The organism is Bartonella bilalgolemi, from assembly GCF_023500045.1.
Taxonomy (GTDB): domain Bacteria; phylum Pseudomonadota; class Alphaproteobacteria; order Rhizobiales; family Rhizobiaceae; genus Bartonella; species Bartonella bilalgolemii.
This window is the reverse complement of sequence record NZ_JAMCOF010000006.1, coordinates 1-57,671: the sequence shown is the minus strand read 5'-3', so window position 1 is coordinate 57,671 and position 57,671 is coordinate 1. Positions and strand designations below refer to the sequence as shown.

The following is a 57,671-nucleotide window of genomic DNA, read 5'->3' as shown; positions in this document are numbered from 1 at the left end:
TGAATTTTGCCACTTTTCAGTAGCCCAGAAGCTTGCTCATGACTGGGGTGCACTTTTCGTTGATGCTGGACAGTCTGGTCATATTAATGTAGAATCTGGACATGGACCTTGGCCAGAAGGATTGATACTTCTTTCTCATTTCTTTTCAAAACTCTAAATCTTCATATTTTAAATAACAAAACTGTAGTAAATAGTATAGCTCTCATTGAGAATTCTTGACAATTAGGATAATGTTTTTCTTCGTAGTAATATTTGACACCTCTAAACGAATAGAAAAATATGATGAATCGTCGCCACCGCATTTACGAAGGAAAGGCCAAAATTCTATATGAAGGGCCTGAGCCGGGAACTTATATTCAATTTTTTAAAGATGATGCAACTGCATTTAATGCAAAAAAGCATGAAATCATCGATGGCAAAGGAGTATTAAATAACCGTATTTCAGAATATATTTTTACTCAACTTGGTCGTTTAGGAATTCCAACACATTTCATTAAACGTATCAATATGCGCGAACAGCTTATTAAAGCGGTTGAAATTATTCCATTAGAGGTTGTTGTACGTAATATCGTCGCAGGTTCCCTTTCTAAGCGTTTAGGATTAGAAGAAGGAACAGCTCTTCCACAATCTATCATTGAATTTTATTATAAAAATGATTCTCTTGATGATCCAATGGTAACTGAAGAACATATCGTTGCTTTTGGATGGGCTGCTCCACAAGAAGTAGAAGATATTATGCAACTTTCATTTCGTATTAATGATTTTCTCTCTGGGCTATTTGCAGGCGTTGGTATCCAGTTGGTTGATTTTAAAGTGGAATTTGGTCGTTTATGGATAGGTGAAACAATGCGTATTGTTCTCGCAGATGAAATTTCACCTGATTCTTCTCGTTTATGGGATATTCAAACAAAAGAAAAACTGGATAAAGATCGTTTTCGGCGTGATATGGGTGGACTTATTGATGCCTATCAAGATGTTGCAAGACGTCTTGGTATTATGAATGAAAACGAACCTCCACGGCCTAGTGGTCCAGTTTTAGTTAAATAAAAAGCAAAATAGCGCAATCCTAACTTACTTAATAAAAATACTATTCTGCAAAAAAGAGTTATTTAAATAATAGGAAAAAAAAAATGAAGGCACGTGTCACAGTTACTTTAAAAAATAGTATCCTTGATCCACAAGGGGAGGCAATAGTTAATGCTTTAAGTAGCTTAGCCTTTACAAATATTCAATCTATTCGCCAAGGGAAAGTTTTTGATATTATCCTTAATGATATGCCTATTGAATCTGCAAAACAAACACTCGAACAAATGTGTGAACAATTGCTTGCGAATACTGTTATTGAAAACTATACAATAGAACTTCTTTAAGTAAATTAATTATGAGAACTGCTATCATTCAATTACCCGGGTTAAATCGCGATCAAGACATGATTGCAGCTTTGTATCACATAACAGGTGTTGAGCCATTAAAAATTTGGCAAACAGAAACAACAATTCCAAATGTAGATATGATTGTTATTCCTGGTGGTTTTTCCTATGGTGATTACCTAAGATGTGGTGCTATTGGTGCACGAACACCAGTTTTGCGAGCTGTTTGCGATAAAGCACAACAGGGTATAACAATCATAGGAATATGTAATGGTTTTCAAATTTTATTAGAAGCAGGATTATTGCCAGGTATTCTAATGCGTAACGTTTCGTTGAAATTTGTTTGCCGTGAAGTAAAACTTGAAGTAACCAATGCTGAAACGAAATTTTCCCATCTTTATAAAAAAGGACAAATTATCCGCTGCCCTGTTGCTCATCATGATGGCAATTACTTTGCTGATAATGATGTATTGAAACAAATGGAAGATAACAAACAGATTGTTTTCCGCTATGCAAAAGGTGAGAATCCTAATGGTTCAATCAATGATATAGCTGGCATTATTAATAAAGCTGGTAATGTGCTTGGTATGATGCCTCATCCTGAAAACCTTATTGAAGTAGCACATGGCGGTACTGATGGTCGTTTACTTTTTCAAAGTGTTTTAGAATTAGTATCATGATCATAAAAAAATATTTCTTGGAATTTCCAGATATTTTTGCATTAACTGTCTATACAAAACAGCCAGTAATACGAAAATATATAAAATAAATTTTATCAGTTATATTTCTTCATCGATCATAATGAAATATATTACTCTATATACATAGTATTGTTGATCTATAAATGAATAAAGCTAATAATCTGGATTACTGGATTAAAGGCAATAATAAATGTTAATTTTAATTAATTTAACGGAATGAAAACTAATATGACCTTTTGCAATGATATTACCATTACACCAGAATTAATTGCAAATCATGGCTTAAAAACTGATGAATATCAACGTATTTTGAAGTTAATTGGTAGAGAGCCAACATTTACAGAGCTCGGAATTTTTTCTGCTATGTGGAATGAGCATTGTTCTTATAAGTCATCCAAAAAATGGCTTAAAACCTTACCAACAAAAGGGAAATGTGTCATCCAAGGCCCTGGAGAGAATGCGGGAGTCGTTGACATTGGTAATGGTGAATGCATTGTTTTTAAAATGGAAAGTCATAACCATCCTTCTTACATTGAGCCCTATCAAGGTGCTGCAACAGGCATTGGTGGCATTTTACGCGATGTTTTTACGATGGGGGCCCGACCTATTGCGACTATGAATGCATTACGATTTGGCTCTCCCGACCATCCTCGAACACGTCATCTTGTTTCTGGTGTTGTTTCTGGAATTGGTGGTTACGGTAATGCTTTTGGCGTATCAACTGTTGGTGGAGAAGTTAATTTTGATAAACGCTACAATGGTAATATCCTTGTTAACGCCTTTGCAGCTGGTATTGCGAAAATAGATTCCATTTTTTATTCCAAAGCACAAGGTGTAGGATTTCCTGTTGTTTATCTCGGTGCTAAAACAGGGCGTGATGGTGTTGGTGGAGCAACAATGGCTTCCACTGAATTTGATAATACAATTGATGAAAAACGTCCAACTGTTCAAGTAGGTGATCCTTTTACTGAAAAATGTCTTCTTGAAGCCTGTTTAGAATTAATGGCATTAGGAGCTGTTATTGCTATTCAAGATATGGGAGCCGCAGGACTAACCTCTTCTGCGGTGGAAATGGGTGCAAAAGGAGATCTAGGTATAGAACTTAATCTTGATCAAGTACCAGTTCGTGAAGATAATATGACAGCCTATGAAATGATGCTTTCTGAAAGCCAAGAGCGTATGCTTATGGTACTTAAGCCAGAGCTAGAAAAACAAGCAGAGAAAATTTTTCAAAAATGGGGACTTCATTTCTCTGTTATCGGAAAAACTACTGATGATTTGCGTTTCCGTGTGCTACATAAAGGAAAAGAAGTAGCAAACCTCCCAATCAAAGAACTTGGTAATGAAGCACCTATCTATGATCGTCCTTGGATAGAACCCCTTAAAAAATCTGCCTTAAAAGTAGAAGAAGTTGAAAAAGTGGATAATCTTGGTAATGTACTTCTTTCACTTTTGAATTCTGCCAATCAAAGCTCACGGCGATGGGTTTACGAACAATATGATACCCTAATCCAAGGAAACAGTCTTGTTAGACCAGGTGGTGACGCAGGTGTTATCCGTGTAAGCAATAATGATAAACGTGCTCTTGCTTTTTCTACCGATGTAACACCTCGTTATTGTGAAGCTGATCCTTATGAAGGAGGAAAACAAGCCGTTGCAGAATGCTGGCGTAATATAAGCACCACAGGCGCAACACCACTCGCTGCCACAGATAATCTTAATTTTGGCAATCCAGAAAAGCCTGAAATTATGGGGCAACTTGTTTTAGCTATTAAAGGTATAAGCGAAGCTTGCAAAATACTCGACTTTCCAATTGTTTCAGGAAATGTTTCTCTTTATAATGAAACTAATGGAGAAGCAATTCTTCCTACACCTACAATAGCGGGTGTTGGCCTCCTTAATGATTGGTCAAAAATGGTTACGATCAATGGTATGCACAATGGAGATATTATTGTTTTAATTGGCTCCTGCGGGTCATATCTAGGACAATCAATCTATATGCATAACATTTTAAATATTGAAGCAGGTGCTCCACCTTATGTAGATTTACACCTTGAAAAAAAACATGGCGAATTTGTTCGCAATGTTATTCATCGCGGTTTTGTTCATGCCGCTCATGATATTTCTGATGGAGGATTAGCCATCGCTCTTGCAGAAATGGTAATTAAAGCAAATAAAGGAATCAAATTAGAATTAAGTAATCAATCGCCACATCACGCTGAACTTTTTGGTGAAGACCAAGGGCGTTACCTTTTAGCAATTAAACCTAACGCATTAGATAATCTTAAAATGCTTGCACAAACAAATGCAATTCCCTTAATAGAGCTTGGTATAGTTGAAGGTAACACACTTGATATAAAAGATGTATTAACACTTTCAATAACTGAACTTACACAGGCTTATGAAAATTGGTTTCCAAAATTTATGGATAAAAGTAAATAATATTCACTTTTATTAATTATAAACTAATTCTTATAAAAATAAACAAATCAAGGAGAATTTCCATGGCAATGAGTGCAAATGAAATTGAAATTCTTATTCGTGAAAGCATTCCCGATGCAAAAATAACAATTCGTGATCTTGCTGGAGATGGTGAACATTACGCAGCTGAAATTATTTCAGAAAATTTTCGAGGAAAAAGCCGTGTTCAACAGCACAAAATGGTCTATGATGCTCTTAAAGGAAATATGGGAAACGTTCTCCATGCTTTAGCTCTGCAAACAAGTGTTCCTAAATAATTTCAAAATTTTCTCTTGCATTCATTCTGTTAATACGGTTAAAAAATGATATTAGTATAAACGTGTGTTTTTCAAAATCGGCAATATTGAGGAATAATAATGACTGCTGTTCATGATTTTATTGATAATGAAATTAAAACAAACGAAGTTGTTTTATTCATGAAAGGGACGCCTAATTCTCCTCAATGTGGATTTTCTGGACAAGTTGTTCAAATTCTTGACTATTTAGGAGTAAATTATAAAGGAATTAATATTTTAACTTCTAACGAATTACGTCAAGGAATAAAAGATTATTCAAATTGGCCAACAATCCCACAACTCTATATCACAGGTGAATTTATTGGTGGCTGTGATATTGTCAAAGAAATGTTTCAAAACAATGAGTTGCAGGAATTGCTGAAAGAAAAAAATATAACCTTTACCAAGTCATAAATACCTCTAATTATTCAAATTTTTATTAGGTATTGTTCAGTCGAAATTCTTATTTTAAGGATACATATGTCATATTCTGCCGACGAACAAAAGCATCTAGATGCAATTAAAAAAAAAATTGGATATAAAGAATTTGTTATCCTCATTGCAGCACTTATGGCAATCAATTCGATAGCAATTGATATTATGCTACCAGCTATGCCTGATATTTTAAACAGCTTGCATGCTACTAATGAAAATGATCAGCATTATATCATCTCTTGTTATCTAATCAGTTATGGTGCTACGCAAATATTTTTTGGCCCAATAAGTGACCGTTATGGACGACACAAACTTATTCTTATTGGTCTTGCTTGCTATTCATGTGCAGCAATCGCGTGTATATTTGCATCAAGTTTTCCTATATTTCTTATTCTGCGTGTCGTGCAAGGTATTGGAGGAGCAGCTATGCGTGTGCTCACAATGTCCATTGTACGAGATCTCTACAATGGTCGAAAAATGGCAGAAGTTATGTCCATAGTCATGATGATTTTTCTTCTTGCAACAATGATTGGACCAGCAGTAGGACAAATTATTTTGTTATTTGGACAATGGCAATTAATTTTTATATTCATGGCAATTGTTGGTTTTGGATTAATGATTTGGATTCAAGTGCGTCTACCTGAAACCATTTATATACCACGATCTCTTTCTTTTTCTTCTGTAAAAAATAACTTATGGCTTATCATTAGCAATCGTTCAACGCTTTGTTATACACTAGCAACTTCTATTATTTTAGGTTGTATTTTTGCTGCTATTAACACATCACAACAAATTTATGAAGGAATCTATAATTTAGGCATTTGGTTTCCTGTCGCCTTTGCCCTTGGTGCTGCATTTCAAGCTATATCATCTTTTCTCAATTCTCGTCTTGTTGGAAGCTTTGGAATGCGACGTATTTCTCATACAATGCTTTTACTGTTTTCTAGTATTTCATGCATTTGGTTTGTTGGATCAGTTTTAACAAGCGGTGTTGTATCTTTTCCGTTTTTTATGTTATTGTATTGCATACTGATGTTTGCATGTGGCGGTATTATGGCTAATTTTAATGCGCTTGCCCTTGAGCCTTTAGGAAAAATCGCTGGGACTGCATCTTCTGTATCCGGTTTTCTTCAAACATCCCTCGGTACAGGTCTTGGCTTTTTCATAGCACAATGCTTCGATGAAACAACAATTCCTAATTCAGCCGGATTTTTCTTTCTCAGTCTCATAGCTATTCTTCTTGTCTTATGGGCTGAGCATGGACGTTTTTTTACACAATATAATTCTGAATCAATCTAACAATAAAATAGAACTTGATCCTATAATAAAATCCTCAATGTTTTTATTATACTTATATAAACAAGTAATCAAACATACTTACGTTATCCTAACCGGAAAATTTACCTGATTTTGGAAATCCCTTTGGAACCAAACGTCCTGCCCCTGCACGCGTTCCCATCCACTCAACGAGTTCATCAGCTTGGCGATTAAAACTGCGCTCAGCTGTATCTTGCCAACTTAAACCTTCTGATAAAGTAAAAGTTTTAGCATCAATAACAACGCCATCTTTATAACGTTGTAAACGAACACCCTTCCCACGACTCATTTCTGGTATTTGTTCGATAGAAAAAATAAGCATTTTTCGGTTTTCTCCAACTATTGCAATGTAATCGCCTTCTACCGGAATGCAAAGTTTTAAACTATCAGGAGACTTAACATTCATCACTTGCTTTCCTTTTCGTGTATTGGCAATAATATCGGTTTCAGAAACAATAAAACCATTGCCATAGGATGAAATTAAAAGTCTTTTTCTTTGCGTATTATGTACAAAAGCTGTGAGAATATTATGCTCATTCTCCATATCTACTAAAATACGAATTGGTTCACCATGTCCTCTTCCTCCAGGCAAAATATTTGCACTAATAGTAAAAAATTTTCCACCAGTACTTATCACTATAATCTTATCTGTAGTAAATGCTGAAAATGCTAGTTTCAAACAATCACCTTCTTTGAAAGAAAGCGTTTTGTAATCATTCAAATGGCCTTTTAAAGCACGCATCCAACCTTTTTCAGAAATAACAATAGTCACTGGTTCTTTTTCAATCATTGCTTGATGAATATCATTCACGTCATGCCTTGGTGCATCTTCAAATGTTGTCCGCCTTTTCCCCAAAAAAGTTTCAGGACCAAAAATTTTACGAACTCTTGTAATCTCCTCTGCGATGATTTTCCATTGCTTGATATTGGAAGCCAATAAATTTTGTAATTTTTCTTTTTCAATTTTAAGAGACTCAAATTCTTTACGAATCTGAAATTCTTCAAGCTTACGTAAAGAACGCAACCGCATATTTAAAATAGATTCAGCTTGATTCTCCGTTAATTTAAAGTGCAATATTAATTCCTTTTTAGGTTCATCATTTTCACGAATGATTTGAAGCACCTCATCGAGTTTCAAATATGCAATAAGATATCCCTGCAAAATTTCTAATCGACAATCAATTTCATTCAGTCGATAATCTGAACGACGAATAAACACTTCTTTACGATGCTGAAGCCACTGCTGCAAACTTTCACGTAGAGAAAGAACATTAGGTACTTTCCCTAAAGTCAGTACATTGAGATTAAGAGGAAATCTTACTTCGAAATCAGTTAACTTAAAAAGTGACTCCATCAATAATTCAGGATCAATTGTGCGATTTTTAGGAACAAGCACAATCCGAATATCTTCTGCCGATTCATCATGAATATCTTCAAGCATCGGCAATCGCCGCGCAAGTAATAATTCTGCTGTTTTTTCAATAAGGCGTGATTTTTGTATTTGATATGGAATTTCTGTAACAACAATCACATAAGAACCCCGATTTCCCTCCTCTTGATGCCAACGTGAACGTAATCGAAATAATCCACGTCCTGTACGATAAGAATCCTCAATACTTTTTTTAGGCTCAACCAAAATACCACCTGTCGGAAAATCAGGTCCAAGCACAAATTGATTTAAATCCTCATGATCTGCATGAGGATTAGCAATCAAATGCAACGCGGCATCACAAAGTTCCGCAACGTTATGTGGCGGGATAGACGTTGCCATACCAACAGCAATACCTGATGAACCATTAGCCAAAAGATTAGGAAAAGCTCCTGGTAAAACAACAGGTTCTTCATCTTCTTCATTATAGGTTAAACGAAAATCGATAGCATTTTCATTAATTCCTTCAAGAAGCAATATTGCCACTTCAGTCATGCGTGCTTCCGTATAACGCATTGCTGCAGCATTATCTCCATCAATATTACCGAAATTACCCTGACCATCAATTAATGGATAGCGAACAGCAAAACTCTGAGCTAAACGTACTAACGCGTCATAAATAGATGCATCACCATGAGGATGAAACTTTCCCATTACATCACCCACAATCCGTGCACATTTAGCATAAGCTTGTCCAGGATTAAGCTTTAATAAGCGCATCGCATGAACAATACGCCTATGAACAGGTTTTAATCCATCACGTACATCAGGCAATGCACGATGCGTAATAGTAGACAGTGCATATGCCAAATAGCGCTCTTGCAAAGCAGATCGCAATTCTATTGACTCAATATGCTCCTTATCAAAAGATCGAATCATTTCATCAGACATAACATAAGGTAGCAATTTTCAAAATAAGGAACAAGCCTGCTATAAAAAGAGCTCAAATATGGCCTTCTTAATAAGAATAAGAAACTCTTTTATCCGAAACTATATAACATAAAATAATAGTATGATTTTTGTATGATTTTTCAAAGTTACTTTCTCGCAACCTAATACCATAAATATAATCGATAATTCTTTTGATTATATCAGATTACATGCGTGTCATTGTTTTATAACTATATTAAATTGTAAGCATCAAAACTGTATCAACTACAATTCATCTAATATAGAAAATTTTTGCACATAAACAACGTAATCAATTTTTATCAACGATTTTTTACCACTGGAGCAATCCGAATTCCTAAATCACATAACTGCATAGCAGAAACATTGGAAGGAGCGCTCATCAAAAGATCAAGTGCTTGCTGATTCATCGGGAATAAAGAAACCTCACGCAAATTTTTTACACCTTGCAACAGCATAACAATGCGATCAATACCAGCTGCTATACCACCATGTGGTGGAGCTCCATAATGAAATGCACGATAAAGACCACCAAAGCGCTCTTCTACAACTTCTTTAGAAAGACCCACAAGCTTAAAAACTTTCAGCATCATTTCCGGTGAATGATTACGGATTCCACCTGATGCAATTTCACAACCATTGCAAACAAGATCATACTGAAAAGCTTTAAGAGAAAGAGGATCTTGAAAATCAAGAGCATTGTCTCCCCCTTGAGGCATTGAAAAAGGATTATGTGCAAAATCAAGTTTTTTTTCGTCTTCATTCCATTCAAAAAATGGGAAATCAACAATCCAAGCAAAAGAAAAACAATCTCGATCAATCAGCCCTAACTCCTCTCCTATCCGTGTACGTGCTGCACCAGAAAAAGATGCAAATTTCTTTGGATCTCCTGCAACAAAAAAACAAGCATCACCACTTTCAAGTCCAAGTTGCATACGAATAGCTTCAGTTCTTTGTTCACCAATGTTTTTAGCGATAGGACCAGCTCCTTCAAAATTTCCATTTTCCTCACGCCAAAAAATATAACCAAGACCTGGTTGCCCCTCCCCCTGAGCCCACATATTCATGCGATCACAAAACGCACGACTACCACCGTTTTTTGCAGGAATAGCCCAAATACATGCATTCTGATCGCTTGCTAAAATCTGAGAAAAAACCTTAAAACCAGAATCCTGAAAATGCTTAGAAACATCTTCCATAATAATTGGATTACGCAAATCAGGTTTATCTGAACCATACTTCTGCATTGCTTCATCATATGAAATACGAGGAAAATTTTGCGTCACAGATTTTCCATCTGCAAATTCTTCAAAAATAGAACGTATAATGGGCTCTATCGTCACGAAAATATCTTCCTGCTCAACAAAACTCATTTCAATATCTAATTGATAAAACTCACCTGGTAAGCGATCTGCTCGTGGATCTTCATCTCTAAAACATGGAGCTATTTGAAAATAACGATCAAAACCAGACATCATTAACAATTGCTTATACTGCTGAGGTGCCTGAGGTAATGCATAAAACTGTCCCTTATGAAGGCGGCTCGGAACCAAAAAATCACGTGCTCCTTCTGGGGATGAGGCTGTTAAAATTGGTGTAGTAAATTCTGTAAAAGCACAATCTTGCATATGCCGTCTTATGGAAGCAATAATTTCAGTACGACGTATTATATTCTTGTGCATAGTTTCTCGACGCAAATCAAGAAAACGATACTTCAGTCGAATATCTTCCGGATAATCAGGTTCACCAAAAACTGGTAAAGGAAGCTCATCAGCTTTTGAAAGAATTTCAACCTCTTTCGCAAAAATTTCAATTTCACCCGTTGGAAGAGCTGTATTAATAACTTCATCAGCACGAGCACGTACTTCTCCATCCACACGAATAACCCATTCAGAACGCACCTTTTCTATAATTGTGAAAGCTGGTGAATTAGGATCAACAACAATTTGTGTGATCCCAAAATGATCTCGTAGATCAATAAAGAGAATTCCACCATGATCACGAACACGATGAACCCATCCAGAAAGGCGAACCTGCCTCCCCATATCACATTTACGAAGAGCAGCACAATTATGACTGCGGTAACGGTGCATATTTTTTCCTTTGGTTGTAATTTATCTCACATACGTTAAAAACGCTTTTTAACAATCATTTGTCAAGATATGATTACAAAGACTAAAAAAAAATACAATAAAAGACAAATTTAATCTACTTAGCTATAATAAAATAATGAAACTTATTACAAATACTATAGATCTTGAAATTGCTATTGCCACTTTGCGCAAGTCTAATTTTGTAACAGTAGATACTGAATTTATACGTGAAACAACCTTCTGGCCTCAGTTATGCCTGATTCAAGTTGCATCGCCAGATATTACAACACTTATTGATCCAATGGCGCAAGATATTAATCTACAACCATTTTTTGATCTAATGATCGATAAAAAAATTGTCAAAGTTTTTCACGCTGCACGCCAAGATATCGAAATTATTTATCATCTTGGAGGAGTTATTCCTTCTCCCCTCTTTGATACACAAGTAGCAGGATCAATCTGTGGATTTGGTGATTCTATTTCCTATGATCAAATTGTACAACGTTGCACTGGATATCATCTTGATAAATCATCTCGTTTTACAGATTGGAGCTGTCGCCCCCTTTCTGAACAGCAACTGCTCTATGCACTCGCTGATGTTACTTATCTAAGAGACGTCTATCTTGTATTAAAAAAACAATTAGAGGAAAAAAAACGTACCCATTGGATGAATGATGAAATGGCAATCCTCTTAACGCCGACAACCTATGATATACCAGAAAATGAAGCGTGGAAAAAAGTAAAGGGAAAAATCACAAAAAGACGTGAACTTGCTGTGTTACAAAAAATAGCAGCTTGGCGTGAGCGTGAAGCACACAAATATAATACCCCTCGTCGCCATATAATGAAAGATGAATGTCTTATTGAAATCGCAATCCAACAACCAAAAGATGAAGCTGCTCTAAAGCGTTTACGTAGCATTAATAAAAGCTGGAATGACCCACCAGCTATGCGTACATTAATTGAAGCCATACATCAAGGCTTAAAAGTCGATCTTGCTACTTTACCTGCCCTTCCCAAACATAGTACTATTGATGAGAAAACAGCCGTTACAATCGATCTTCTTAAAGTATTATTAAAACTCGTTGCAAATGAAAATAATATTACACCTAAAATTATTGCAACATCTAGTGATTTAAAAAAACTTTCTAATGGCAGTATAATGCATAATATTTCTGTTATGAATGGTTGGCGTTATGAAATTTTTGGTAAAAAAGCAGAACAAATGTTAAAAGGTCAAATAGCATTTTATTATAACAATGGAGAAGTAACGATCAAAAAACTTTAATTTATAAATATGAAGATATTATAATTATTGCAAAAGAATTAAAAAACTTCAAAAGCTAAGGAAAATTCAGTTATTTTTGATAATTGCTGTAAGCGTTTATAAGGCCGTTCACCTATTAAATTTGCATAGCGTACTGGAATATGCAATGCAATATTATTATTTTGCTTCTTTTGCCATGATAAATTAGGTAAAATTCCTGCAGTGGAAGCACTAAAAAGATTAGCAATACGCATAATTCCACCAAGGATTCTTGCTTTTTCAACAATATCGCTAGTTGCTAATTTGAGAATCTCAGGAGCTTTCTTATCAAACGATAAACCTGTATTACGGAAAAAAACAGCTAATGCAGCATAAATACGCCCCTTATGTGAAATTCCTGGATAAGATCCTAACGCTATTTGATTGGCTGCTTCATTACCCCGATGATCTGGATGTATACGCCAACCGATATCGGAAAGGAGACAAGCAGCTTTACGATAACGACATGCATTTTCAGTTTCTAAAATTCCAAAAGCTTCAAACGCACCTGTGGTAAAATCAATAAGTTCACTTGCTTGCTTTGGTGAGCGTGCTCTTAAAATAGCCATTTCTAAACATGCCGTAATTAATGGATCAGAAATACGATCTTCTCGTGGTAATTTCGAATAAAGAAAACCTTCGCGAACTCCCGCTCCAGAAAAAACTATTCTTTTTAAACTTATGAATTGAATCAACTCAATAAGAACAATCGCTCCATATGCTAAAAGCTGACGACGGTTTTTTGGAATAACTGAAATTTCTTTTATTTTATTAATACCACCATTGATAACAAAAAGCAAAAATTCCTCCATCTCCTGTGCATCAACCTCATAACCATGCATAACAGGTAATCGATAATTTTTGACTACCATATATAGTTTTGCAAGATTACGCCAAGTTCCTCCTACCGCATAAAAACAACGATCTGCATTTTTATGCATAACAATAGAAGATTTACAAAGGTGCTCATGAACAATTTTTTTTGCCAAAACAAAATCATTATTTGACATATATTGTAGTCGTAAACTGCCTAATGGCAATGTTATCCCTTCACCTACATTAGAATCATGAATATCAATAAGTTCAAGACTTCCACCACCAAGATCACCAGAAATACCATTTGGCCGATAAAAGGTAGAAATAACTCCATAAGCTGAATAAATGGCTTCTTCACTTCCCGAAAGGACATATATTTTATTTTGTAAAATACTTTCAGCACTTTGAATAAAAGCCAATCCATTTTTTGCTTCTCGTACTGCTGCTGTTGCTAAAGTATAGATCGCATCTGCACCAACCTGTTGACAAACAGCATAAAATCGTTTCAGTGTTCGCAGCGCCATCTCGATTGATTTTTCTTCCAAAATTCCAGTCTTTGCAACACCTTGACCAAGAGCACAAAAAACTTTTTCATTAAATAAAACTGCTGATGAACGTACAAGGCCTTCATAAATAACAAGTCGAACAGAATTCGAACCAATATCGATAACTGCAATGGGTTTATACCCTTTCAACCGACTTTGAATATTTATATATGTCATTGGATATTTCAGTCTTTACGTGTTTTCATCTGCTGCTGAAGCAACTCAATCAAATGTGAAGTAGAAGTCTGAAAAAAATTTTCATACTCAAAAAAAAGCACATTAGTCATAAAATATTCCTGCACGTTAAATAGCTTTTCATCTTTTTGCGGTGTTCTACGTCTGGATGTTCCATCGGCTAATATATCAAAGCTTTGTTGGTTATCAATAATATTAGCCAACATAATTTGTGAAAGAACTTGTTGATGAACTATTTTATTTAAAACTGGAACCAATATTTCAACACGATGATCAAGATTACGAGGCATCATATCAGCTGATCCCAAATAAACAATAGCATTTTTATTTGGCAAATTCTCACCATTAGCAAAACAGAAAATGCGACTATGTTCAAGGAATCGGCCTACAATCGATTTCACACGAATATTATCTGAAATCCCTAAAATACCAGGACGTAAACAACATATACCACGCACAATCAGATCAATCTGTACTCCCATTTGACTAGCATGGTATAAAGCATCAATAATTTCAGGATCAACCAATGAGTTTACCTTCATCCAAATAGCTGCTACTCGCCCTTGTTGTGCATTGGTCATTTCGTCTTTGATATGTTCAAGAATACGACTACGCAATGTTAATGGTGAAAAAGCTATTTTCATTGATTCATTTGGCTGTGCATATTCGGTAAGATAATTAAAAAGTAGTCCAACATCATGACCAATATCATCATCAGTTGTAAAAAAGGAAAGATCGGTATACATTTTAGCGGTAATTGGATGATAATTCCCAGTTCCAAGATGAACATAAAAACGACGACAGTTCTCTTCATGTCTTACCACTAAAGACATTTTAGCATGTGTTTTTAATTCAATAAAACCAAAAACCACTTGAACTCCTGCACATTCAAGATCACGTGCCCAGCGAATATTAGCCTCTTCATCAAAACGCGCTTTTAATTCTACCAAAGCTGTCACCGACTTACCTCGTTCAGCAGCATTAATAAGAGCGCTAACAATCGGGCTATCACTTGATGTGCGATAAAGAGTTTGCTTGATTTCAATCACATTAGGGTCATCAGCAGCTTGACGTAAAAATTGTATAACAGCATCAAATGTTTCGTAAGGATGATGAATAACAATATCTCTTTCACGAATAGCTGCAAAACAATCACCACCATGCTCACGAATACATTGGGGAACACGAGAACTATAAGGAATAAATTTTAAATCATTGCGCGGAATAGAAACAATTTCTGAAATCATATTCAGTGCTAATAATCCATTGATAACACTCACACAATTATTAGGCACTCTAAGTGCATGCGTTATCAATTGCCGTAAATTTTCAGGCATTTTCATATTAAACTCAATTCGAATAACTTCTCCACGACGACGTTTTTTAAGCGCAGTTTCAAAAAAACGAACAAGATCTTCTGCTTCTTCTTCTACTTCAATATCGCTATCGCGGATAATTCTAAATGTTCCCGCCCCATTATTATCATAACCAGGGAATAAATGATCAATAAAAAGGCAAACAAGATCTTCAAATGAAATAAAACGAAAACTATTTCCCTCTTGAGGAAGAAGAATAAAACGCCTCAAAGTATTAGGCACAGGTAACAACACCATTATAGGATACTGATCAACGCGCCGTAATAATTGCAACGCAATAGAAAGACCTAAATTAGGAACAAAGGGAAAAGGATGTTTAGAATCAATAAGAGCAGGTGTTAAAACAGGAAAAATTTCTTTTAAAAAATACCTTTCAAGCCATAATTTTTCAACTTCTGAAAGCTTGTCAGAACAAATAATTTCAATATTATTCTGTTTTAACTCATAACGTAAGGTACGTAATTCTTGTTGCTGATTAGCTTGCAAATATGCAATCTCAGTTAATATAAAATCAAGTTGTTCCTGCGGTGTACGCCCATCTGCACTACGTTCTGTAATCCCAGCACGAATTTGAGCAATAAGGCCAGCAACGCGAACCATAAAGAACTCATCAAGATTAGTTGCTGAAATCGAAAGAAATTGTACCCGTTCCAATAAAGGATTCTTGGAATTTGCAGATTCCATTAAAACACGATTATTAAATTGTAACCATGAAAATTCACGATTAACAAATCGCGCTGGATTGTCCATCGTTATATCCTGCATAGTAATTTGATCTATCAATGTTTGTTTCATATATTCAATTAAGCTGCTTTATATTTTATAAAAACCTTTACAAAATAAAAATCCCGCTCTTATGGAAATAAGATTTTAATTTTATCTATTTTTTATCAAATTTTGTAAACTATAAAAATTTCAAAAAGTTTTAGTTCAACCATAATATTATAATATAATGGCTAACTCTCTCCATACAACTATATAAATACTTTAAAATAATTGAAACTATCTTCATTTATAAATTATCTGAAAAAGGATCTTGCATTATAGTGCATCGTATTACAAATTAATAATAAAATACATGATTTAAATCATACCTTATTAGGATAATTTATCTGGAGTTTATGCATTATGGCTGATCACAATATTCCGTATTTCCAAAATGATAATGGATACAAAATAATCGAAATTGGTGTAAAAGAATTTATGTGTATAGGTGCCACACAACCATTTGATCATCCTCATATTTTTATTGAAATGGGAGCAGCTAATGAAAAAATTTGCCCCTATTGTTCAACGCTTTATCGCTATAATCATACATTACCATATAATGAGACAAATCCTACAGGATGCACATATCATCTCAAAGATTCTCTGTTTCTTTGATATGAAACAATTGAAAGATCAATCTCCAATTATCATTGGAGCAGGTATTGCAGGGCTAAGCTCTGCTTTAGCCCTTGCTCATAAAGGAATCGCAAGTACTATTATTGAAAAGCGTACGCAACTTGATAGTATTGGCTCTGGTATTCAACTTACTCCAAATGCAACACGCATTCTTGCTCGTTGGGGAGTTCTTAATACACTTATTAAATTAGGTATTAAGCCGAATTTCCTTGAATTAAAAGATGGTATATCTTTGAAAACGCATTTACGTGCAGACCTTATTGAATTATCTGAAAAACGCTGGAAATCTCCTTATATTACAATTCACCGAGCTGATTTACAGAACGTTTTATATAATGCTGTTATTAAGAATCCTCTTATCAAATACAAAATGGGAGAAAAGATCGTATCATCTACTCAATCTACAACCGATACTATTAAAATAAAAACAATCACAATAGAAGAAAAAACTGGAATACAACGACATCAATTTTATTCAACGCCACTTCTTATTGGATGTGACGGTGTTTGGTCAACATTACGACAATTTTCCCCCTTTCATGAAAAAGCTAGTTTCAGTAACTTTATCGCATGGCGAGCAACAAAATCAGTTGAAAGTCTCTCTCCAAAATTTTGTTCTTTATTACAAAATATAAAAACAATTACTGCTTGGATGGGACCTAAAAATCATCTTGTTGCCTATCCCATTCAGTCAATAAAAACATTCAATTTTGTAGCCATCACTCATGGAGAAAATCCAGGAAAAGGATGGAAACAAACAGGAAATAAAGAGAAACTTAAATCTCTCTTTAATGATTGGAATCCAAAAATTCTTCAAATTTTTAATCATATTGATGAATGGAGTTATTGGCCATTATTTCGAATGAAGCATAACCGTTTTTTAGGTTTACAACAGCAAGTTTTTGTGGGTGATTGTGCGCACGCATTTTTACCCTTCGCAGCACAAGGCGCTTCTATGGCAATAGAGGATGCTGCCACATTAGCAGAAGTACTCTCTCTGAATGATCTCTCACTCGCTGAAGCCACTACACTTTATGAAAAAATACGCAAACCGCGCGTTAAAGCTGTAAAAAAACGCGGAGATTTTAATAGATTTGTCTATCATGCAACTGGACCTATAGCAATTGCTCGTAATTTTTTTATGCAAATTCATACAACAGAAAATATTATGTCCCGTCTTGATTGGCTATATACTTATGATGCGATGAATCAGATAAAGAATAATATTAAAAAAGATATAGTAAAAAGTTTATAAAAGTTACAGCTAGATCACTTTAAGCTAAAAAAAGTTCTAATTTATTTTCATAGGAAATTTAAAAAGCTTTTGAAAACAATGACAAAATTTTTAGAAAAGATAGAGTGTTTATTGTACGAATATAAATTTTAAAATACTAGTCTATTTTAATATTTTAAACTAACCAAAAATGTAATTTTCAAAATACCAAATAAATAATTGTTATACTCTCTGATTTAGCTTAATTCAACATCGATAACACCAGGAAGCACTTTCATAGCATTTACGATACGTGTATCCACTTTATATCTTTTCGGTAGAACTATCTCAACTTCTCGAAATCCATCCTCCTGAATTAGAATAATCGCTATTTCTCCATTGCCTTTAGAATCTAAATTTTGCTCAATTTGAGAAAGCATATCTGTCGTTTTTATAGAAATACGCATCATTTTATGATACTGAAGTGCATCTTCATCTAAAGATTGAATTGTCTCAATACGCAAATTAATTCCTTCAGAACGATCCTCTGCAATGACTGTAATAATAAATGACTTTCCAGGCTCTAGCATATCTCCATACACAGCAAGTCCTTCAGAAAATATAACTGCTTCATATTGCCCACTCGTATCAGAAAACTGAATAATACCCATTTTCTTACCAGACCTTGTTTTACGAATTTGTTTTGCTACAACAGTTCCAGCAAGCCGAGCAGCGGTTGCTCCTCCTTTAACTGAGGTAGCAAAATCATTCCAAGTCTGAACACGTTTTTTAATAAGAACATCTTGATACTCACTCAAAGGATGAGCAGAAAAATAAAAACCTATTGTCTGAAATTCATGATAAAGCTTCTCAGCTGAAGACCAAGGTGATGCTTGAGATAAAATTAAAGGCTCTTTTAATCCGCCTATCATCCCAAATATATCGATTTGACCGCTAGAATTATTATCAATAATACGAAGAGCACGCGCATTAAGAGTTGCAAGGCTTGCCAATAGAACTTCACGTGCAATATTAAAACAATCAAAAGCACCAGCATAAATCAAACTTTCCATAGCACGCTTATTCACAATACGAGGATCAATACGTTCACAAAAATCTTCTAAATCCCTAAAAGGTTTATCACCACGACGGGCTACAATATGATCAACGACCATATCTCCCACCCCTTTAACAGCAGAAAGGGAATAATAAATACAATTCTCACCAACTTCAAAAATGCGGTATGATGTTTGCACACAAGGCGCAATAACTTCAATTCCTAGTCTTAATGCTTCACGCCGAAAATCATTTAGTTTATCCGTATTTGTCATATCATATGTCATAGATGCAGCCAAAAACTCTACAGGATGGTGTGCTTTCATATAAGCTGTGTGATAAGAAACAATCGCATAAGCAGTAGCGTGAGATTTATTAAAACCATAATCTGCAAATTTTGCTAAAAGATCAAAGATTACATTAGCCTGATCTTTATCAATACCACCATCAACAGCTCCACTTACAAAACGTGTACGTTGTTCTTGCATTTCCTTATGGATTTTTTTACCCATAGCTCTACGCAATAAATCTGCTTCTCCAAGTGAATAACCAGCAAGCACCTGAGCAATCTGCATTACCTGTTCTTGATAAACAATAACACCTTGCGTTTCTTTAACCAAATGATCTATTTTAGGGTGAATAGAAGTGATTTCTTCTTCTTTATGCTTACGTATATTATATGTTGGAATATTTTCCATTGGACCAGGACGATAAAGCGCTACAAGTGCAATAATATCCTCAATGCAATCCGGTTTCATCCCAATAAGTGCTTTACGCATACCAGCACTTTCAACTTGAAACACGCCAACTGTCTCACCGCGCGACATCATAGCATAAGTTGCTTCATCATTAAGGGGAATACATGATAGATTTATCTTTATACCTTTTCGTGCAACAAAATCCACAGCCATCTTCAAAACAGTGAGTGTTTTTAAACCTAAAAAATCAAATTTTACCAATCCAGATTGTTCAACATACTTCATATTAAATTGAGTTACAGGCATATCAGAGCGCGGATCACGATACATTGGCACAAGCTCTGATAATGGACGATCACCAATAACAATTCCTGCAGCATGAGTAGAAGCATGACGATAAAGTCCTTCTAGCTGAAGTGCTATATCCAACATACGCCCAACAACAGGATCTTTTTTCTTTTCTTCTTCAAATTTAGGCTCATCGATAATAGCCTTTGCTAGTTCAACATTATTGCCGGGAGTAGCAGGAACCAATTTTGTAAGATAGTCTACCTGACGATAAGGTACTTCTAAAACACGACCAACATCACGCAACACTGCACGTGCTTGCAATTTACCAAATGTAATAATTTGTGCTACTTGATTACAGCCATATTTTTCTTGGACATAACGAATAACCTCTTCACGCCGTTCTTGACAAAAATCGATATCAAAATCTGGCATAGAAATACGATCTGGATTAAGGAAACGTTCAAATAAGAGAGAAAAACGCAACGGATCAACATCGGTAATAGTCAATGCGTAAGCAACAAGCGATCCAGCACCAGAACCACGCCCCGGCCCAACAGGAATGTCGTGAGCCTTTGCCCATTTTATAAAATCCGAAACAATAAGAAAATAGCCAGAAAATTGCATCCGTGTAATAATTGAAATTTCATAATTAAGCCGCTGTTCATAATCTGCAATTGTATAGCCTTCTGCTAAGCCAATTGTCTCAAGACGCATTTTTAAACCTGATTTAGCTTGATCTAATAATTCTTTCGCTTCTGCTTCTAAAACAGAAGACAAATCTGCAGAGCTCTCTATAAAACGGGGCAAAATCGGTTTTCTAATCGGTGCATAAGCATGACATCGCAAAGCAATTTCAACGCTATTTTCCAAAGCTTCTGGAAGATCAGAAAACAATGAAACCATTTCATCTTGCGACTTTAAATAATGATCAGGTGTCACACGCTTACGATCTGGATTAGAAACAACTTGCCCTTCTGCAACTGCCATGAGTGCATCATGAGCTTCATATCCTCCTTTATTGAGAAAAAAAGCCTCATTAGTAGCAACAAGAGGAAGCTCGTATGTGTAAGCTAATTCAATGAGTGCGGCTTCTACTTTCTGATCATAAGAACTATACCGTTGTAATTCAACATAAAGACGATCACTAAAAATTTTTTTCAAATAAGTTAAACGCTTAACAGCCCGTTCTTTTCTATCTTCAGCTAAAGCCAAATTAATTGGACCACCCCGACCACCAGTTAAAGCGATAATTCCTTTATGATGAGTCAAGAGCCAATCAGCTTTAATATGAGGACAATCAATATCGCTCTTATCAAGATAAGCCCAACTCACAAGTTGAACCAAATTTGCATAACCTATTTCACTAGCAGCAAACAATACGATAGAAGAAAAATCAGAAGAATGACGCAACTTAGCCAAAGACGAATTACAATTTTCATCACCAAAATCAATGGCAAGCTGACAACCAATAATGGGTTGAATACCATCAACAAAACAGGACTGTGAAAATTCTAAAGCACCAAATAAATTATTTGTATCTGTAATAGCTATTGCCGGCATATTATCAGAAATTGCATGCTGAATGATTTGTTTGATTTTTAAAGCACCTTCAAGAAGTGAATAAGCAGAATGCACTCTCAAATGAATAAAGCGAGGGAAGGAATCTTTATTATTTAGTGTTTTTCTTTTTTTTCCTGACATTTGCACTATTTCCCATTAAAAATAGATGCCAAATTGCAATTTTATTCTTGTAAAGAATGACCTTTGACTTATATCAAAGTCACAATTCTAGCACTCTAGCATATCTAGAAGACGCACTAATTTCATTGATACTTATACAATGACCATCATAAAGACTATAGCCATAATAAAAAACTCATATAAATATAAATAGAGTATCATATAAAATAACTAATGTTGATTACCTTTTTATCATATTCTCACTTTCTATCTAATTTCGTGATCCAAGTCTTAAGGAAACAATAATGCAACTACTTCTCATAATATTGAGTAATTTATCCTCAAAAAATTCTTTCTAAATACTAGAAAAAACGAAGAAAGAAAGCTAAATTTTTGTATGCATTCAAGCCTTCTAAATCCTCTTTTTACCCCTATTAGTACCCTCCCGGGAATCAATACAAGAACATGTTCTTTACTTGCTAAAGTTTTAAATATTAATCTTACGCAACGTAAACCTACTCTTATTGATCTCCTCCGATTAATGCCTCATTCTGTTATAGATCGCAGAAAGCAACCTGGTATTGCCTTCGCACAAGAAGGAAGCATTGTTACTCTCGAGATCACTATCGACCAGCATAAACCACCAACAAATCATAACAAATCGCCTTACCGTGTTATTGGCCATGATCAAACGAGTACAATAAATTTGATATTTTTTCATGCCCAACGCTCTTGGTTAGAAAAACAATTACCAGAAGGAAAAAAAGTAATCATATCAGGTAAAGTAGAAAGGTTTAAAGGGCAGCTCTCAATGATTCATCCTGATCATATAGTTTTTCATGAGCAATTAGATCAGATGCCATTCATTGAACCGATCTATCCTTCTACTGCAGGGCTTTCTACAAAAACACTAAGACGCGCAATGCACAAAGCTCTTGAATATATTCCTTCCTTACCAGAATGGATAGAAGAAAGTATAAAAAAGGAGCATAATTTTTCTTCTTTTCCTGTTTCTTTACGCCGTATTCATGCTCCTATCAACCCTGATGACCTCGCTTTAGAAAGTACAGCACGTAAACGCCTTGCTTATGATGAATTTTTCGCTAATCAAATAGCTCTTGGTCTTGTACGATTAAAAACTAAATTATTTTCAGGTACATCTCGTCCACCAACGGGTTTTTATACTAAAAAACTGCTTGAAGCCCTACCATTTCAGCTTACAACTGGACAAATAAAATCAATAAAAGATATTGAAAATGATTTAGCTTCACCTACCCCCATGTTAAGACTTCTTCAAGGCGATGTAGGAGCAGGAAAAACTATAGTGGCACTAATGGCAATAGCTCAAATCGCTGAAAATTCAGGACAATCAGCCTTAATGGTCCCAACAGAAGTTCTTGCTAGACAACACTTTGCTACAATCGCCCCCCTTGCCGAAAAAATCGGTTTACAAACAGTCTTATTAACTGGACGAGAAAAAGGGAAAGTACGTGCAAATATCCTTGACACTATTTTATCAGGAGAAACTTCTATCATTATTGGCACTCACGCTCTAATACAGGAAAATGTTATCTATAATAATCTTGCCTTAGCTATTATCGATGAGCAACATCGTTTTGGTGTACAGCAACGTCTTACCCTTACAGAAAAAAGCGATAAACCTGACATACTTGTTATGACAGCGACCCCTATCCCTCGTACGTTAGTATTAACATCTTATGGTGACATGGACGTCTCACAAATTACAGATAAACCAATTGGACGGCAACCAATTAAAACTGCAACAATTTCTTCAGAACGGATAAATGAGCTTATAGAACGAATTGCTACTGCGTTACAAAAAAAAGAAAAAATTTATTGGATCTGTCCCCTTGTAGAAGAATCGACAACTCTTGAGCTTACTTCCATTGAAAGTCGTTTTGCTAGCTTGCAAAAACGATTTGGAAGTTGTGTTGGTATGATACATGGAAAAATGTCTACGGATGAAAAAGAAGCAGCAATGACATCTTTTAAAAATGCAAATATATATATTTTAGTTGCAACGACAGTCATTGAAGTAGGCGTAGATATTCCTGATGCCTCAATCATTGTTATCGAACATGCGGAACATTTTGGTCTTGCACAACTGCACCAATTACGTGGACGTGTTGGACGAGGAGATAAAAAATCTTCTTGTATTTTGCTATATAAAGCTCCGCTTACAAAAGCAGCTGAAGCACGTCTCAACATCATGCGCAATACAGAAGATGGCTTTAAAATTGCTGAAGAGGATTTACGTCTACGAGGTGAAGGCGAACTGTTAGGAACACGACAATCTGGTATGCCTGAATTTTATATAGCAAACCTTGCCGTCCATCGTGATCTTTTACTTATAGCAAAGAAGAATGCAGATTTATTTTTACAACGTGATCCTAATCTTTCTTCAGAACAAGGACAAGCTATACGATTACTTCTTTATCTTTTTGGACGCGATGATGCTCTTCAGCTATTACGCGCAGGTTAATTATTAATAATTTTGTCAATCAAATCATTTGTTAACCAAAACTCTAATACATTGTAATTACACCACAATAAGCATAAAGAAATAAATTATCCTCTGAAAAAATTTAAATTTATGATATATTTAATTTAAAGTAGTTCTAATCAAATAAAATGTTTTATATATCTATTTTAGATGCTTATTTATAATTTCTGTAGTTATTTTAATAAATCATTTTTTACTCGACAGTAACTGACTTTGCCAAATTACGTGGCTGATCAACGTCTGTTCCCAACAAAACAGCTGTATGATAAGCTATTAATTGAACAGGCAAAGCATAAATAATAGGAGCAATAAATTCTGGAACCTCCGGTAAAATAATAGTTGATAAGGATGTAAAATGAGTTTCTGCTACCTTTCCTCTTTTATCCGTTATTAAAATAATACGACCATTGCGTGCAGCCACCTCTTGCATATTAGAAAATATTTTTTCAAACCATCTATCATAAGGCGCCACAACAATAACCGGTATTGTTTCATCAATCAGCGCAATCGGCCCATGTTTTAATTCACCAGCAGCATAACCTTCAGCATGAATATACGAAAGCTCTTTTAGTTTGAGTGCTCCCTCTAAAGCAATTGGATAAGAAGTGCCTCGTCCAAGATAGAGTACACCTTTTGCGTTTATTAAACCGCGACATAATTGTTCAATTTTTTCATCCAGCTTTAAAACTTCATTTAAAATCCGGGGTAATTCTGCTAATTGCTGAACTAATTGCTGTTCTGTTGTTTTTGAAAGATATCCACGCTGTTTAGCCGCGCTAAGTGCCATTACGGCAAGAGTAGATAATTGACAAGTAAAAGCTTTTGTTGAAGCAACACCAATTTCTGGACCTGCAAATGTCGGTAAAACAAAATCAGCTTCTCTTGCCATCGTTGACTGCATAACATTCACAACTGTTGCTGTTTTTACACCAAGATTTCGGCAGTAGCGTAAAGATGCTAAAGTATCAGCTGTTTCACCAGACTGGGAAACAAATACTGATAACACATCAGATGCTATCGATGGTTCACGATAACGGAATTCAGAAGCTACATCATTATCAATACTTAAAGCAGCAAATTTTTCAAACCAATAACGTGCAACTAAAGTCGAATAATAAGCTGTTCCACAACTAGCAAATAATATTCGATTAATCTTGCTCCAGTCAATCAAACTTTCAAGCACAGTATATTGTCTAAAATCAAGATAGTGTGTCAAATTATGTGAAATAACTTCAGGCTGCTCAAACATTTCTTTACGCATAAAATGACGATGATGACCTTTGGAAACCAGCAAAGACCCTTCAAATAAAGTCGTAATAGGATGTTCTACTTGCCGATTATCTGTATCGTAAATTTTTATTCCTTCACGCTTGATAACTGCATAATCTCCATCTTCCAGATAGCTGATACGATTCGTAAATGGAGCTAAAGCAATCGCATCAGATCCTACAAAAAACTCATCTTTGCCATAGCCAATCACTAATGGAGGACCAGAGCGAACAGCAATCATAAGATTATCTTCACCTTCAAAAATAAGAGCAAAAGCAAAAGCACCCTGGAGTCTTTTCCAACCTATATATGTTGCTTCCTGTGGAGAAAGACCGTTTTTTAATTCGCGCGTAATCAAATGAGCAATAACCTCCGTATCCGTTTCTGTTTCGAAGGTATAACCGTCCTCAACGAGTTCCTTTTGTAGTTCTACAAAATTTTCAATAATACCATTATGAACAACTGCAAGTCGCTCAGTCATATGAGGATGAGCATTTCGCTCTACAGCAATTCCATGTGTAGCCCAACGGGTATGACCAATCCCTAAATTACCTTTTAAAGGTATTTTTCCTAACTTTTCCTCTAAATGAATCAATTTACCTTCAGCTCGAACACGATGAAGACGCCCATTATGCACTGTGGCTAAACCAGATGAATCATATCCTCTATACTCAAGACGTTTCAAACCATCAAGCAAATGGGATGAAACAGATTTATTTCCAAGAATTCCAATAATTCCACACATTCAAAAGCTCCAATTTACATCCCAAATTTATAATAAATACTATAAAATAATCAAACGATCTGCATTCTAAATTTTAAACAGCCATATAAATTGATATGGCATGGTCATAACTAAGAACAAGCCTCTTCATAATCATTAGATCACTATTAAAACTGAGAGATAAATAAAAACAATTAATTCTTTTTTTTATTTGCTGATAAATGCGTACGTAATTTTTTTGCACGACCTTCTTTTATAACCTGCTGCGCACGACCAAAAGCCATACTATCAGCGGGTACATTTTCAGTGATAACACTTCCTGAAGCGATATAGGCTCCTTCCCCTATGATCAAAGGAGAAACAAGTGCTGAATTAGAACCAATAAAGGCATTGTCTTCAATCACAATTTTATGTTTGTTAAAACCATCATAATTACAAGTAATTGTACCAGCTCCAATATTAGTATGCATCCCAATTTCTGCATCTCCAATATAACTCAAATGATTAATCTTGGAAAACTCTCCTATTTTTGCTTGCTTAATTTCACAAAAATTCCCGATCTTAACCGATCGTTCTAACTCTGTTCCAGGCCGCAAACGTGCATAAGGTCCAATCTGCGCATTCGTACCAATAACAACACCTTCTAAATAACTAAATGCATGAATAACTGCACCAGATCGCACTTTTACCCCTAATCCGAAATAAACATTTGGCTCAATTACAACATCTGCTTCAACTTCTGTGTCATAAGAAAAATAAACACTTTCTGGTTTTAATATTCGAACACCAGATAACATGAGATCACGCGCTTTACGTTTTTGCCATAAAACATCAACTTTAAAAAGTTCAAAACAATTATTAATTCCTACAACCTTATCAAAAGATACTTCAACGACCTGAATATTTAAACCCTCACACGCTGCAATAGAAACAATATCCGTCAGATAATATTCTTCTTTCAAATTGTTATTATTAACTTTATCTAAAAGAGAAAGAGCATACTTCCCATTAATAGCCATTATTCCACCATTACAAAAAGAAATTTTTTTCTCTTCATCACTTGCATCTTGTTCTTCTATTATTGCAATAATCTTACCATCTTTATTGAGAAGACGACCATAACCTGTTGGATTAGAATTATAAAAACCAGTGACGACAACATCTGCTCCTTTAGCAAGTTGTTCACGAATTTTAACCAACGTATTTTGCTCAATTAAAGGAGTATCTCCAAAAACAATGAGAACATCATCCACTTCTTTTTGCAAAGCAAATCGCGCAGATAAAACAGCATGAGCAGTACCTAAACGCTCTTTTTGTTCAAAAATCATCGCATTTTCTACAAATGATTGCACAACTTTAGTAACATCTTCTGCACCAACTCCTACAACTACCGCTAATTGTGTAGAACCTAATAATTTTATTTGTTTTATCACGTGACACACAAGTGGCAACCCAGCTACTTTATGAAGCACCTTAGGAAGAGACGATTTCATACGCGTCCCCTCACCTGCAGCAAGAACAATAGAAAGACAACTTCTAACCATAAAAGCACATATAATTAATTAATGAAAAAATCCAAATAAACTTACAATATCATCCCAACTAATCGTTTCAATATTACTCAACAAAGGATAATTTTCTAAAAGCCAAAAAGACAAGTTTTGCATAGAACCTGTCAAAAATAAAACACCTGTAATAATTAGAAAAATACCTATAATTTTTTCAACTTTCCCTAAATGAACACGAAAAGCCCCTAAAAATTCCATGAAACTACTCGAAAATAAAGCCGCTAACAGAAAAGGCACTCCAAGACCTAATGCATAAATGCTCAAAAGTATAGCTCCTTCACTTACAGTTTCTTTCGTTCCTGCAAGTGTTATAATAGGCCCCAAAATTGGACCAATACATGGTGTCCAACCAAATGCAAAAGCTAATCCAATAATATAAGCACCTAAAGGTCCAGCAGGTGTTTTTCGTGTTTGAAAGCGCACCTCACGCGATAATAAACCAATCTTGAAAAGACCTAAAAAATTTAAACCCAAAATAATAATGATAATTCCAGAAGCAATAGCAAACCAATCACGATAGTAACCGATAAATTTGCCAAGTGTACTTGCACTTGCACCCAATAGAACAAAAACAGTTGTAAACCCAAGAATGAAAGCAATAACAGCAGACAAAAGTACTAAGCGTACAGATGCTCCTTTATCTTGTTTTTCTGATCGAAAATCATCAATGCTAACACCTGCCATGTAGCACAAATAAGGGGGAACTAGTGGTAAAACACATGGTGATAAAAAAGATAATGCACCAGCAAAAAAGACACTAAATGTTGAAAATTCTATAGCCAAAACTTTAAATATCCCCTTTATAATTACAGTTTACATTTAAAATAATAAATCAATCCATTGTTTCATCAAATTGCTGTATATTTTGTGAATTTGCTATAACATTCACATCTTTATCATGGCCAGAAACTACTGAAAAAACCTTTTGATAAATTTTGTCTTTATTTTTAGCAATAGCAATATAATCACCCTCCACTAACACAAGCAAAACATAAGCACCAACTGTTTCATAAATAATATCACCAGAATCATTAGTGATAGACCAACTTGTATCTGCCAGTGCTTCTCCTCCTTCTTGACGTATTAACTTTAAAATAATTTGAGCAGCTTGATGCTCAAGGGTCATTTCAGTAATTTTACCGGCTTCTACCTGAATATCTGCACGTATAATGGCATTAACTGAACCATAATGAGAAACAACACGATAGTGACCAGATTTTAAACGTACAATTGATTGTGGCTTAATATTTGCTAAGATTACACCCGTATCATCATTTTCTTTTTCATCTTCATATATAGTAAAACGCAATTCTTTTTCATTGATTTTACCGTTAAATAATGTGCTATTGAAAACAATACCACCAGCATCAAGATTAAAATTTTTAACAAGGTATTGTCCATTTTCTAAACTTACGCGTTGCACAGCGCTTGCATGACCAAATGAAACATGAACAAGATAGCTCCCTGGTTTTAAATCAAAACGAGCAGTACCACCCTTATAAATCGCAACCAACGGCAACTTATTATCACTCCCTAAAATAGGTGCATAAACACGCCACACTAATCCGCTCATAATATTTTCGCTCTTATTTGTTAGTTGAGCGTGTAATATAAGTTGCGAATATGAATTATCCTTTTCATGACCATGAGAATCTATATTAGAAGTAACTAATCTTTCTCGTTGATTCCTTTTAAATTGTCCTTCTTCAGAAAATGTGAAATTACTCCAAATCAATAAGATACACGTTATTATCAACCACAAAATTTGATATGATTTTTTTATAAAAACTCTCATTTTTATATTGTTGATCAAATTGATAATCTTTTCAAGGAGTAATACGGAAAAGTAATTATTCTAAATTGAAAAGCTAACACCACAACCACATGATGAAGTAGCATTAGGATTATGAATTTGAAAAGATTGCCCCATAAGATCATCGACAAAATCAATCTCGGCTCCTTCCATGAAAGGAAGAGATATTGAATCAATAAATACAACCGCTCCATCTTTTTTAATAATAAGATCATCTTCTTTATTTTCAGAAACCAAATCATATTTATAAGAAAAGCCCGAACATCCTCCCCCTTCAACAGAAATACGTAAAGCTGTTTTTCCGGGTTGTGCTGCAAGTATCTGTGCAATTTGTTTGGCAGCAACATCTGAAATATTCACACTCATGTGTTACTAGATCCTCGAATTAATGAACTCAATTGTAAAGAAAGAGTATCCAAAATACATAGAATTTTGTTAATAATGACCGATTCTAAATTTAAGATAAGATGAGAATGGATAACTTGCAATGGATATAAAAAATATCAATTACAATTATCAATCTCGGGCGGTATATAGCACGAATCCTCAAAAAAGTCGTGGCAGACTATTTTATGAGAAAGAAAAAACTAGGCGTACACCTTTTCAACGTGATCGTGATCGTATTATTCACTCCAATGCATTTCGACGTCTTAAACATAAAACTCAAGTTTTTATTGCTGATGAAAGTGATCATTATCGGACACGACTTACACATTCAATCGAAGTTTCTCAAATTGCACGCACATTAGCCCGTGCACTAAATCTTGATGAAGATCTCGCAGAAGCGATTGCTCTTGTTCATGATTTTGGGCACACACCTTTTGGCCATGCAGGAGAAGATGCTCTGAATGAAGCAATGGCACCTTATGGCGGTTTTGATCATAACGCACAAGCGCTACGAATTGTTACAAAATTAGAACAACGTTATGCAGATTTTGATGGATTAAACCTTACCTGGGAAACACTTGAAGGACTTGTGAAACATAATGGCCCTCTTTTAGGTCCCTATGCTAACAATAAAAATGTTTTTATCGATATTTTGCACTATAATACACAACAAAATCTTGAGCTTAATTGCTTTGCTGGATTAGAAGCGCAATGTGCAGCTATTGCTGATGACATTGCTTACAACGCTCATGATATCGATGATGGTCTACGTTCACACTTTTTAACAATTAATCAGTTAGAGCAAGTTTCTTTGACTGCTTCATTATTAAAAGATATCGAAAAAAAATATCCAAAACTTGATCAAACTCGACGCGGATATGAATTGGTACGTCGACAAATAACAATCATGGTTGAAGATGTCATTAAACAATCACAAAAAAATTTAATACTCCTCAAACCAAAGAGCATAAACGATATTTATCAAGCGAAACAAACCATTGTGACCTTCTCTCCTAAAATGGCTATTCAAGAAAGACAATTAAAAGATTTTCTCTTTCAAAATCTTTATTACCATGATAAAGTCCTTATACGTCGCAATACAGCAAAATGCATTGTACAAAGATTGTTCGACTGTTATTATAAAAATCCAAACTTATTGCCTGAAAATTGGTACATTAAAATAACTAATTTAACCGATCAAGAACTAGCGCGGTTTATTGCTGACTTTTTGTCAGGTATGACCGATCATTATGCCTTGCGTGAATATTATCGATTATTTGATCATAAAGATAATTTCGATTCACTATTTCGAATACAACATGGAATTTGAACATGAATGTTTTTAATAATTTCGAAAATAAAATTAAAAAATTAATCGAACTATCTGATATAAAAGGAAAAAATGGAGAAATTTTAGATTTATCAAAAATCGCCACTGACCCTCCACGTGATTCTTTATATGGCGATTTATCAACAAACGCTGCTATGGTACTTGCTAAATCTGTTGGACTAAATCCACGTGCTCTGGCCGAAAAAATTATAAACCTTATCAATAGTGATCAATCTATGGACAACATTAATCACATTGATGTCGCAGGTCCTGGGTTTATTAATATTAAATTTACAAAATCATTTTGGCAAAACGCCTTAAAGTCAATAATTGAAAAAGGGATATCCTATGGTCAAATTCAAATAGGACAAGGAAAAAAAGTTAATATCGAATATGTTTCTGCGAATCCAACCGGACCTATGCATGTTGGGCATTGCCGTGGTGCTGTTATTGGGGATGTTCTTGCTAATTTGCTTCAATTTACTGGTTATGAAGTTACTAAAGAGTATTACATCAATGATGCTGGTGAACAAATAAAAATACTCGCTCGTTCTGTAATGTTGCGTTATCGTGAAGCACTTGGACAAAAAATCAGTGAAATTCCAGAAGGACTTTACCCAGGTGAATATTTAATACCATTAGGCCAATCTCTTGCTAAAAAATTCAGTGACAAATTATTAATTATAGATCAAAAAGAAGCTTTATCTATAGTGGAAGAACATGCAATTGATGCAATGATGGCAATGATTCGCAAAGATTTGGCTGCTCTTAATATTTATCATGATGTCTTTTTCTCTGAACGCACCCTTTACAAAAATAATGCGCAAGCTATCCAGAGTACTATTAATGATCTTACTTTAAGTGGTTATATCTATAAGGGTACACTACCACCACCAAAAGGGCAAAACCTAGAGGATTGGGAACCACGCGAACAAACCTTATTCCGTTCAACCGATATTGGTGATGACCAAGACCGTTCCTTAATTAAATCAGATGGCTCTTATACTTATTTTGCCACTGATGTTGCTTATTTTCGTGATAAATTTAATCGCAACTTTGATGAAATGATTTATATTCTAGGCGCGGATCACACTGGTTATGTAAAGCGATTAGAAGCTGTAGCAAAAGCAATTTCTGGTAATAAAGCCAAACTAACGGTTCTCTTGTGTCAATTAGTAAAACTTTTTCGCGATGGTCGACCCGTACGGATGTCTAAAAGAGCTGGATCATTTGTCACTCTTCGTGATGTTGTCGAAGAAGTTGGCCATGATCCAGTTCGTTTTATGATGCTTTATCGTAAATGCGAAGTACCTCTTGATTTTGATTTTGCAAAAGTGACAGAACAATCGAAAGATAACCCGATTTTTTATGTACAATACGCGCATGCACGTTGTCATTCAATCTTTCGTCAAGCCCAAGAAGTATTTCTTAATGGTAATCCTTCAAACAATACAATGATCGCACATCTTGACCAATTAATAGATGAGAGTGAAATATTATTAATACGCAAGCTCGCCGAATATCCAAGGATCATTGAACAAGCTGTCACTCATAAAGAACCACATCGATTAGCATTTTATCTATATGACCTTGCCTCATACTTCCACGGACATTGGAATAAAGGCAATGACAATCCTAATTTACGTTTTATTATACCTGATAATAAAGAATTATCATTAGCCAGACTTGGCTTGATTCAAGCTATTCTTAATATTTTATCATCGGGACTCACAATTATTGGGGTAAAAGCACCAACAGAAATGCGTTGAAAAAGTTCAATAAATGTATAAAATGAGTATTTAATTTAAAATATTTTTTGTATATTCTTTAATTTATAAAGACCTAAATTTAATATACAGTAAATTAGTTCAGTCTACAATAAAACTGGAAATAATAGCTGTACATAAAAAGATACAGATTTTCATGCGAGAAAACCTATGAGCGATAATGATCGCAAAAATCCAGAAGAAATGAAACAAGATCATGAGCATTATGATCCATTGGAAAGACTTACGCGAATTTTCAATTCAAACCTAGAAGATAAACAAAAAAATTTTCAAAATACCCAATCTTCATTAAAATCTGAACATTTGGCAGCTAAAACTTCTGATGTTTCTTCTTCAGCTAATAACGTTGATTTACCTTTTATGGAAGATATTACTGAAAGTAATTCAGTCGGCGAATTACCATTTGATGATAGTGAACAATGGTCTCCACAATTAAATGTCAATAACCAAAACTATACAAATGTGCCAGAATATCCTCTTCATACCTATAATCATGAAGAGAAAATTTTAAATACACTTTCTCCATTACCTATCCCAAACACTCAGGCAACACGAGATAGATCAGAGTCTGTTAGTATTAGTTCTTCTTTTGAAACCAATAATTTCAATACACAAACACAAAATTCTTTTCCTGATGAAGTAAGTGCACAAAGTGGGTATACATCTAATGCAGCTCTTTATAAAGAAACTAAGACTCCTTTACAGACGAATGAGCAACAGCCGGATGTTTATAGTTTAAAACCAAAGTATGCTTATCAGAAAAATACTTATAATACATCTATAAAATACTCATATGAGATACCAACTGCTCAACAAAAATTTGTTGAAAATCATCATACTGATATACCAATTTCTTCCACGGATACGCGTACATTTTCTTCATCTGCTAATGCGATTTCAAATATAAACAGCATTACAATGGATGAATCTACTAATGTTGCATCTACTATGGGTTTGTCAGGAACTGATAAATCCGTCAGTTTAGAAGATTTTTCACAAGAAAAGCACATCATTAATCATCATGAAACAAAAATTTTAAAAGAAGATAATGTAACAAAATCTTCATTATATAATAATGTTCAAATCCAATATACTAAAAATGATAACCATAATACTAAAAACGATTCTAAAAATAATGGACAAAGGGAGCAATATAACCAAAAAAATTCAAATTATACACACACCTCATTAGAGACCTTGAATATTGCACAAACTGATAGTTTTCCTGTAGGAAGCCCTCCACATAGCTATAATTCTCCTCCTAATGTTGATACCTGTAAATTTGCAGAAGAAATAGTAGAACGAACTGAGCCAATTATGGTTTCAGAAGTTGCATATGAAGAACCAAAATACGATGTATCTAATGACGGCTTAGAAAAAGAATTTACTGATGTATTCGGCTTAGGTAGCAATATAACAAAAAATTTTTCTCAAAAACAGCAAAATGAAGCTTTTTATCCTGCTAAAAAAAATCTAACAGCAGATTTACAGATAAATACTCAAGAACAAAATACCAGCTATTCTTTTCCTGACAATGGCAAAGATCATTCTTCTTCCTTTCCTGAAGATTTACAATATGGATATGCACATGAGATACCTGCTAATACGTTAGCAAATTCTTCCCAAAAAAGTTTTACTATTGGAGGCATTCTCTCTAAAAGCATTGCTTTTCTTATCTTAGCTGCAATTGGTCTTTTCAGCTATGTTCACTTCTTTATGTTATCAGATACGAATGAAAGTCCAAATATTATTCGTGCTGATAATACACCTTTTAAAGTCAAACCAGAAATAACCGAAGCTGAAGATAATATTACTCATAATTTAGACCTTTACAAACAGATAACTGAAAAAAATGAGAAGCAAGAAAATGCGCAACAATTTCTTTTTGATAATTCTGAAGCACCTGAAGATTTAACAGCCTTAAATAAACAAACAGCTGAAAATCCCACATCTTCTTCTCTTAATAAAGCTTATGTTGAAGATGCAATCACTGCAGCTCTTAATCATACTATTCCAACACATGAAGTTAAAACTGTTGTTGTAAAACCAGATGGTACAACTGTATTAGCTCCAGTTCACCATACAAATGAAGAGCCTTTTGCTCAATCTGAAATAACTAATAAATCAAAACCTGAACAATCTCAAAAGCAATCATCTGTTTCTTCACAATCATCCGATGTAAAGAACAATGAAAAAAAACATAGCTTTACAAATAGCGAAAAAACACAACATACTCTTATAACTGATGTTGATCACATTATCACAGAAAGCAATGCTACCTCTGCTATTCAAGAAAAAACTCGCAATTCATTTGTACCAATTCCTTCATCTGCCCAATTGAATTCAAAAATTCCAATGCCCACTTCTTCTCATTCAAATCCTTTAAAACAAACAACAGTGCAAAGTGAGGAAAAATATTATGTACAGCTTTCATCCCAACCCACTTATGAATTAGCACAAAATTCTTTGAGAAAAATAAAATCTAAATTTGGGTCTATTATTGGTCCTCGGCCATTAAATATTCAATCTGCCCTCATATCAGGAAAAGGTACCTACTATCGTGTCCGAATTCAAACACAAAATCGTAATGAAGCTGTAAGCCTTTGTGAAGATATCAAACAATCTGGGGGAAGCTGTTTTATCACAAGCTAAACAAATATAATGACAGTCTAAAAAACTGTCATTATATTTTATTCGTTCTATTCTCTTTCTCTAGAGATTATACTTATGTATCAAAATTATCTTTTATGATGCTTACTTTTCTTCACTTGTGAATAATCTCATCTTTTTATCTATACAGAATCTACTTCATGAAATGATAAAATATCTTTCTTTTAAGGTATTGAAGGCACTGTTGGATTTTGTTTTGGACTCGTTGTTGTCTGATTTACTCCTGTCGAATTATTGTCAGGCATGTGTTTGTGTGATTTGTTCCAAAAAGACCCTAAAAAGGCCACAATAAGCCAAATAATGAGAAGAGAAAGAACAATAGTAAAAATACTTTTGCCAATTGAATTAGACCATTTACAGTTCCTTTTTTCTACAATTTCCTGCTGATCATGTATTGGATATTTTTTTTCAATCATAGCGAATTCCTTTTCTCAATTCCTTTATTTGTTAATTATAATTCAATGATAAAAACATTTACGGTATCTCAGAAAACGCTATGTATCTATAAAAGTTCCAAACTCCTCTATAAGAATTATGATTAAAATTCTAACAACAGATATCTATTAACAGTTGCTAGAATCCAGTTCATATGAGATAATATTGACGTACAGAAGTTGCTAATCATAATATTATTATAAGAAACGTTTTGTTATCTTACCAAAAAACATAGAAATAAAATCTTGTTTCAGAGAGTTTAACTTATGAATTTTCCTAAATCGCCATTTCTGTTTAAAATAAATAAGCATCCATCACCTTTATCAGATAAAAAGCGTGAAGAAATTCTAAAAAATCCTGGTTTTGGTCAATTTTTTACAGACCATATGGTTATTATTAAATGGACTGAAGATAAAGGCTGGTATGATGCAATTATTTCTCAGTACAAACCTTTAGAAATCAGTCCAGCAAGTGTCATTTTGCATTATGCGCAGGGAATCTTTGAAGGTTTAAAAGCATATCGTGCAAAAGATGGACGTATTTTATTATTTCGCCCTGAGGCCAATGCACAACGTTTTGTGGAATCAGCAAAACGGTTAGCTATGCCTGAATTACCAAAGGATATCTTTTTGGATGCAGTAAAGCAATTAGTAAAAATTGATCAAAAATGGGTTTCTGATCATCCAAATGCTAGCCTCTATTTACGCCCTTTTATGTTTGGCAACGATAACCTATTAAAGGTTCATCCTTCTCGAGAATATATTTTTTGTATCATAGCATCTCCAGCTGAATCATATTTTACAGGACAAAAAACAACTATTAGCGTATGGCTTGAAACAGACTACAGTCGTGCCGGTCCTGGCGGTACAGGAACTGCTAAATGTGGTGGAAACTATGCAGCAAGCTTAATCGCACAAAACAATGCAACTCAAAATAATTGCAGTCAAGTACTCTTTCTTGATATGGTAGAACATAAATGGATTGAAGAACTCGGTGGAATGAACATTTGCTTTATTATGGCGAATAATATACTTGTAACACCTGCACTTAACGGCACTATTCTTGCAGGAATAACTCGTCATTCAATTTTGAAGTTAGCACAACAAATGGGTTTAACAATAGAAGAGCGACCTTATTCTTTTGAGGAACTCAAAGAAGATGTGAAAAGTAGTCACCTTAAAGAAGTTTTTGCGTGTGGCACAGCTGCTGTTATAACAGCAATCGGACGTATTAAATATAAAGATGGAGAATGTATCATTGCAAATGAAACATGTGGTGAGATTACAGAAAAATTGCGCACACAACTTATCGATATACAAAAAGGAAATATAGAAGATAAAAACGGTTGGGTACACTCTGTTCGACTATCATAATATCTATATAAGAAACTAAAAACATCTTCAAAAATTTATAAAGATATATTTCTCTGAGTAGTGCACCCTTATATTGTCACAATATCGGCTAAAAAATCATCAGCCAAATTTCAATTGATTTCTGTGTTGTGCTTTAATATTCCGAATTGTCCTAGTATGTGAACGCATCACAAGGCTATCTGTTTGAATATAATCACGAGTAAATTTAACGCCAGATAACATGTTACCATCAGTTACACCTGTTGCTGCAAATAGAACATCACCCTTAGCCATTTCTTCCAATGTATAAACCTTATTAGGATTCTTAATACCCATCTTAGCAGCGCGAGCAATTTGCTCTTCTGTATTAAGCTGTAAACGCCCTTGCATTTGTCCACCAGTACAACGTAAAGCTGCTGCAGCTAATACACCTTCTGGCGCTCCACCAATGCCCATATAAATATCAATACCTGTTGCATCTGGATCAGTTGTATGAATAACAGCAGCAATATCTCCATCACCAATTAGACGAATTGATGCGCCAGTCATACGCACTTTATTAATCAATTCTGCATGACGAGACCGATCCATAATACAGACAGTAATTTGATTAGCATCTACCCCTTTAGCTTTTGCAAGAGCATGAATATTATCAGCAGGCTCAGCATCTATATCAACCACTCCCTTTGGATAACCAGGACCAATGGCAATTTTTTCCATGTAAACATCAGGAGCATAAAGTAAATTCCCTTTTTGAGCAATCGCAATCACGGAAAGTGAATTAACAAGATTTTTTGCGCAAATAGTCGTTCCCTCAAGTGGATCAAGTGCAATATCAACAGCTACTCCATTTTGAAGTCCTACTTTCTCTCCGATATAAAGCATAGGAGCTTCATCACGCTCTCCCTCACCAATTACAATCATACCATCAATAGGTAAACAATTAAGTTCTCGACGCATCGCATCCACAGCAGCTTGATCGGCTGCTTTTTCATCACCACGTCCTCGCCAATGTGCAGCTGCAACAGCGGCATACTCAGTCACATGGACTAACTCGAGAGTTAAAATACGATCGAGTCCATTTAAGATCTTTTGAGTTGATTGCGTCATATAAAAAGTCCTACCGGATTAGTATTCATAAAACGACATTAGCATTTTATTCCTAAATATCAATAATACAGCTTTTATAAAGATGAAAGATTTTTACAAGAGAAAACTATAATCTCATTCCCCTTAAATGTTCATTAACTAAATCAAGAAGCTTTATATAGTATTGCATCTTGTAAATATTTTATCTGCTTTAATGATCCTTTCTCACCTTATCATACAATATTTCAGTTTCGCGATGCATATTTCTCCCAGCTCAATTGCATCAAATAAACTGTGGCTTGTAATTTATTTATTAAATGCAGATAATGATTTTTAGGGAGTAATTTTTTTTATGTTAAGTAATGCTTTTACTATGCATCAATCCTATGATAAAAAATAAAGTGAGTGATACTCATTATAAAATTCCTGGATTAATCATCTTCATCTATTTTTTTATCAAAAAAAATGAAAGTATCACTATTTTGCATACTAAAACATATTATCGATTTTTATAAAATATTGGATCATTTGTAATTTTATCAAATGATCTGAGTTATATAATCCCAAGTATATTTCAAAAAATAATTCAAAAAAATGCATTTTTTTTTAAAAAAATCACTTATAGGACTTGCGAAGTAAAAGGATCCTCTCTATAAGCCTCATAATTAGACTGCGCCCATCGTCTAGCGGTTAGGACATCGCCCTTTCACGGCGGAAACAGGGGTTCAATTCCCCTTGGGCGTACCAGATGCTTTTTTTAGATAGTTATTGATCTTTTTTTACAGGCAAAGAAATAGGGCTTTACATTTTCCTTTAATAGCCACTATAAATCAAAGTTTCTTTAAAAGATTATTGCACCTTAAATTATTATAATAGAAACAGGTATGAGTACCTTACATGGGTTACTTTATAAAAAGAAGTTATCCATGAATATAAAAAAGTAAAAGCTTTTATATTTTTAATAGACTATACTCATCGTCTTCGAGTCATGAGCTCTGTTTCTGGTTAACTGACATACTTTGTGAGCTTGCTTAATAATTGCTGTAACTTCCCGTGCTCTACTTACTGATATGCCTATACTGTCAGCAAGCTTATCATACTGTTCCTTATCAAGTGCTTGATACTCCCATGGTGTAAGACGCTCTCTGACTTGATTCGTAAGATCTTTGATCTCTTCGTGAAGAGAAGGATTGGCATTTAAGGCCTTGATTTGATCTTCTTCAGATAAAAAAAGGATATTTCGCACTTGACTAGGCATTTTTATCTTTCGCTGGCAACGTTCGTGTTTTTCTTGATGTCTTTGAAGAATTCTTTCTCTAGTAAAAATTACAGTATTTATATAATCATCCAGTGCTTGCTCGAGCTTACAGTAATTTATCCTAGCTCGTTTGCGCGCTGGACTGTCGACACCTAATATTGTCATACCTGCAAACTTATATTTAAAAAGACTCACATGCTGCTCGATATGCTGTTCACCGAGACCTGAATCTACATGAATCAGATTTATATCCTTATCCAACATTTCCGAGCTTCCATAGACACATTTTGATAGACTTCTGATTCTTTGCATAGCCCTTTGGACGGAGCCATTTTCTGCAATTTTTGAAATAATTTCTTCTTCCGTCAAAGAGGCTACTCTTTCGTCTGGGATGAGAACATTTTCAACATTTTTTTTGGACGTTGGAACTGTAAAAGTAATTCTATCACCAAGCTGCAATGTCTTTACCGTTTCTGGTGCAAGATAATCTTTTTTGCATAAAACATACTGATCATTTACCAAGAGCATAATAGAATCTCGGCTACAACCTTTATAGAGGCCCATATAGGTAGAGCCTTCTTTTGCTACTGCAATAAGCTTATTTCCAATCTCGACATCTTTGATATCATTTTTATGTTGTATGAATTCCTTTAAAATATTTACTTTTTCTGGATTGGAGATATCTTCAAAAAGATTGCGTATAGTGATTACATCATTTTTATCGAATGATAATGCAGCATGGCGGACATATTTCCAACGTTGGTTTGTTATAACTGAAAAGTCAAGTCTATGCCCTGCGGCCTCTGCCATTTTTTCAAAAAATATACGTTGTACACATCCATTTCCACTCCGGAAAGGATATATATTATAAAAGTGAGAAAATATTGTTGATGCTTCACGAACAAATTCTTCACGTGATAAACCTTTCAAACTATTTTTCTCAGCAAGTATTCGATCAATTTCTTCTAAACCGCTTTTAACTTTATCACTGCTTATAGAGCACTTCAGGTCAGGTATTTTTAATGTTGAATTCATCTCAACTGTACCATCTGAAAATGTAAATGGAAGCTCTCGGGTACAACCAGCCCATTCAAATGTATTTTCAAATAAGCGCTTATGAAGATATTTTAGATAAGAGGAATCAAATTTTTCTGGCAGTGGCTCTTCTTTCAGATTAAAACTTGCTTGTATTATATCACGCGCACATCTTTCCTGAAAATCTATACCACGCAATTCATATTTATTTTTTAATGTTAAACCATCAGAATAAGTATAACCATTTAAATAGGCATAACTATTTAGTAAAACGTCATCCATTGGAATCTTAGACTTCTTCAGTGAAGAATCTATAGAAGACAAATCCCTAAGGAATAAATCTCTGGAGAAAAAATTCCTAAGTGTAAAATCATTAGATTTAGATGCAGAATATCTGCGTAAAAAATCATTAGCAGCATCTTTTCTTACAGTTGCAAGTTTTTCAGGAGAGATATCAAGCCCATGAACCATATACATATTGATGGTTATATCAATCACTCTAAGAAGCTCTTCTGGTGCTTTTCGAAACATGTCTATATGTGTCGATACTGCACCGGACACATTGTCTATATCAACCATTTCATTTGACTTTTGCTCTTCCTTTAATAAAGAAGATGTAAAATTACGAGTTGATTTCTTTTGTATGTATTTCTTTAATTTCAATAAGCTTTGATAAATAATACTAATCATTTTTAACAGGTAAAAAATATAAAATTCTAATATGTATATTATATTATATTATTATCAATATGTTTTTTTTATGATAAAAATATTATTATATATTTAGTAAATAACATTGTTAATGGTTATTACTTTTATAAAATATTGAGATGAAAGTTAAACAATAAAAAAGCCACAAAATGGTCAAGAATAGTGAAGAAAAAACATAAACAAAACCAATAAACTATAAAATTCTAACTTTGACAATTTTGACAATGAGGTATTTATTTTATTGTTTTTTATCTTGAGTATAGATTAACACTCTTTGTAAATTTTTTATAACCAAACTTGTTATCTGAAAATTTCAGTCGTGATAACAATCAACATTCCTAATGTGTATTGTGTTAGATACCAGAAGGTAAACATAATGCTCGTAATAGTTCATATTTATACTACTACAAAGAGTCTCTAATTGTATAATAATTAAATTTAAAAATTTTAGTTTGGCTAATGCAATCTCTAATAATAAAACAAAGAAATTGATATAAATAAATTTTCTTATTTTATTTAATAAATAATAGAAAAACGAAGAGATCCTATGGCTCCAGTAAATATTTGCTTACCTTCCTGTTGAAATTTTTGAATTAATTGCTCATCAATCACACGGCAATCCCACATTGTACCAAACATATTACCTTGTTTCCAATTAACTGATTTTCCAATAAGATTTTCTATATCTGATTGATTATATATTCTAGCAGTATCACGTTCTAGAGCTGTAAACAAAGCTTGTGGTCCTCCAAGCAATTTCCCTTCTCTTGCTAAAGAATGTACAAGATCTCTCAATTGATTACCATCCATTACCAAAGGAACATAAACCTGAAAACGACCACTTGGAACGCCATCATAATCTTGAAATTGTGATGCATCAGCTTCAATTAAAGTATCCCATAAAGAAAGAGAATGAGTACTACCAATTAAAGAAGGTAAGATTTCTGTAAATTGAACTTTACTATCAGAATTATCAGAAAACTCTTGAAAAGATGATAATGTATCATACAAAATCGAAGGAATAATATTTTTACTACTAATGTGCACAGATGGCACCTGAACAGTACCCTTAAGCACCTCATTGAAATTCTGCTCTTTATGTGAGCTATGTTTTTGGTAACCATCAATTCTCGGACTTACCTGAAATGAGTCAACAGAAACCATTATCTTCCCCCATTTAAATGGTACACCCTAATACCTTACATTGTGCTTAATATAACACAGATAAAAAAACTTTAAAATAAAAACTTAGTTATATATGCAAAAAGCTTTTTCTCGATTTCTGTTTTTAATTTCCATCATGGATCTGAAAATGCTATAAGCAAAAAATATTGTTTAAATAAAAAAAGGATTCCTAATGGCAAAGATTAAAGTGACAAATCCCATTGTCGAAATTGACGGCGATGAAATGACTCGTATTATCTGGAAATATATTAAGGATAAGCTCATTCATCCCTATCTTGATATTGATCTTAAATATTACGATCTTTCCATTAAAAATAGAGAAGCAACCAGCGATCAAATAACAATTGATTCTGCTCATGCTATCAAACAATATGGGGTTGGTGTAAAATGTGCAACCATTACTCCTGATGAAGCACGCGTTAAAGAATTTAACTTAACAAAAATGTGGAAATCTCCAAATGGAACAATTCGCAATATTTTAGGAGGTGTTATTTTTCGTGAACCTATTATCTGTAAAAATATTCCACGTCTCGTTCCAGGTTGGACAAAACCAATTATTGTCGGACGTCATGCCTTTGGCGATCAATATAAAGCAACGGATTTCAAATTTCCGAATAAAGGAAAATTAAGTATTAAGTTTGTTGGTGATGATGGTCAAATTATCGAACATGATGTCTTTAATGCTCCAAGTGCAGGAGTTGTAATGGCGATGTACAATCTTGATGAATCAATCCGCGACTTTGCCCGCGCATCCTTTCATTATGGGCTTCAACGCAATGTCCCCGTCTACCTTTCGACAAAAAATACCATTTTAAAAGCCTATGATGGTCGTTTTAAAGATATCTTTCAAGAAATATTTGATACAGAATTTAAAGCCGAATTTGAAAATCGTAAATTATATTATGAGCATCGTCTTATCGATGACATGGTAGCTTCTGCACTTAAATGGTCAGGTGGTTATGTTTGGGCATGTAAAAATTATGATGGTGATGTTCAATCAGATATCGTTGCTCAAGGATTTGGTTCTCTCGGTCTTATGACTTCTGTTCTCATGACACCAGATGGTAAAATTGTTGAAGCAGAAGCTGCACATGGCACAGTAACTCGTCATTACCGTCAGCATCAAAAAAATCAAGAAACATCAACAAATTCTATTGCGTCCATTTTTGCTTGGACACGCGGACTAACGCATCGTGCCAAGCTTGATAATAATGAAAAATTAAAAAATTTTGCTACTATATTGGAAAAAGTCTGTATTCATACTGTTGAAGAAGGTTTCATGACAAAAGATCTTGCTATTTTAATCGGTCCCGAAAAAAAATGGCTGTCTACAACAGAATTTCTTGATAAAATTGATGAAAACCTAAAAAAAGAAATGACTCATTAATATCATTCCAAATTCAAAGCTTTCTATTTAGAAAGCTTTGAGTTTTCTTCTATAAATCGTTAAAATGCACATTTTATGACTCGCTCTAATAGAAGTCTCTTTATATGTATAAAAACACTTTTTATTATATTTGTTGTATTATTTTCTATCGAGGTCACCACTATGCTGCTCTCTTTTAATTATTCTTACGCTTTATAAAAGACTAAAATAGCTTTTAAAATATCTTTACTTACTCAGAAAAATATTGATTATATTTTTCCATGTACCATAAAAAACAGAAAATCAACAATCCACACAAAGTTAAAATACCTCCAAGGATAGCTGTATATTCATAACTATAGCCTAATTTCAAAACATATGCTCCCAATTCCGCACCAAGAGCATTAGCAACGTTAAAAGCAGATTGCATCAAAGCGCTTGCTAATATCTGTGCAGGTACGGCAATATCCATGATTTTTGTTTGCATAGAAGGCATAGATGCAAAAGAAGTCCCAATAAGAAAACATCCTAATGCTGCTGTTAGCGGAGTATATGATAAAAGGAAAAAAAGAAAAAAAATAAATGTGCTCCAAAGCATAGTAAAAAATATCGTTGCTGAAGAACCAATCTTAACCGCGAATTCAGGACCTAAAATATTACCCACAACCATTCCCAATCCCATCAACGGCATAATAAATGGTACCCATTCAAGAGAAACATTAGACACATAAAGCAATGTTGACTTAATATATGTAAAAACAGAAAATAATCCTGATGCACCAATTGATACCATAGCTAAAAGGAACCACACTTCCTTTTTCTTTAATGCACTTAACTCGTTTAAAATGCTTGTTTTAGCAAAATTAGAAACAGAAGGTAAAAATTTCCAAATAAGAAAACAACACACAAAAGAAACAATACCTACAAGAAAAAATGCAACCTGCCACCCAATAAATTGGCCGATCCAAGTTGCACTTGGTGCTCCGATAACTGTTGCAATTGTCAAACCAAGCATAACACTGCCAACAGCTTTTGACCGTTCATTTCTTTCTACCATACAAGATGCAACCATAGTCGCAATACCAAAATAAATGCCATGTGGAAGACCGCTGATAAATCGCAAGATCACCAATACATTAAAATCAGAAAAAAATGCGCTAACAATATTCGCCAAAGCATAACAAAACATCAATCCTATCAAAACAGCTTTATGTGGCAGCTTAGCTGTTACAACAGCTAAAATAGGTGCTCCAATCACAACTCCTAAAGCATAAGAAGAAATATATTGTCCCGCTATAGCAATACTAATATGTGAGCTATTCGCCATCTCCGGTTGTAAACCCATTGCAACAAACTCAGCAGTACCAATAGCAAAGCTTCCTACTGCAAGAGCTAAAATACCCAAATGCTTGGTTTTAAAATCAATTCTAAAAGACATTAAAAAATTTTATCCTTAGAAAATCCATATCTTATTATTTTTATATTTTGAATGTTAGTCTATTAAATGCGCTGTAAAATGAGCAAATAATACGTTTTTAATATCAAAAAGCAATTTCTTTAAAAAAAGATATACAGCTTTCACGTTTTACTTTTATGATATTTTATAAAGATAAACACAAAGCATCTTAAAAAGATAATTTTCATACTTCTTTAAGGATTTACTAACTTAGAATTAACATTGTTAATTTAGATAGTTATTAGAAACAGAAATAAGCTGCTTCTCTCCGGATCAGGTAGTGCGTGCCGGAGCAATACTTTTTGTTCAATAGGTAGTACCATAGAGAAATAAATAACATCCTCCGTATATCTACTTAGAGCAGCACATTTATATTCCTTGAAAGAGCTATCTGAACGTTTTTTCTGTATTAACAAAATTTTCTTTACAATAATTTATCGCCCTTGCATCCATAAGGCTGCGGTATCAGAGCAAAAGTCAGCATAACATCCTGCTTTAATAGCGTCACGGATACCTTGCATTAGCTGCTGATAATAAAAAAGATTATTCCAAGTTAATAACATGCCTCCAAGAGCTTCACCAGATTTGATTAAATGATGCAAATAAGCACAACTATAATCGCGTGCAGCAGAGCAAGGTGATTGTGAATCAAGAGGATTTGGATCTTCTGCATAACGTGCATTTCGCAAATTAATTTTTCCAAAACGAGTAAAAGCTAAACCATGGCGCCCTGCACGAGTTGGCATAACACAATCAAACATATCTACTCCTCGAGCTACACTTTTTAAGATATCATCTGGTGTCCCTACTCCCATGAGGTAGCGCGGCTTGTCCTCCGGTAAAATTGAACAAGTAACATCTAGGACAGCTGTCATAACATCCTGAGGTTCGCCAACCGCAAGACCTCCAATGGCATAGCCTTTCAAATCCATTTCTTTTAATGCTTGAGCAGAGCGTTCACGCAATTTCATATTATCTCCACCTTGAACAATACCAAAAATTGCTTTTTCTGGTTGAGTACCAAAAACTTTTTTACAACGCTCTGCCCAACGCAATGAAAGTTCCATAGCAGCTTCTATTTCTCTCTCTGATGCCGGTAATGCAATACACTGGTCAAGTTGCATTTGAATATCAGAATCAAGAAGCCCTTGGATTTCGATAGAACGTTCTGGACTCATTTCATAATATGCCCCATTAATATGAGAGCGGAAAATAACACCCTGCTCCGTAATCTTACATATCCCTGAAAGAGACATAACCTGAAAACCACCAGAATCCGTTAAAATAGGTCCAGACCAACGAACAAATTCGTGTAGCCCCCCTAAACGGGCAACACGCTCAGCTCCTGGTCGTAACATTAAATGATAAGTATTGCCCAAAATAATATCTGCACCAAGAGCATGCAACTGGTCCATATACATAGCCTTAACGGTTCCAGCCGTCCCAACTGGCATAAATGCAGGTGTGCGAATACGCCCTCGTCCCGTTATAATTTCACCTTGACGAGCATATCCATCTTGAGAATTTTTTTTATAGTGAAATGCTTTTATCATTATTTTATCTTTTTGATCTCAGAAACCCATATTACTACTAAAATAAAAGCAATCGCCCTTTTACCGCAGTTATAAATTACGGCTCTCTTTTATTCACTAATACTAAAATTAGTCAAAAAAATTAAAGAAAATAAAATCTGCTCTTAAATGATCAACAAAATAAAAACAATTATTTAATACAAAAAAATATCTAACATTTTATGATGTTAGCCAATGTGCTTTCTTTTAATCGCAAATTTTATGAAAAATGTATTTTCACGTAGATAAGCTAATCTTTTTTGCAATCTTTTATTTTGAAATCTCAACATTCAAAACTCTTTCTGCATGAAAATACACCATTTATATGCAGCTCTCATGCTGTAAAATTGCAAAAAATGTTACGTAACATCTCTATTATTTAGCATCTGCAACAATTGTAGCTTTAATAATTGCATCTGGATCCATGACAGGTTCACCGCGTTTGATTTTATCAATATTTTCCATCCCTTTAAGGACCTGTCCCCATATGGAATATTGACGATCAAGCCAAGGAGCATCTGCGAGACAAATAAAAAACTGCGAATTAGCGGAATTTGGATTCTGGCTACGTGCCATAGAAACTGTACCACGTTTATGAGGAAGATTTGAAAACTCTGCTTTTAAGTCGGGTTTATCTGAACCACCCATACCAACACGTGATAAATTAAATTTTTCAGCATTTTTTTTGCCAAACTGCACATCACCAGTTTGAGCCATGAAATCGTCAATAACACGATGGAAGACAACATCATCGTATGCGCCCTCACGCACAAGTTCTTTGATACGTATAACATGAGCAGGAGCTAAATCAGCAAAAAGCTCAATTACTACTTTCCCTTTTGTTGTTTCAAGAATTAAAGTATTTTCCGGACCTTTGTGCTCGATCATAGTGTTATTCCTTTATTTCTACTTTCACTTTTTTCTCAACTTGCAAATAGGCAGCATTAATAACATCAGGATCTATTACAGAGCCATTATTATCTACAGTTCCTTTTTTAATTTTATCAACAATTTCCATTCCTTTTACAACTTCTCCAACAACAGTGTACTGACTGTTTAAGAAAGTAGCATCATCAAGACAAATAAAAAATTGAGAATTTGCTGAATGTAGATCTTGTGAACGAGCCATACCAACAGTACCACGCTTAAAAGGTTGTTTTGAAAACTCTGCCGGTAAATTAGAATAATTTGAACCACCCTTACCAACATTTTTGAGATCAAAATCAACACTATCTTTTTTTCCAAATTTCACATCACCAGTCTGTGCCATAAAACCAGGAATAACGCGATGAAATACAACATTATTATAAGCACCTTCTTCTGTTAATTTCTTAATTCGAGCAACATGATTTGGTGCAAGATCTGGACGCAGTTGAATAATCACATCACCATTTTTAAGAGATAAAACAAGAATATTATGATCATCTGCAGCAGCACTAAATGAAAATAAGTAAAAAATACATGTTAAAACAGTAAAAATTCTAAAAAACACAATCATTCTTCCCTTTAAGATTTAAATTTTGAGTACAAAGCTTGTGCAACATTTTGAGGAACAAAAGGCGCAATATCTCCTCCCATAGTTGCAATTTGACGCACCAATGTGGAGCTTATCATACGACTAGAAATACTCGTTGGTAAAAAAATTGTTCGCAACTCAGGAGCCATTACTTCATTCATTCCTGCCATCTGCATTTCATAATCAAAATCAGTACCATCACGCAATCCACGAATAAGAAACGAAGCACCAATTTCACGCGCTTTCTCAATAAGGAGATTATCAAATGAAATAACTTGTAATCGATCAGAACCTATATTCAATAAATCTTTTCTCACTTGTGTAATTAAAGCAGCACGTTCTTCAAAACTAAAAAATGGCTTTTTTGTAGCTTGTATACCAATAGCCACTACCACTTTATCAGTGAAAACTAAACTACTTCGCAAAATATCAAGGTGACCATTTGTAATAGGATCAAAAGATCCTGCATAAAGAGCAATTTTCATCTATTTTTCCGATAATCCCAGAATTATTTATCTTAATTAACATCATCCATACCAGAATGCTTTTCACTGTCATCATCTAGTTTGTTTGCATCATCTTCAGGATCAGAAATACGCTCAACCGATACAACTTTTTCACCCTTTGCTGTATTGAAAATTGTTACCCCTTTTGTAGAACGACCAGCTATACGAATACCCTCAATAGGAACTCGAATAAGTTGTCCTCCATCTGAAACCAGCATAATTTGATCTTGCGCTTTGACTGGAAAAGCTGCTACTAACTTGCCAATTTCAGTAGCTTTAGTTGGATCAGTTGCGCGAATTCCTTTTCCACCACGCCCTGAAATACGAAATTCATAAGAAGAAGATCGCTTTCCATATCCAAACTCACTAACTGTTAAAAGCATTTGCTCACGAGCAGCAAGCTCTGCATAACGCTCATCTGTTAGTTCTGTTTCTACTTCCTCTTCATCTTCATCAACAATTACAATATCTTCCGCATCTGTACCAGCAGCACGTCGTTCATTAATTGCACGTTTAATATAAGCAGAACGCTCGACCGATGTTGCCTCAACATGTTCTAAGATAGTCATAGAAATAACCTTATCACCATCAACCATATTGATACCACGTACCCCTACCGAATTACGCCCCATAAAAACACGAACATCAATGACTGGAAAACGAATACATTGTCCATTGGCTGTTGTTAGAACAACGTCATCATGCTCTGTACAAGTTTCTACAGATAAAATTTCATCTTCGTCATCAAGTTTCATGGCAATTTTACCATTACGATTTACTTGAATAAAATCCGATAATTTATTGCGGCGTACTGTTCCATGAGTTGTTGCAAACATAACATCTAATTTACTCCAACTTTCTTCATCTTCTGGCAATGGCATAATTGTTGTTATACGCTCTTTCTCCTGTAAAGGAAGCATATTGACTAAAGCGCGCCCACGCGACTGGGGTGTTCCGATAGGTAAACGCCAAACTTTTTCTTTATAAACAATCCCACGTGATGAAAAGAAAAGAACAGATGTATGTGTATTACTCACAAACAAACGGGTTACAAAATCCTCGTCCTTTGTGGACATACCAGAACGCCCTTTACCCCCACGACGCTGAGCACGATATGTATTGAGAGGTACACGTTTAATATAACCACTATGACTAACCGTTACCACCATATCCTCCGGCACAATTAGATCTTCATTATCCATCTCAGCACTACCAAAACCAAAGATAGTACGTCGGGGAGTTACAAATTCCTCGCGAAGAGTGCTTAGTTCATCCTTAACAAGGCCCATAATCCGTAAACGTGATGCCAAAATATGAAGATAATCCGTAATATCTACCCCAATTTTATTTAATTCATCAGCAATTTCATCACGCCCAAGTGCGGTGAGCCTTTGTAAACGTAACTCCAGAATAGCTCTAGCTTGTTCTTCAGATAAATTATATGTGTTATCCTCATGGATGATATGACGAGGATCATCAATAAGCTTAATTAAAGATGCTACATCAGCAGCCAACCAGCGCCGCTCCATTAACTTTATACGGGCTGTCTGAGGATCAGGTGCCGTACGAATTAATGCTATAATTTCATCAATATTGGCAACAGCAATAGCAAGACCAACTAAAACATGCGCACGCTCACGCGCCTTACGCAAAAGATATTTTGTGCGCCGACTGACCACCTCTTCGCGAAAAGAAACAAAAGCACGAAGCATATCAAGCAACGTCATTTGCTCAGGCTTTCCCCCATTCAACGCAACCATATTACAACCAAAAGAAGTTTGTAATGGTGTATAGCGGTACAGTTGATTCAAAACAATATCTGCAACAGCTTCCCTCTTAAGTTCAATAACAACCCGATACCCATCACGGTCAGATTCATCACGTAGATCAGAGATTCCTTCGATGCGCTTATCGCGTACTAATTCAGCTATCTTCTCAATCATCGTTGCTTTATTAATCTGATAAGGGATTTCGCTTACAATAATTGCCTGTCGGTTATTGCGAATTTCTTCAATATCAACCTTAGCACGCATAATAATTGAACCACGCCCTGTTTCATAAGCGGAGCGAATACCTGAACGACCGAGAATAATACCACCCGTAGGAAAATCCGGACCAGGAATAATTTCAATTATTTCATCAAGCGTTATAGTAGGATTGTCAATTAAAGCAATACATCCATCAATAACTTCACCAAGATTATGCGGAGGAATATTGGTGGCCATTCCTACAGCAATCCCACCTGATCCATTAACTAAAAGATTAGGAAAACGTGCCGGTAAAACCATAGGCTCACGCTCACGTCCATCATAATTATCTTGAAAATCAACTGTCTCTTTATTGATATCAGCTAAAAGTTCTTCTGCAACTTTTTCTAAACGACACTCTGTATAACGCATTGCAGCAGGAGGGTCACCATCAACCGATCCGAAATTTCCCTGTCCATCAATCAATGGATTTCGTAAGGAAAAATCCTGTGCCATACGCACCAATGCATCATAAATTGAAGCATCACCATGAGGATGAAACTTCCCCATAACTTCCCCAACAACACCTGCTGACTTACGATAAGATTTATTAAAAGAAAGACCCATTTCATTCATCGCATGAAGAATACGTCTATGAACAGGTTTAAGACCATCGCGCACATCAGGTAGTGCACGCGATACAATAACACTCATCGCATAATCGAGATAAGAGCGTTGCATTTCTTCAACAATACTAACTGGCTCAATACCGGTCAGCACATCATGTTCTGATTGTGTAGTAAGATCGGTCACAACTTCAATACTTTCAAAAAAGAATCATTTTGATCTTTTATATCGAAAAAAATTGCAAAATGCTAATCCCTCTCTTTACAAAGATTAAAAATTTAACGATAATTTTCAATATGTTATTTGCTTTTATTAAAAAGCGTAATCGTATATGAAATGAATAGAGGGTTCTCTCCTCAATAAAAAGTAAAATAAATAGCTATGTAAATATATCCTCTGCGTTATTTAAACCATTATCTTAATGGTACAGTAAACAAATATTTCCAAAATAGAATATCACTATAAGATTATCAAAAAGGAATATCATCATCCAATTGGTGTGAAAAATTCTCTTTTAATTGATTATTCTTCTGATCAAAATCATCTTTTTGATCAAAACTACCGCTGGACTGATTATTGGATATTTGTTCTCCACTTCCTACCCCACGGCTATCGAGCATTTGTAATTCACCACGGTATTTTTGTAAAACGATCTCTGTTGTATAACGATCATTTCCATTTTGATCTTGCCATTTACGTGTCTGCAGCTGACCTTCGATATAAATTTTACTTCCTTTTTTTAAATATTGCTCAACAACTTTAATCAAATTTTCATTAAAAATAACGATATTGTGCCATTCTGTTCGCTCTTTACGCTCATTTGTATTGCGATCCCGCCAACTCTCTGAAGTAGCAATACGTAAATTTGCTACTTGATCACCAAAATTCAAACGGCGAATTTCAGGATCCGCACCAAGATTACCAATCAAAATAACTTTATTAAGGCTCCCAGCCATTGTATAAACTCCACAAATTTAAATCATTTGCATTATAGCAAAAGCTAACAATAACGTATAGTTTATTTCACATAAAAAATAAAAAACCACTATCTTAACTTTATCATTTATCCAAATTTGCATTCTTTCCTAGATGCAGCAATTGAACACATTGTAATTTTCAAAAAATAATCTTATTTCATATTCATGACTTAATTTTTGTTCATATACGCTGAGGGTTGACATGTCTCATCAAAAATATATCTCTATTCGCGGCGCACGTGAACATAACCTAAAAAATATTGATCTTGATCTCCCACGTGATAAACTCATCGTCATAACAGGTCTTTCTGGTTCAGGAAAATCATCTTTAGCTTTTGATACAATTTACGCTGAAGGCCAACGTCGTTATGTTGAAAGCCTTTCCGCTTATGCACGTCAATTTTTGGAAATGATGCATAAACCAGATGTCGATCAAATAGATGGACTTTCCCCTGCTATCTCCATTGAGCAAAAAACAACCACACGCACTCCTCGTTCAACAGTTGGCACTGTCACTGAAATCTACGATTATATGCGTCTGCTCTTTGCTCGTATTGGTACTCCATATTCGCCTGTTACGGGTCTCCCAATTGAGAGCCAAACAGTGAGTCAAATAGTTGACCAAATTATGACACTTCCAGAAGGTACTCGAATTTTTATTATGGCACCTTTAGTTAGAGGAAGAAAAGGCGAATATAAAAAAGAACTAACAGAACTTTTAAAAAAAGGATTTCAACGTGCAAAAGTTGATGGGAAATTTTATGAAATAGCTGATGTCCCTCCTCTTAATAAAAAATATAAACATGATATAGATGTAGTAGTAGACCGCATTGTCGTACATAATGATATCACTGCTCGACTAGCTGATAGTATAGAAACTTGCTTACAATTAGCAGATGGTCTTGTAATTGCTGAAATGGCAGATCAGCCTTTAACAGAAAAGGAAACTGTAAAAGGATCTTTTAACAAATCAACAAATGAAACCCACAAACGACTCATTTTTTCAGAAAAGTTTGCTTGTCCTATATCTGGCTTCTCAATCCCTGAAATTGAACCACGCTTGTTTTCATTCAACAATCCTTTTGGAGCTTGCCCTACTTGTGATGGACTTGGTACAAAAAAAGTAATTGATCCGGTAAGAATCATACCAAATGAAAATCTTACTTTAAAAGCTGGAGCTATTGCTCCTTGGTCAAAATCATCCTTATCTTGTCATCATCAAACTTTAGAAGCATTAGGAAAAGTTTATGGGTTTAAGCTCAGAGATAAATGGCACACGCTCTCAGATGAAGCACAACACGCTATTTTATATGGAACAAAAAAAGAGATCTCCTTTTGCTATAAAGATTCTGCACACTCTTACACTACAAAAAAAACCTTTGAAGGTGTTATTCCAAACATGGAGCGGCAATGGAAAGAAACAGATTCTAAACATTTTCATGAAGAAATTGAACCTTACATGTCTTCTTCACTCTGCCCAACCTGTAATGGTTACCGTTTAAAACCAGAAGCACTTGCTATAAAAATTCATGGAATGCATATCGGGCAAATATCAGAACTTTCCATTTTAAAAGCACGTCATTGGTTTTCCAATGTTCATCAATATCTCAATGAAAAACAGCGCAATATATCAGCACGAATTTTAAAAGAAATCTGCGAGCGCTTAACATTTTTGAATCGTGTGGGACTCGAATATCTTACCTTATCCAGAGCTTCAAGTACGCTTTCAGGTGGAGAAAGTCAGCGTATTCGACTAGCATCGCAAATTGGCTCTGGTCTCACAGGTGTCTTATACGTCTTAGATGAACCGTCCATTGGTTTACATCAACGTGATAATGAACGTCTTTTAAAGACGCTATGTCATCTACGTGATCTTGGAAATACAATTATTGTTGTTGAACATGACGAAGATGCTATTCTTACTGCGGACTATATTGTCGATATCGGTCCTGCTGCAGGCGTTCATGGTGGACAAATCATAGCTCAAGGACCACCACAAAAAATTATGAACACCCCATCTTCACTTACAGGTCAATATCTTTCAGGAAAAATAACAATTAATTTTCCTGCTCAACGACGCAAAATATCAAAATCAAAAACACTTAAAGTCATTGGAGCCAGAGGTAATAATTTGAAAAATATCAGTGTAAATATTCCTCTTGGAACTTTTACTTGCATAACTGGTGTTTCTGGCGGAGGAAAATCAACATTTCTTATTGAAACCCTCTTCAAAGCTGCATCGCGTCATATCATGGGAAGCCATCAAATCCCAGCGAGCTACGATAAAATTGAAGGATTAGAGTTTCTTGATAAGGTAATTGATATCAATCAATCACCTATTGGGCGTACCCCACGTTCCAACCCAGCAACTTATACTGGCATTTTCACTCAAATCCGTGATTGGTTCGCAGAACTCCCAGAATCAAAAGCTCGCGGTTATCAAGCTGGACGTTTCTCATTTAATGTTAAAGGAGGACGTTGTGAAGCATGTCAAGGAGATGGTGTTATCAAAATAGAAATGCATTTCTTACCTGATGTCTATGTTACTTGTGATGTATGCCAAGGAAAACGCTATAATAGAGAAACACTTGAAGTGAAATTTAAAGGCAAATCTATTGCTGATATACTTGATATGACAGTTGAAAAAGCAGAAGAATTTTTCCAAGCTATTCCTACTATTCATAACAAAATAGGAATCCTCGTTAAAGCTGGTCTTGGTTATATTAAAATCGGGCAACAAGCCACAACACTTTCTGGCGGTGAAGCTCAGCGCGTAAAACTCGCTAAAGAACTTTCACGCAAAACGACTGGTCGCACACTTTACATTTTAGATGAACCAACAACCGGTTTACACTTTCACGATATTTCCAAGCTTCTTGAAGTGCTCCATGAACTCGTCGAACAAGGTAATACAGTTATAGTCATTGAACATAATCTTGAAGTCATAAAAACAGCTGACTGGATTATTGATCTGGGACCGGAAGGTGGAGATAATGGTGGTGAAATTGTTGCTGTCGGTCGCCCTGAAGACATTATTAATGTCCCCTCCTCTTATACTGGCAAATTTTTAAAAGAACTCTTGCTACGTCGACCTTTACATAATTTAAAATCTTAAAATAGATCATAAATATCTAATAAAGCACTATAAAAAATAACGTCTTAATTTATATATTATTGCCTTTTATAAATTTTATAATTTTTTATCCTATAAAATAATAATGCTATATTCTATAATGCTATATTCTATATTGCGTTATTTTTGATTTTTTTGTGAAGAAAGTGCTTTTTTGACACACCTTATTATCGTAATCGTAAATAGTATAACGGTATATAAACTTATAAAATAAAATCGTTGGAGATAATTTCAATATGAAAAAAATTGAAGCCATCATAAAACCTTTTAAGCTTGATGCAGTAAAAGAAGCGCTTCAAGAAATTGGTCTACAGGGTATCACAATAACAGAAGCAAAAGGTTTTGGTTGCCAAAAAGAACAGACAGAACTTTACCGTGGTGCAAAATATGTTATTGATTTTTTACCTAAAGTCAAAGTTGAAGTTGTTGTTACTGATGAAATCCTAGAGAAAGCAATTGAAGCAATTCGTAAAGCAGCTCAAACAAAACAAATAGGAGATGGAAAAATATTTGTTTTACCTATCGATGAGGTTATTCGTATTCGCACTGGTGAAACCGGTATTGATGCTCTTTAAATATCTATAAATTTTTATCTTTTCTATTCACCTCAATCCAATAAGGAAATTGAATATGACTACCGCTTCAGACATTCTTAAACAAATTATAGATAATGATATACGCTTCGTTGATTTACGTTTTACCGATCCAAAAGGCAAATTGCATCATGTTACAATGGATATTGCTGAAATTTGCGAAGATACATTCACCGACGGTATTATGTTTGATGGTTCTTCAATTGCTGGTTGGAAAACAATCAATGAATCGGACATGGTTTTGATGCCCGATGCAGAAACAGCTTATATTGATCCTTTTTTTGCTCAATCAACTTTGACCATATTATGTGACGTACTTGATCCTGTTTCAGGAGAATTCTATCATAGAGATCCACGTTCTATTGCTAAAAGAGCTGAAGCTTATATGAAATCTTTAGGAATCGGTGATACAATCTATGTAGGACCAGAGGCGGAATTTTTTATCTTTGATGACGTACGCTATAAAACTGATCCTTATAATACAGGTTTTAAACTCGACTCAAGTGAAAGTCCATCAAATGATGATACTGAATATGAAATGGGCAATCTTGGTCATCGTCCACGTATGGGAGGTGGTTATTTTCCAGTCCCTCCTATCGATTCTTGCCAAGATATACGCTCTGAAATGCTTACTGCATTAAAAAATATGGGTGTACATGTTGAAAAACATCATCATGAAGTAGCAGCAGCTCAGCATGAATTAGGTATTCGGTTTGATACACTGGTTCGTGAAGCTGATAAAATGCAAATTTTTAAATATGCTGTGCATCAAATTGCTAATAGTTATGGAAAAACAGCAACCTTTATGCCAAAACCAATTTTAGGAGATAATGGTTCAGGTATGCATGTTCACATATCAATTTGGAAAGACAAACAACCAATATTTGCAGGTAATGAATATGCTGGGCTATCAGAAACTTGTTTATTTTTTATTGGTGGTATTATCAAGCATGCAAAAGCACTCAATGCCTTCACAAATCCATCAACTAATTCTTACAAACGCTTAGTTCCTGGGTATGAAGCACCTGTTCTTCTTGCCTATTCTGCACGTAATCGTTCTGCAGCATGCCGTATTCCATTTGGTGCTTCGCCACATTCAAAACGTGTAGAAATTCGTTTTCCGGATTCAGCGTCGAATCCATATTTAGCATTTTCAGCACTTATTATGGCTGGTCTTGATGGTATAAAGAATAAGATTCATCCTGGCCCAGCTATGGATAAAGATCTTTATG

Annotated in this window: 41 protein-coding genes and 1 tRNA gene (1 of these 42 running past the window's edge); 21 read left to right on the top strand and 21 right to left on the bottom strand. The window is 34.7% G+C overall.

Annotation, left to right across the window (positions count from 1 at the left end):
- The 8 genes from M4Z11_RS04455 to M4Z11_RS04420 form a co-directional block, all read left to right on the top strand.
- Positions 1–157 carry the 3' portion of an RBBP9/YdeN family alpha/beta hydrolase gene (locus tag M4Z11_RS04455; RefSeq protein WP_249676790.1) on the top strand. The gene continues 392 nt to the left of window position 1, outside the view, so only the last 157 of its 549 coding nucleotides appear in the window; the start codon falls outside the window, past its left edge; its stop codon occupies positions 155–157.
- 125 nt (positions 158–282) lie between these two features.
- On the top strand, positions 283–1,047 hold the full coding sequence (gene purC, locus M4Z11_RS04450; RefSeq protein WP_249676787.1) for a phosphoribosylaminoimidazolesuccinocarboxamide synthase: 765 nt from the start codon (positions 283–285) through the stop codon (positions 1,045–1,047).
- 83 nt (positions 1,048–1,130) lie between these two features.
- Positions 1,131–1,370 carry a phosphoribosylformylglycinamidine synthase subunit PurS gene (purS, locus tag M4Z11_RS04445; protein WP_249676784.1) on the top strand — a complete coding sequence of 80 codons (240 nt, stop codon included), beginning with the start codon at positions 1,131–1,133 and terminating at the stop codon, positions 1,368–1,370.
- Between the two features lie 11 nt (positions 1,371–1,381).
- Positions 1,382–2,050: a phosphoribosylformylglycinamidine synthase subunit PurQ gene (purQ, locus tag M4Z11_RS04440; protein WP_249676781.1), complete on the top strand. Its 669-nt coding sequence runs from the start codon at positions 1,382–1,384 to the stop codon at positions 2,048–2,050.
- 249 nt (positions 2,051–2,299) lie between these two features.
- Positions 2,300–4,513 (top strand): phosphoribosylformylglycinamidine synthase subunit PurL, encoded by a 2,214-nt coding sequence (purL, locus tag M4Z11_RS04435; protein WP_249676778.1) that lies wholly within the window; start codon positions 2,300–2,302, stop codon positions 4,511–4,513.
- 62 nt (positions 4,514–4,575) lie between these two features.
- Complete coding sequence (locus M4Z11_RS04430) at positions 4,576–4,809, top strand: BolA/IbaG family iron-sulfur metabolism protein (RefSeq protein ID WP_249676775.1); 234 nt, start codon at positions 4,576–4,578, stop codon at positions 4,807–4,809.
- A 99-nt stretch (positions 4,810–4,908) separates the two neighbouring features.
- Positions 4,909–5,241 carry a Grx4 family monothiol glutaredoxin gene (gene grxD / locus M4Z11_RS04425; protein ID WP_249676771.1) on the top strand — a complete coding sequence of 111 codons (333 nt, stop codon included), beginning with the start codon at positions 4,909–4,911 and terminating at the stop codon, positions 5,239–5,241.
- Positions 5,242–5,307: 66 nt separating this feature from the next.
- Complete coding sequence (locus M4Z11_RS04420) at positions 5,308–6,561, top strand: multidrug effflux MFS transporter (RefSeq protein ID WP_249676768.1); 1,254 nt, start codon at positions 5,308–5,310, stop codon at positions 6,559–6,561.
- An 88-nt stretch (positions 6,562–6,649) separates the two neighbouring features.
- On the opposite strand, the gene parC is transcribed toward M4Z11_RS04420, so the two are convergent.
- Together parC and aspS are read right to left on the bottom strand one after the other, a co-directional pair.
- Positions 6,650–8,899, bottom strand: coding sequence for a DNA topoisomerase IV subunit A (gene parC, locus M4Z11_RS04415; protein WP_249676765.1), 2,250 nt, complete (start codon positions 8,897–8,899; stop codon positions 6,650–6,652).
- A 320-nt stretch (positions 8,900–9,219) separates the two neighbouring features.
- Positions 9,220–11,010 carry an aspartate--tRNA ligase gene (aspS, locus tag M4Z11_RS04410; RefSeq protein ID WP_249676763.1) on the bottom strand — a complete coding sequence of 597 codons (1,791 nt, stop codon included), beginning with the start codon at positions 11,008–11,010 and terminating at the stop codon, positions 9,220–9,222.
- A 133-nt stretch (positions 11,011–11,143) separates the two neighbouring features.
- Between aspS and rnd the strand changes: the two genes are divergently transcribed.
- Positions 11,144–12,298 (top strand): ribonuclease D, encoded by a 1,155-nt coding sequence (gene rnd, locus M4Z11_RS04405; protein ID WP_249677023.1) that lies wholly within the window; start codon positions 11,144–11,146, stop codon positions 12,296–12,298.
- A 38-nt stretch (positions 12,299–12,336) separates the two neighbouring features.
- On the opposite strand, the gene M4Z11_RS04400 is transcribed toward rnd, so the two are convergent.
- Both M4Z11_RS04400 and M4Z11_RS04395 read right to left on the bottom strand, forming a co-directional pair.
- Complete coding sequence (locus M4Z11_RS04400; protein ID WP_249676761.1) at positions 12,337–13,854, bottom strand: Ppx/GppA family phosphatase; 1,518 nt, start codon at positions 13,852–13,854, stop codon at positions 12,337–12,339.
- An 8-nt stretch (positions 13,855–13,862) separates the two neighbouring features.
- Positions 13,863–16,043: an RNA degradosome polyphosphate kinase gene (locus tag M4Z11_RS04395; protein WP_249676759.1), complete on the bottom strand. Its 2,181-nt coding sequence runs from the start codon at positions 16,041–16,043 to the stop codon at positions 13,863–13,865.
- A 333-nt stretch (positions 16,044–16,376) separates the two neighbouring features.
- Between M4Z11_RS04395 and M4Z11_RS04390 the strand changes: the two genes are divergently transcribed.
- Together M4Z11_RS04390 and M4Z11_RS04385 are read left to right on the top strand one after the other, a co-directional pair.
- A complete protein-coding gene (locus M4Z11_RS04390; protein WP_249676757.1) occupies positions 16,377–16,631 on the top strand; it encodes a zinc-finger domain-containing protein in 255 nt (84 codons plus the stop codon).
- Position 16,632: 1 nt separating this feature from the next.
- On the top strand, positions 16,633–17,907 hold the full coding sequence (locus M4Z11_RS04385) for an FAD-binding protein (protein ID WP_249676755.1): 1,275 nt from the start codon (positions 16,633–16,635) through the stop codon (positions 17,905–17,907).
- A gap of 215 nt (positions 17,908–18,122) precedes the next feature.
- On the opposite strand, the gene dnaE is transcribed toward M4Z11_RS04385, so the two are convergent.
- Complete coding sequence (dnaE, locus tag M4Z11_RS04380) at positions 18,123–21,611, bottom strand: DNA polymerase III subunit alpha (RefSeq protein ID WP_249676754.1); 3,489 nt, start codon at positions 21,609–21,611, stop codon at positions 18,123–18,125.
- A 376-nt stretch (positions 21,612–21,987) separates the two neighbouring features.
- Between dnaE and recG the strand changes: the two genes are divergently transcribed.
- Complete coding sequence (gene recG / locus M4Z11_RS04375; protein WP_249676752.1) at positions 21,988–24,093, top strand: ATP-dependent DNA helicase RecG; 2,106 nt, start codon at positions 21,988–21,990, stop codon at positions 24,091–24,093.
- A gap of 214 nt (positions 24,094–24,307) precedes the next feature.
- Here recG and glmS read toward each other — a convergent pair whose 3' ends face one another.
- The 5 genes from glmS to M4Z11_RS04350 all read right to left on the bottom strand — a co-directional run bounded on the left by glmS (position 24,308) and on the right by M4Z11_RS04350 (position 29,854).
- Entirely contained in the window at positions 24,308–26,128 is a 1,821-nt protein-coding gene (glmS, locus tag M4Z11_RS04370) for a glutamine--fructose-6-phosphate transaminase (isomerizing) (RefSeq protein ID WP_249676749.1), read from the bottom strand.
- A 173-nt stretch (positions 26,129–26,301) separates the two neighbouring features.
- A complete protein-coding gene (gene glmU, locus M4Z11_RS04365; RefSeq protein ID WP_249676747.1) occupies positions 26,302–27,651 on the bottom strand; it encodes a bifunctional UDP-N-acetylglucosamine diphosphorylase/glucosamine-1-phosphate N-acetyltransferase GlmU in 1,350 nt (449 codons plus the stop codon).
- Positions 27,652–27,669: 18 nt separating this feature from the next.
- Positions 27,670–28,458 carry a cytochrome c biogenesis CcdA family protein gene (locus tag M4Z11_RS04360; protein WP_249676745.1) on the bottom strand — a complete coding sequence of 263 codons (789 nt, stop codon included), beginning with the start codon at positions 28,456–28,458 and terminating at the stop codon, positions 27,670–27,672.
- A 49-nt stretch (positions 28,459–28,507) separates the two neighbouring features.
- Complete coding sequence (locus M4Z11_RS04355; RefSeq protein ID WP_249676742.1) at positions 28,508–29,470, bottom strand: RgsD C-terminal domain-containing protein; 963 nt, start codon at positions 29,468–29,470, stop codon at positions 28,508–28,510.
- 60 nt (positions 29,471–29,530) lie between these two features.
- The gene (locus M4Z11_RS04350; RefSeq protein WP_249676739.1) at positions 29,531–29,854 is read right to left on the bottom strand and encodes a HesB/IscA family protein; all 324 of its coding nucleotides are present in this window, start codon (positions 29,852–29,854) and stop codon (positions 29,531–29,533) included.
- Between the two features lie 121 nt (positions 29,855–29,975).
- Between M4Z11_RS04350 and M4Z11_RS04345 the strand changes: the two genes are divergently transcribed.
- The 3 genes from M4Z11_RS04345 to M4Z11_RS04335 all read left to right on the top strand — a co-directional run bounded on the left by M4Z11_RS04345 (position 29,976) and on the right by M4Z11_RS04335 (position 35,644).
- Complete coding sequence (locus M4Z11_RS04345) at positions 29,976–31,205, top strand: deoxyguanosinetriphosphate triphosphohydrolase (protein ID WP_249676737.1); 1,230 nt, start codon at positions 29,976–29,978, stop codon at positions 31,203–31,205.
- Positions 31,206–31,207: 2 nt separating this feature from the next.
- Positions 31,208–32,974 carry an arginine--tRNA ligase gene (gene argS, locus M4Z11_RS04340; RefSeq protein WP_249676734.1) on the top strand — a complete coding sequence of 589 codons (1,767 nt, stop codon included), beginning with the start codon at positions 31,208–31,210 and terminating at the stop codon, positions 32,972–32,974.
- Positions 32,975–33,142: 168 nt separating this feature from the next.
- Positions 33,143–35,644 carry an SPOR domain-containing protein gene (locus tag M4Z11_RS04335; protein WP_249676731.1) on the top strand — a complete coding sequence of 834 codons (2,502 nt, stop codon included), beginning with the start codon at positions 33,143–33,145 and terminating at the stop codon, positions 35,642–35,644.
- A gap of 182 nt (positions 35,645–35,826) precedes the next feature.
- Here M4Z11_RS04335 and M4Z11_RS04330 read toward each other — a convergent pair whose 3' ends face one another.
- The gene (locus M4Z11_RS04330) at positions 35,827–36,078 is read right to left on the bottom strand and encodes a hypothetical protein (protein WP_249676730.1); all 252 of its coding nucleotides are present in this window, start codon (positions 36,076–36,078) and stop codon (positions 35,827–35,829) included.
- Between the two features lie 285 nt (positions 36,079–36,363).
- Between M4Z11_RS04330 and M4Z11_RS04325 the strand changes: the two genes are divergently transcribed.
- Positions 36,364–37,470 (top strand): branched-chain amino acid aminotransferase, encoded by a 1,107-nt coding sequence (locus M4Z11_RS04325; RefSeq protein WP_249676728.1) that lies wholly within the window; start codon positions 36,364–36,366, stop codon positions 37,468–37,470.
- Positions 37,471–37,569: 99 nt separating this feature from the next.
- Here M4Z11_RS04325 and glpX read toward each other — a convergent pair whose 3' ends face one another.
- Positions 37,570–38,559 (bottom strand): class II fructose-bisphosphatase, encoded by a 990-nt coding sequence (gene glpX, locus M4Z11_RS04320; RefSeq protein ID WP_249676726.1) that lies wholly within the window; start codon positions 38,557–38,559, stop codon positions 37,570–37,572.
- Between the two features lie 651 nt (positions 38,560–39,210).
- On the opposite strand from glpX, the gene M4Z11_RS04315 reads away from it, so the two are divergent.
- A tRNA-Glu gene (locus tag M4Z11_RS04315) sits at positions 39,211–39,285 on the top strand.
- A 211-nt stretch (positions 39,286–39,496) separates the two neighbouring features.
- Here the strand turns inward: M4Z11_RS04315 and M4Z11_RS04310 are convergent.
- Both M4Z11_RS04310 and M4Z11_RS04305 read right to left on the bottom strand, forming a co-directional pair.
- Complete coding sequence (locus M4Z11_RS04310) at positions 39,497–41,521, bottom strand: BID domain-containing T4SS effector (protein ID WP_249676723.1); 2,025 nt, start codon at positions 41,519–41,521, stop codon at positions 39,497–39,499.
- 537 nt (positions 41,522–42,058) lie between these two features.
- A complete protein-coding gene (locus M4Z11_RS04305; protein ID WP_249676721.1) occupies positions 42,059–42,706 on the bottom strand; it encodes a hypothetical protein in 648 nt (215 codons plus the stop codon).
- Positions 42,707–42,899: 193 nt separating this feature from the next.
- Between M4Z11_RS04305 and M4Z11_RS04300 the strand changes: the two genes are divergently transcribed.
- Positions 42,900–44,114, top strand: a complete 1,215-nt coding sequence (locus M4Z11_RS04300) for an NADP-dependent isocitrate dehydrogenase (protein ID WP_249676719.1) — start codon at positions 42,900–42,902, stop codon at positions 44,112–44,114.
- A gap of 229 nt (positions 44,115–44,343) precedes the next feature.
- Here M4Z11_RS04300 and M4Z11_RS04295 read toward each other — a convergent pair whose 3' ends face one another.
- The 7 genes from M4Z11_RS04295 to ssb all read right to left on the bottom strand — a co-directional run bounded on the left by M4Z11_RS04295 (position 44,344) and on the right by ssb (position 52,692).
- Positions 44,344–45,531, bottom strand: coding sequence for an MFS transporter (locus M4Z11_RS04295; RefSeq protein ID WP_249676717.1), 1,188 nt, complete (start codon positions 45,529–45,531; stop codon positions 44,344–44,346).
- A gap of 452 nt (positions 45,532–45,983) precedes the next feature.
- Positions 45,984–47,102 (bottom strand): tRNA guanosine(34) transglycosylase Tgt, encoded by a 1,119-nt coding sequence (gene tgt / locus M4Z11_RS04290; RefSeq protein ID WP_249676715.1) that lies wholly within the window; start codon positions 47,100–47,102, stop codon positions 45,984–45,986.
- Between the two features lie 393 nt (positions 47,103–47,495).
- Positions 47,496–48,008: a peptidylprolyl isomerase gene (locus M4Z11_RS04285; protein WP_249676712.1), complete on the bottom strand. Its 513-nt coding sequence runs from the start codon at positions 48,006–48,008 to the stop codon at positions 47,496–47,498.
- A 4-nt stretch (positions 48,009–48,012) separates the two neighbouring features.
- Complete coding sequence (locus M4Z11_RS04280; RefSeq protein ID WP_283772511.1) at positions 48,013–48,618, bottom strand: peptidylprolyl isomerase; 606 nt, start codon at positions 48,616–48,618, stop codon at positions 48,013–48,015.
- Between the two features lie 8 nt (positions 48,619–48,626).
- Entirely contained in the window at positions 48,627–49,121 is a 495-nt protein-coding gene (gene coaD, locus M4Z11_RS04275) for a pantetheine-phosphate adenylyltransferase (protein WP_249676710.1), read from the bottom strand.
- A 32-nt stretch (positions 49,122–49,153) separates the two neighbouring features.
- Positions 49,154–51,922 (bottom strand): DNA gyrase subunit A, encoded by a 2,769-nt coding sequence (gene gyrA, locus M4Z11_RS04270; RefSeq protein WP_249676707.1) that lies wholly within the window; start codon positions 51,920–51,922, stop codon positions 49,154–49,156.
- 284 nt (positions 51,923–52,206) lie between these two features.
- A complete protein-coding gene (gene ssb / locus M4Z11_RS04265) occupies positions 52,207–52,692 on the bottom strand; it encodes a single-stranded DNA-binding protein (RefSeq protein WP_249676704.1) in 486 nt (161 codons plus the stop codon).
- 223 nt (positions 52,693–52,915) lie between these two features.
- On the opposite strand from ssb, the gene uvrA reads away from it, so the two are divergent.
- From uvrA to glnA, 3 genes are all read left to right on the top strand, one after another.
- Complete coding sequence (uvrA, locus tag M4Z11_RS04260) at positions 52,916–55,828, top strand: excinuclease ABC subunit UvrA (RefSeq protein ID WP_249676702.1); 2,913 nt, start codon at positions 52,916–52,918, stop codon at positions 55,826–55,828.
- A gap of 254 nt (positions 55,829–56,082) precedes the next feature.
- On the top strand, positions 56,083–56,421 hold the full coding sequence (locus tag M4Z11_RS04255; RefSeq protein WP_249676699.1) for a P-II family nitrogen regulator: 339 nt from the start codon (positions 56,083–56,085) through the stop codon (positions 56,419–56,421).
- A gap of 55 nt (positions 56,422–56,476) precedes the next feature.
- The coding region (gene glnA, locus M4Z11_RS04250; protein ID WP_249676696.1) for a type I glutamate--ammonia ligase at positions 56,477–57,671 on the top strand (1,195 nt) is incomplete at its 3' end.

What these genes read in the sequence shown, in the direction of transcription:
- purC (WP_249676787.1), top strand. Translation starts at nt 283, where the DNA reads ATGAATCGTCGCCACCGCATTTACGAAGGAAAGGCCAAAATTCTATAT.
- purS (WP_249676784.1), top strand. Translation starts at nt 1,131, where the DNA reads ATGAAGGCACGTGTCACAGTTACTTTAAAAAATAGTATCCTTGATCCA.
- purQ (WP_249676781.1), top strand. Translation starts at nt 1,382, where the DNA reads ATGAGAACTGCTATCATTCAATTACCCGGGTTAAATCGCGATCAAGAC.
- purL (WP_249676778.1), top strand. Translation starts at nt 2,300, where the DNA reads ATGACCTTTTGCAATGATATTACCATTACACCAGAATTAATTGCAAAT.
- M4Z11_RS04430 (WP_249676775.1), top strand. Translation starts at nt 4,576, where the DNA reads ATGGCAATGAGTGCAAATGAAATTGAAATTCTTATTCGTGAAAGCATT.
- grxD (WP_249676771.1), top strand. Translation starts at nt 4,909, where the DNA reads ATGACTGCTGTTCATGATTTTATTGATAATGAAATTAAAACAAACGAA.
- M4Z11_RS04420 (WP_249676768.1), top strand. Translation starts at nt 5,308, where the DNA reads ATGTCATATTCTGCCGACGAACAAAAGCATCTAGATGCAATTAAAAAA.
- parC (WP_249676765.1), bottom strand. Translation starts at nt 8,899, where the DNA reads ATGTCTGATGAAATGATTCGATCTTTTGATAAGGAGCATATTGAGTCA.
- aspS (WP_249676763.1), bottom strand. Translation starts at nt 11,010, where the DNA reads ATGCACCGTTACCGCAGTCATAATTGTGCTGCTCTTCGTAAATGTGAT.
- M4Z11_RS04400 (WP_249676761.1), bottom strand. Translation starts at nt 13,854, where the DNA reads ATGACATATATAAATATTCAAAGTCGGTTGAAAGGGTATAAACCCATT.
- M4Z11_RS04395 (WP_249676759.1), bottom strand. Translation starts at nt 16,043, where the DNA reads ATGAAACAAACATTGATAGATCAAATTACTATGCAGGATATAACGATG.
- M4Z11_RS04390 (WP_249676757.1), top strand. Translation starts at nt 16,377, where the DNA reads ATGGCTGATCACAATATTCCGTATTTCCAAAATGATAATGGATACAAA.
- M4Z11_RS04385 (WP_249676755.1), top strand. Translation starts at nt 16,633, where the DNA reads ATGAAACAATTGAAAGATCAATCTCCAATTATCATTGGAGCAGGTATT.
- dnaE (WP_249676754.1), bottom strand. Translation starts at nt 21,611, where the DNA reads ATGTCAGGAAAAAAAAGAAAAACACTAAATAATAAAGATTCCTTCCCT.
- recG (WP_249676752.1), top strand. Translation starts at nt 21,988, where the DNA reads ATGCATTCAAGCCTTCTAAATCCTCTTTTTACCCCTATTAGTACCCTC.
- glmS (WP_249676749.1), bottom strand. Translation starts at nt 26,128, where the DNA reads ATGTGTGGAATTATTGGAATTCTTGGAAATAAATCTGTTTCATCCCAT.
- glmU (WP_249676747.1), bottom strand. Translation starts at nt 27,651, where the DNA reads ATGGTTAGAAGTTGTCTTTCTATTGTTCTTGCTGCAGGTGAGGGGACG.
- M4Z11_RS04355 (WP_249676742.1), bottom strand. Translation starts at nt 29,470, where the DNA reads ATGAGAGTTTTTATAAAAAAATCATATCAAATTTTGTGGTTGATAATA.
- M4Z11_RS04350 (WP_249676739.1), bottom strand. Translation starts at nt 29,854, where the DNA reads ATGAGTGTGAATATTTCAGATGTTGCTGCCAAACAAATTGCACAGATA.
- M4Z11_RS04345 (WP_249676737.1), top strand. Translation starts at nt 29,976, where the DNA reads ATGGATATAAAAAATATCAATTACAATTATCAATCTCGGGCGGTATAT.
- argS (WP_249676734.1), top strand. Translation starts at nt 31,208, where the DNA reads ATGAATGTTTTTAATAATTTCGAAAATAAAATTAAAAAATTAATCGAA.
- M4Z11_RS04335 (WP_249676731.1), top strand. Translation starts at nt 33,143, where the DNA reads ATGAGCGATAATGATCGCAAAAATCCAGAAGAAATGAAACAAGATCAT.
- M4Z11_RS04330 (WP_249676730.1), bottom strand. Translation starts at nt 36,078, where the DNA reads ATGATTGAAAAAAAATATCCAATACATGATCAGCAGGAAATTGTAGAA.
- M4Z11_RS04325 (WP_249676728.1), top strand. Translation starts at nt 36,364, where the DNA reads ATGAATTTTCCTAAATCGCCATTTCTGTTTAAAATAAATAAGCATCCA.
- glpX (WP_249676726.1), bottom strand. Translation starts at nt 38,559, where the DNA reads ATGACGCAATCAACTCAAAAGATCTTAAATGGACTCGATCGTATTTTA.
- M4Z11_RS04310 (WP_249676723.1), bottom strand. Translation starts at nt 41,521, where the DNA reads ATGATTAGTATTATTTATCAAAGCTTATTGAAATTAAAGAAATACATA.
- M4Z11_RS04305 (WP_249676721.1), bottom strand. Translation starts at nt 42,706, where the DNA reads ATGGTTTCTGTTGACTCATTTCAGGTAAGTCCGAGAATTGATGGTTAC.
- M4Z11_RS04300 (WP_249676719.1), top strand. Translation starts at nt 42,900, where the DNA reads ATGGCAAAGATTAAAGTGACAAATCCCATTGTCGAAATTGACGGCGAT.
- M4Z11_RS04295 (WP_249676717.1), bottom strand. Translation starts at nt 45,531, where the DNA reads ATGTCTTTTAGAATTGATTTTAAAACCAAGCATTTGGGTATTTTAGCT.
- tgt (WP_249676715.1), bottom strand. Translation starts at nt 47,102, where the DNA reads ATGATAAAAGCATTTCACTATAAAAAAAATTCTCAAGATGGATATGCT.
- M4Z11_RS04285 (WP_249676712.1), bottom strand. Translation starts at nt 48,008, where the DNA reads ATGATCGAGCACAAAGGTCCGGAAAATACTTTAATTCTTGAAACAACA.
- M4Z11_RS04280 (WP_283772511.1), bottom strand. Translation starts at nt 48,618, where the DNA reads ATGATTGTGTTTTTTAGAATTTTTACTGTTTTAACATGTATTTTTTAC.
- coaD (WP_249676710.1), bottom strand. Translation starts at nt 49,121, where the DNA reads ATGAAAATTGCTCTTTATGCAGGATCTTTTGATCCTATTACAAATGGT.
- ssb (WP_249676704.1), bottom strand. Translation starts at nt 52,692, where the DNA reads ATGGCTGGGAGCCTTAATAAAGTTATTTTGATTGGTAATCTTGGTGCG.
- uvrA (WP_249676702.1), top strand. Translation starts at nt 52,916, where the DNA reads ATGTCTCATCAAAAATATATCTCTATTCGCGGCGCACGTGAACATAAC.
- M4Z11_RS04255 (WP_249676699.1), top strand. Translation starts at nt 56,083, where the DNA reads ATGAAAAAAATTGAAGCCATCATAAAACCTTTTAAGCTTGATGCAGTA.